This is a genomic window from Cohnella ginsengisoli (assembly GCF_029525555.1).
In the GTDB taxonomy this organism is placed as follows: Bacteria; Bacillota; Bacilli; order Paenibacillales; family Paenibacillaceae; genus Cohnella; species Cohnella ginsengisoli.
The window spans coordinates 742066-795584 of sequence record NZ_JAPDHZ010000006.1 but is presented as its reverse complement, the minus strand read 5'-3'; the positions used below and the strand labels follow the sequence as shown (position 1 = coordinate 795584).

The following is a 53519-nucleotide window of genomic DNA, read 5'->3' as shown; positions in this document are numbered from 1 at the left end:
GCTACCCAGCGATGCTCCTGGCGGAACAACTGGTACACCAGCGGTGCGTCCATCCCGGTCCTCTCGTACGAAAGGAGACAGCACCTCTCGAATTTCCTGACGCCCGAATACAGAGGGGGCCCGAACTGTCTCACGACGTTCTGAACCCAGCTCGCGTACCGCTTTAATGGGCGAACAGCCCAACCCTTGGGACCTACTTCAGCCCCAGGATGCGATGAGCCGACATCGAGGTGCCAAACCTCCCCGTCGATGTGGACTCTTGGGGGAGATAAGCCTGTTATCCCCAGGGTAGCTTTTATCCGTTGAGCGATGGCCCTTCCATTCGGTACCACCGGATCACTAAGCCCGACTTTTGTCCCTGCTCGACTTGTAGGTCTCGCAGTCAAGCTCCCTTATGCCTTTGCACTCTTCGAATGATTTCCAACCATTCTGAGGGAACCTTGGGGCGCCTCCGTTACGCTTTAGGAGGCGACCGCCCCAGTCAAACTGTCCGCCTGACACGGTCCCTTCACCGGATTCACGGTGACAGGTTAGAACCTAGATACGATCAGGGTGGTATCCCAACGGCGCCTCCATTGAAGCTTGCGCTCAGGCTTCTTAGGCTCCCACCTATCCTGTACAGACCGTACCCAAGTTCAATATCAAGCTACAGTAAAGCTCCATGGGGTCTTTCCGTCACGTCGCGGGTAACCTGCATCTTCACAGGTACTAAAATTTCACCGGATCTCTCGTTGAGACAGCGCCCAAGTCGTTACGCCATTCGTGCGGGTCAGAATTTACCTGACAAGGAATTTCGCTACCTTAGGACCGTTATAGTTACGGCCGCCGTTTACTGGGGCTTCGGTTCACAGCTTCGGGTTGCCCCTAACCGCTCCCCCTTAACCTTCCAGCACCGGGCAGGCGTCAGCCCGTATACTTCGCCTTACGGCTTCGCACAGACCTGTGTTTTTGCTAAACAGTCGCTTGGGCCTATTCACTGCGGCCCCCTCGGGCTATTCACCCTACCGAGGCACCCCTTCTCCCGAAGTTACGGGGTCATTTTGCCGAGTTCCTTAACGAGAGTTCTTCCGCGCGCCTTAGAATTCTCTTCTCGCCTACCTGTGTCGGTTTGCGGTACGGGCACCTTCTCCTGGCTAGAGGCTTTTCTCGGCAGCGTGAGCACGGAACCTTCGGTACTGTAATTTTCCCTCCCCATCACAGCTCAAGGTATCAGTGTGCGGATTTGCCTACACACACCCCTCACTGCTTGGACGAGCTATTCCATCAGCTCGCGTTCTTGCCCTCCTGCGTCCCCCCATCGCTCGTAACGGATTACGGTGGTACAGGAATTTCAACCTGTTGTCCTTCGACTACGCCTTTCGGCCTCGCCTTAGGTCCCGACTTACCCTGAGCGGACGAACCTTCCTCAGGAACCCTTAGGCTTTCGGCGGACAGGATTCTCACCTGTCTTTTCGTTACTCATACCGGCATTCTCACTTGAATGCAGTCCACCGATCCTCTCGGTCCGACTTCAACCCGCATTCAACGCTCCCCTACCCAAGTACCTAAAAGGTACATGCCATAGCTTCGGTGGTGTGTTTAGCCCCGTTACATTTTCGGCGCAGAGTCACTCGACCAGTGAGCTATTACGCACTCTTTAAATGGTGGCTGCTTCTAAGCCAACATCCTGGTTGTCTTCGCAACTCCACATCCTTTCCCACTTAACACACACTTGGGGACCTTAGCTGATGATCTGGGCTCTTTCCCTCTTGACGACGGATCTTAGCACTCGCCGTCTGACTCCCGAGCATACATCCATGGCATTCGGAGTTTGACTGGACTTGGTAACCCTTGGCGGGCCCCGCACCCAATCAGTGCTCTACCTCCATGATGCTAAATCTCGAGGCTAGCCCTAAAGCTATTTCGGGGAGAACCAGCTATCTCCGAGTTCGATTGGAATTTCTCCCCTACCCCCACGTCATCCCAGAGCTTTTCAACGCTCACGAGTTCGGGCCTCCAGTAAGTGTTACCTCACCTTCACCCTGCACAGGGGTAGATCACCCGGTTTCGGGTCTACGACTACGTACTAAAGCGCCCTATTCAGACTCGCTTTCGCTGCGGCTCCGTCTCTCCGACTTAACCTCGCACGTAAACGTAACTCGCCGGTTCATTCTACAAAAGGCACGCCATCACCCCTAGATCGGGCTCTGACTTCTTGTAAGCGCACGGTTTCAGGTTCTTTTTTCACTCCGCTCCCGCGGTGCTTTTCACCTTTCCCTCACGGTACTGCTTCACTATCGGTCGCCAGGGAGTATTTAGCCTTGGCAGATGGTCCTGCCGGATTCCCACGGGGTTTCTCGTGTCCCGCGGTACTCGGGATCCGTCTCGGAGGGGATAGACTTTCGGCTACAGGGCTTTTACCTTCTATGCCGGACCTTTCCAGATCTCTTCGCCTAACCTATCCCTTTGTAACTCCATGTGAGACGTCCCACAACCCCTGAGAGCAAGCTCTCAGGTTTGGGCTAATCCGCTTTCGCTCGCCGCTACTGACGGAATCACTCTTGTTTTCTTCTCCTCCAGGTACTTAGATGTTTCAGTTCCCTGGGTGTGCCTCCTTATGAGCTATGGATTCACTCATAGGTGACTGGGCATGACCCCAGCCGGGTTTCCCCATTCGGACATCCCCGGATCAAAGCCTGCTTACGGCTCCCCGAGGCAATTTCGCTGTTCGCCGCGTCCTTCTTAGGCTCCTGGCGCCTAGGCATCCTCCGTGCGCCCTTAATAGCTTAACCTGTCGGCTAAACCACACAAGGCAATGCATGAGAATTTCTAATTTGCGCATTTTCGTTTCGCTATCCGGTTTTCAAGGTGCAAACGAGCGATCGAAGATCGTCTCGTCCGTGCCGCAAGAGGCAGCGTTTCGCTAGAAACGCGTTCGTGCGGTACGCACTGAAGGATTTCTCCTTCAAAACTGAACTCGAGCGTTAAAACCACGGACTTCGTATTGCCCCGAAGGGCTCCTTAGAAAGGAGGTGATCCAGCCGCACCTTCCGATACGGCTACCTTGTTACGACTTCACCCCAATCATCTACCCCACCTTCGACGGCTGGCTCCCTTGCGGGTTACCCCACCGGCTTCGGGTGTTGTAAACTCTCGTGGTGTGACGGGCGGTGTGTACAAGACCCGGGAACGTATTCACCGCGGCATGCTGATCCGCGATTACTAGCAATTCCGACTTCATGCAGGCGAGTTGCAGCCTGCAATCCGAACTGAGACCGGCTTTGGTAGGATTGGCTCCGTCTCGCGACTTCGCAGCCCGTTGTACCGGCCATTGTAGTACGTGTGTAGCCCAGGTCATAAGGGGCATGATGATTTGACGTCATCCCCGCCTTCCTCCGGTTTGTCACCGGCAGTCGATCTAGAGTGCCCACCCAAAGTGCTGGCAACTAAATCCAAGGGTTGCGCTCGTTGCGGGACTTAACCCAACATCTCACGACACGAGCTGACGACAACCATGCACCACCTGTCTCCTCTGTCCCGAAGGAAAGGTCTATCTCTAGACCGGTCAGAGGGATGTCAAGACCTGGTAAGGTTCTTCGCGTTGCTTCGAATTAAACCACATACTCCACTGCTTGTGCGGGTCCCCGTCAATTCCTTTGAGTTTCAGTCTTGCGACCGTACTCCCCAGGCGGAGTGCTTAATGTGTTAACTTCGGCACCGAGGGGTGGACCCCCCCCAACACCTAGCACTCATCGTTTACGGCGTGGACTACCAGGGTATCTAATCCTGTTTGCTCCCCACGCTTTCGCGCCTCAGCGTCAGTTACAGTCCAGAGAGCCGCCTTCGCCACTGGTGTTCCTCCACATCTCTACGCATTTCACCGCTACACGTGGAATTCCGCTCTCCTCTTCTGCACTCAAGTCTCCCAGTTTCCAGTGCATCACGGGGTTGAGCCCCGCACTTAGACACCAGACTTAAAAGACCGCCTGCGCGCGCTTTACGCCCAATAATTCCGGACAACGCTTGCCCCCTACGTATTACCGCGGCTGCTGGCACGTAGTTAGCCGGGGCTTTCTTCTCAGGTACCGTCATCGAATGAGTAGTTACCTCATCCTTATTCTTCCCTGGCAACAGAGCTTTACGACCCGAAAGCCTTCCTCACTCACGCGGCGTTGCTCCATCAGGCTTGCGCCCATTGTGGAAGATTCCCTACTGCTGCCTCCCGTAGGAGTCTGGGCCGTGTCTCAGTCCCAGTGTGGCCGTTCACCCTCTCAGGTCGGCTACGCATCGTCGCCTTGGTGAGCCGTTACCCCACCAACTAGCTAATGCGCCGCAGGCCCATCCCAAAGCCACAGCTTGCACCGTGTTTCTCAACCCAGTCATGCGACCAAGTTGCCTATCCGGTCTTAGCATTCGTTTCCGAATGTTATCCCGGTCTTTGGGGCAGGTTGCCTACGTGTTACTCACCCGTCCGCCGCTAACTCAGTTTGTAGCAAGCTACAAACTGAATCCGCTCGACTTGCATGTATTAGGCACGCCGCCAGCGTTCGTCCTGAGCCAGGATCAAACTCTCCATAAAGGTAAGCTTGACTTGCTCATTTCATTGCTGGTATAACTTTTGCCTCAGCCCCGAAAGGCTTCAGCGTCCGTTTGTTTTAACGCTCGATGTTCAGTTTTCAAGGAGCAATCTCGTTACTGTTCGCCGGCCTTCGCACTCGCAAGTTCTCCGAGCCGACAGCAGTTAACTTTATCAGGTTCGTTCGGGCATGTCAACTTCTTTTTTTCGAAGCTGTTTTTCTCAAGCTCGCTTCGGCCTGTCCCCTCGAAGGGGCGAGTACTAATATACCAAGCCAAGAGAAGAAAAGCAACTGTAAATACTTGTATCTTGATTTGTGCATTGACTTCTAAATGCCGACGGGTTAACTTGGAATTGAAGTAGAATTGAAGGAGGCTCTCTCATGAAGGAAGTCCCCATGCCCTATATTAAGTCCAACCAGACCGGCATCGTCTTGTTTGTCGTCCTCTCCTTCCTCTTCGCTCCCTTGTGGCTGCTGGCCATACTGTGGCTGATCGAAGTCGCCGGTCTCGCGACTGGTGGCAGATACAACCTCTTTATAAGAGTCGCGAAGCCTTGGCTGAAAACGGCAGGCAAAGAAACGCAAGCAAGAGAGCTAGCCCGGTTCAACAATACGCTTGCAGTTCTCTTCCTGAGCTTGGCCGTCCTCAGCTTCTCGCTGGGCTGGACCATCGCCGGGTATGCATTCGCCGTCATGCTGCTGGCCGCCGCGGGCGCCGCCCTGCTCGGCTATTGCGTCGGCTGCACGATTTACTTTCAGTACAAGCAATTTCTCGCAAGACGACGTATCCGGCATTCCTAAAACGCAAAGGCCGACGCCCTTCCGAAGCATTCGGAAGGGCGTCGGCCTTTTATTTGTGCAAAGCGGTGATGAACGCGTTCAGGCAATCAGTCACTCGCCCGGCGCCTCCATGCCCAGCAGCGCGAGCAGCTCCCGTTCGTCTTCCAATACGGGCACGCCGAGATCCCGCGCTTTGGCCAGCTTGCTGCCGGCGCTCTCGCCTGCGATGACCAGGTCGGTCTTCTTGGAGACGCTGCCGGACACCTTGGCGCCGAGCGCCTCCAGAAGCCTTGAAGCGTCGTCGCGCGTGAGCAGGCTGAGCGTACCGGTGAGGACGACCGTCTTGCCGAACAGCGGATGGCTCGCATCCGCCGCCTGCGCCGCCGGGCGGTCAGCCTCGGCCTTCACGCCCGCGGCGCGCATGCGGGCGATGCTCTGTTGCATGAGCGGGTCGCGGAAGAAGCCCGCGATGCTCTCGGCCACGATGCCGCCGATATCGGGCAGCGTGACGAGTTCTTCGGCCTCCGCTGCCATCAGCCGGTCGAGGTCGCCGTAATGGTCTGCGAGCGTGCGCGCGGTCGCCTTGCCCGTGTTCGGGATGCCGAGCGCGTTCAAGAAGGCGGCCAGCTCGCGGGATTTGGACTTTTCGACGGAGGCCAGCAGGTTGTTCGCTTTCTTTTCCCCGAAGCGCTCCAGCTTGACCAGATCGTCGAACTGCAGCTCGTACAGATCCGCGGGGTCGCGAACGTCGAGCGCCTCGAGGAGCTGCCCGGCGGTCTTGCCACTGAAGGTCTCGATGTCCATGCAGTCGCGGGAAGCGAAATGCGTAATGCGACCCACGATCTGCGGCCGGCAGCCGAGCCGATTCGGGCAGAATAAATGTGCGCCCCGAAGCTCCAACGGCGTGCCGCATGCAGGACATACCTCCGGTACGGCGATCTCGAGTCCCGGCTCCTCGTCCGCCTTGCCGAGAATCTCGGGGATGACATCGTTGGAACGCCGGATAAACACGCGCGTCCCGAGCGCATGCGTCAGGTTCTTCCGCGCGATGTCGCCGATATTGTTCAGCGTGCAGTTCTGTACCGTCACGCCTGCGAGCTCGACGGCTTCGACGCGCGCGAGCGGCGTTACCTTGCCCGTGCGGCCGACTTCCCAGGAGACGGACTCCAGCACGGTCGTCGTCTCCTCCGCCTCGAACTTGAAGGCCACCGCCCAACGCGGAAACTTGTCCGTATAGCCGAGCGCTTCGCGCGTGCGCAGGTCCGTCACCTTCACGACGGCCCCGTCGATCAGATAGTCGAGCTCGTGCCGGAACACGACGATCGCGTTCAGCTCCTCGGCGACCTCTTCAATATTGTCGTAGTAGCGCTCGAAGTTATTGACCGGCAAGCCGTTGTCGCGGAGGAAGGCCAATATCTCGCGATGGTTCGCGAACGAGACGCCGGCGGCGTCCGAGAAGCCGACATTATAGAAGAAGGCATCCAGCTTGCGCGAGGCGGTGACGGCCGGATTCAGGTTGCGGAGCGCGCCGGCGGCGCCGTTGCGGGCATTCTTAAGCGGCTCCGCCGCGGTACGGTTGTAGGCTTCGAGCACGGATAGACGCATGATGCCTTCGCCCTGGATCTCGATGGGGCCGCCTTTATAAGGAATCGACAGCGGGATCGAGCGAATCGTTTTCACCTGCGCCAGAATGCCCTCGCCGACGGCGCCGTTGCCGCGGGTGGCCGCTTGAACGAGCTCGCCGTTCGCATAGGTCAAGTTGAGCGTCAGGCCGTCGAACTTCTGCTCGATGACGTATTCGGGCGGCGGCAAAGGCGCGTCCGGATGACGCGCGTTGTAATCCGACACCAGCTTGTTTACGCGCTGCGCCCACGTCTTGAGATCGTCGACGTTCTGCGCCTTGTCCAAGCTCCACAGCCGCGCCATGTGGCGATGGGGCTCGAAGCCCTTCAAGATCTCCCCGCCCACGCGGTGGGTCGGCGAATCGGGGAGCGCGGTCCCGGTCTCTTTTTCCAAGGCAACCAGTTCGTCATACAGCAGGTCGTACTCCCGATCGCTGATGGAAGGATTGTCTTCGGTATAGTAACGCCGGACGTGGACATTCAGTTCGTCAACCAGCTGTCTCATCCGCTGCAGTGGCTCCGTCATGGCTATTCGGCCTCTTTCGCGACCCCGGCTCGCCGGGTTGATGGTGGTGCGGATTTGATTCAAGCCCCCCGAATATCGTGTAAAAAGGTACAACCGAGGCAAAACGGGAGGGTTAAAACATGGATAATCAAACGGATAAATATTACGATAGCCAAGAGAGGCATTCGTCTGTTCGGGAGACGTATTACGTCTCGGTATCGGCCGGTACGATAACGAAAGAAGAAAACCATACGACCGATCAACTCAGCTTGTTTGCGACGGACAGGGAGATCGACCAACTGATGGCCCTGCTCGCCAAGCGGTCGCAGACGGACGATCTGACATCCTTGCGCGGCATCATTCCCTACAAGTCCGCGGATCATGATCCGGCCACGGACAAGTACAACGAGCAGATGCTGGACATCTACCGCACGATCTTCAGGATCGGCACGGAGGAGACGCGGAGACATCTGATTCATATGGACATTCTCAACGTCCTGAAGGATCCCGATACCCATCTGCCTGGCTATCACTGAGTTTTATGTACGGGAAAGCCGCTGCGCCCATAAGGCGCGGCGGCTTTTTTGCCGCTCGCGGCCAAAATCAGATCTTGGTGACGGGCGCGAAGGCCGCGAGCAGGCGCTTGAGCCCTACCGGCGCGGGGAAAGCGATATTAAGCTCCGTATCGCTCCCGCTCCCCCTTTACCGCGACGACCGTGCCCACGCCCCACTTGGCATGCTGCACCTTGTCGCCCGCCGCGACGGAAAGGCCTTGGCCGCCGCCCGCCGCCGGCTGCGGAGCCGCAGCCGGACGGGCGCCTACGCCGTAGCTCGCCGGCGGCTGCCCAATCGGCCTCGCCGCCCCGGGAGCGCCCCCCGCCTGCGGACGGCTTCCGAAACCGCCGCCCGCGGCTCCGCCGAATCCGCCAGCCTGCGGCCGCGCGCCAAAGCCCGGCTGCGTCCCACCGCCGCCGAAGCCACCGCCCGGACCGCGCCCTCCGCCGATGCGCGAGCCGAATCCGCCGAACGAGCCGCCGATGCGCCCGCCCCTCATTTCCACCGATTCCTTCAGATTGTCGGGAATCTCCTCCAGGAAACGCGACGGCGCATTGGCCGCCGTCCGCCCATACAGCAAACGACTCTGCGCGCAGGTGAGGTACAGCTTCTTCTCCGCCCGCGTGATGCCGACGTAAGCGAGCCGCCGCTCCTCCTCCATCTCGTCGTTGTCCATGAAAGCCCGGCTGCCGGGGAAAATCCCCTCTTCCATGCCGACGATGAACACGACCGGGAACTCCAGCCCTTTGGCGCTATGCATCGTCATGAGCACGACCGCGTCGCCCTTTTCCTTGTCGTCCTCGTCGTCTCCCATCGAATCGATGTCCGCGATCAGCGCGAGATCCGTCAGGAACGCGACTAGCGACTTGTCCTCGTTGCGGTTCTCGAACTCCTGGGTGACGGACAGGAACTCCTCGATGTTCTCCAGGCGCGCCTGCGACTCGATCGTATTCTCCCGCTGCAGCTCCATGCGATAGCCGGACAGCTCCAGCATTTTCTCCGTCAATTCGGTCACGGACAGGTATTCGACCATGGCGGTCAGGTTCGCGATCAGGGCGCTGAACTCGGAGAGTGCCGCCTTGGCGCGCGCCTGAATGTCCAAATGGTAAAGGCCGTCGCCAAGCAAGCCTTCGCCCTGGCTGATCAGTTTGTAGATCGAGATGCCCTGGCGCTGCGCCTCCTCCTGCACCTTCCCCATCGTCGTATCGCCAAGCGCGCGCTTGGGAACGTTGATGATGCGGTTCAAGCTGATATCGTCGTCCGGGTTGGAGATGAGCCGCAGATACGCCAGAATGTCCTTGATTTCCTTGCGGTCGTAGAACTTGGTGCCGCCCACGATCTGATACGGAATCTCGGATTTGATCAGAATTTCTTCCATCACCCGGGACATGGCGTTCGTGCGGTAAAGAATGGCGTGATGGTCGTAACGACGGCCGTTCTGCCTGTTTTTGCGGATCTCGCCCGCAACGAAGTATCCTTCTCCGTGCTCCGAATCGCCTTGGTAGACCGTGATCTTGTCCCCGCCGGCGCTGTCGGTCCACAGATTTTTGGGCTTGCGTCCCATGTTGTTCTTGATGACTTGGTTGGCAGCTTCCAAAATGTTGGAGGTCGAGCGGTAATTCTGCTCCAGCAGAATCGTACGCGCTTCGGGATAGTCGGCCTCGAAGTTGAGAATGTTCGTAATGTCCGCGCCCCGCCAACGATAAATCGACTGGTCGCTGTCGCCCACGACGCAGATGTTGTGGTGCTTGGCGGCGAGCATTTTACAGATCATGTACTGTGCCTTATTCGTATCCTGATACTCGTCTACGTGGATATACCGGAACTTGTTCTGGTAAAACTCGAGCACTTCGGGCACTTCGCGGAACAACTGGATCGTGAGCAAAATGAGGTCGTCGAAGTCGAGCGAGTTGTTCGCCTTCAGACGGCGCTGATACTGCGTGTACACCTTGGCCGCGATCGTTTGGAAATAATCGCCTGCGCGCGCTTCGTATTGTTCCGGCGACAGCAGCTCGTTTTTGGCGCCGCTGATCATCGCCTGCACCGCTTTGGGCTCGAACTTCTTGGTGTCGACGTTCTGCTCCTTCATGACGCCTCGGATCACGGACAATTGGTCCGCCGAATCCAGGATGCTGAAGTTGGAGCCGAAACCGATCCGCTCGATGTCCCGCCGCAAAATGCGCACGCTCATCGAGTGGAACGTGCTCACCCATACGTCTCGACCGCTTGCGCCGATGAGCTTGGAAACGCGGTCCTGCATCTCGCGCGCCGCCTTATTGGTAAAAGTGATCGCGAGAATGCTCCAGGGCGCCGCGATGCGCTTGGCAATCAGGTAAGCGATGCGGTGCGTGAGCACGCGCGTCTTGCCGCTGCCCGCGCCGGCCATGATGAGCAGCGGTCCGTCGGTGGCGACGGCAGCTTCTCGTTGCTTGGGATTCAGCCGGTTCACGGCTTCGTCGATATTGAACGTCGTCCCCGACGACGGTTGTGCCGGTTCAAAAAACATAATGATAACGCTCCTTTGCTTGTAGCTTATAGAAGGCGTCTATCCGCCGCGCGGGACGTCTCAGGCAGGGCCTCCCGCGACGATCTCGCGCTTCGCGGCGTCGACCGTCGCAAGCGCCGCGTTCAGATCGCTGTAGATGACATTGCCCACGACGACCGTATGCGCCGACGCCGCGGCAACCCTCGCCTGCTCGGGGGTGGCGATGCCTCCGCCGTAGAACAGCCGCGCCTGCGTGAGTTGGTCTCGAACTTTGCGGACCAGCTCCATATCCCCAAACGCGCCGCTGTATTCCAGGTATAGCACGGGAACGCGCCAGAGCCGGTCGGCCAACTGACCGTAGGCCAGCACTTCGTCCGCGGTGAGCGCCGTCCGCGCTTCGGTCACTTGGGCGGCGGTGCACTCGCCGTTCAGGATCAAGTAAGCCTGAGCTGCCGTGAGTTCCCAAGGCATGAACGCGCCGTACTCGGCCAGCGCCTCGACCTGCCTGCCGACCAACCATTCCATGCGCTTCGCGTTGAGCACCATCGGCACGAAGTAGCCGTCGAAGCCCGGCACGGCGCTGTCGGCGCCGGTCAGCTCCAGGGCGCAAGGCACTTCGAAGCGGCGGATCCGGGCCATGAGCTCCACCGTGTTGTCGTAAGTAATGCCGCTCGAACCGCCCACCAGGATGCCGTCCGTGCCGGACAAGCAGACCCGCTCCAGCGCCTCGTCGGAAATCGCGCGGTCCGGGTCCAGCTTGAATACGTGCCGCCACGCGGCATACCTATCCGAAAATGCGATCATGCGTTCCTCCACGGCGTTTACCCCTAGTCTACAGGAAATCGGGGCAAGGGGGGAAGGCGAACGGCGGGGATTTCAGTACGCAAAATACTGGAGTAGGGGGGGGAGTGCGACATTCCTGGGGTATCCAGGCTCGAAGCTGCCGAGTTATGCGATACCGCCGTACAACTCGCGACTTCAAACGCTCCAAGCTGCCGAGTTATGCGATACCGCTGCACAACTCGCTATTTCAACGCTCCAAGCTTCCGAGTTATGCGACGCCGCCGTGCAACTCGCATCTTCGGCACTCCACGCCCCCAAGTTAAGCGATACTACCGCACAACATCCCTTTTCAGTCACTAATCAACCTGTACCCTCTCCTGCCCTAGGAGCAACTACCTTCTCAGCAGCGTCCAACCCTTGTCTGTCAATTTGTACTGGTGGTTCCGCCGTTCGCTTCCGCCGGCCAAATCGACCCAGCTTTCCGCCAGCATCGCCCGAAGCACCTTTCGAGTCTTGTCGCGCTTGAGTTGCAGCCAAGATTGGGCATCCTGCGGTTTGAACGCCTTGCCGTTGGATGCATTCTTCACGATCTCCCGCGCATAAATCGATGCTTGCATCATCATATCTCCGGCACCGCCGTACTTCCCCAACAATTCATACAGCATCCGGCGGCACATTTCCGGCTTCTTGTCCATTTCGTCCCGGCTGAACGGGATGTGCTTGTATCCCATCATCACGAACGATCGCATCCTTAAGCGCCCGAAAGAGAAACGGTCGCGCGTCATCAGCTCGACATGAGCGACAAAACCGTCGCATTCGAACACGATGCCGAGTGGCTCGTAGTAAATGTCCGCGTAGAGCTTGACTCCTTCGCGCCAACGATCTCGTATTCCAAATGAAAGCCTTCTAGCGAGCCGAATACGGGCAGCAAAATATCGGTCAACAGCTTGATCGTGCCGCTCAGGTCGCGGTTCAGCATCGCAAGCCGCTGCCCGGCAGCGGACTTTCTTTGCTTTTCGATAAAAGCTTGGACGATCTCCGCAGCGGTGCCATTCTTATCATTTGTCATGAAAATTCTCCCTCCTAAGGGTCGATTGACAACAAAAAAAGCCGCCATTCCCGGAGGAATAGCGGCGTGTGCTTCACGCAGTTTTAACTAAGCTTGCTCTCCAGATAAGCCTTGAACGCAGCGCCAAGATCCGGACGCTGAAGCGCGAAGTCGACGATCGTCTTCAAGTACCCCAGCTTCTCGCCAGTGTCATAGCGATCGCCTTCGAAGGCATAGGCGTACACCGATTCTTGCTGCAGCAGGCGGAAGATGGCGTCCGTCAGCTGGATCTCGCCGCCCGCGCCGGTGTCCTGCGTCTCGAGCAGGCCGAAAATGGCTGGCGTCAATATGTACCGTCCCATGATGGCAATATTAGAAGGGGCGCGATCCGTCGCAGGCTTTTCCACGACGCCCCGGACCTGAACGATATCTTGGGTCAGGTCGGCCCCCTCGGTCGGATCGACGATGCCGTAGCGGGAGATCTCATCGTCAGGTACGCGCTTGACGGCCAGCACGCTGCTCTGGACCTTGTCGTAGACGTCCATCATCTGCTTCAAGCACGGCGTCTCGGAACGGACGATATCGTCTCCGAGCAGGACGGCGAACGGCTCGTCGCCGATGAAGTTGCGCGCGCACCAGATCGCATGGCCGAGCCCCTTCGCTTCTTTTTGCCGAATGTAGTGAATATCGATGAGTTCCGAAGCATGCTGCACCTCGGAGAGCAGGTCGAGCTTGCCCTTCTGGCGCAGATTTTCTTCAAGCTCGTAATAGCTGTCAAAATGGTCCTCGATGGCCCGCTTGCCCTTGCCGGTCACGATGATAATATCCTCGATGCCGGAAGCGACCGCTTCTTCGACGATATATTGAATGCCGGGCTTGTCGATAATCGGCAGCATCTCTTTGGGCATCGCCTTCGTCGCGGGGAGAAAGCGAGTGCCGAGTCCCGCTGCGGGGATAATAGCCTTGCGGACCTTCATGAGACAGGCATCCTCTCTATTTATGCGTGCCGTCCTTGATACGCCGGAATTGCTGGCGGCGCGGCCGGCAGACGCCCGACTCCGATGCATACGACGCCTTGCGCGTTAAGCGCGTGCGCATCCAGGCAGTTGCGTCCATCTAATATTATAGGCCTGCTCATCCAGCTTTTGTAGTCTTCTGGCGATATTTTGCGAATCTCGGGCCATTCTGTCACGACGATCGCGGCGTCCGCGCCCCGCAGCGCCTCTTCGGCGGAGCCGTACAGCCCGACGCCGGCGGGAAGCTGCCGCTTCATCGCGACGTCGACGGCAGGATCATAAGCGGCCAGCCCGATACCCGGGTATCGCTTCTTCAGCTCGGCGATCAGGCGCAGCGATGGCGCTTCCCGCAAATCGGCGGTGCCGGGCTTGAAGGCCAGCCCGAGCAGCGTTACGCGCCGACGCGACAAACCGCTGAGCGCCGCTTCAAGCTTGCGCGCCATGCGCTGCGGCAGAACGGCGTTGGCGCGGATGGCGGCGGAAGCGACCGTCTGCGGCGCGCCTGCCTCGCTCGCGAGCCGGACGAGCGCGCGCGCGTCCTTCGGGAGGCAGGAGCCTCCGAAGCCAAGGCCAGCGCCCAAAAAGTGCGGCCCGATGCGCGGATCCAGCCCAAGGATATGGGCGATGTCCGGGTAGTCGGCGCCGGTCTGCTCCGAAAGCGCGGCCATCTCGTTGGCGTAGGAGATCTTGATCGCCAGCGCCGCATTGGACGCGAGCTTCGCGAGCTCCGCGCTTCGCCGATCCGTGTGCACGACGGTCGTGGATAATCTCCTGTACAGTCGATCCATGATTTCGGCCGCCTCGTGCGTCGCCGAACCGATGACAACGCGCGACGGTTCGAAGAAATCCCGTACCGCGAAGCCCTCACGCAAAAACTCGGGCACGGACACGACGTCAACGCCGTACTCGGCCGGGAGCCTCGCCCGAATGCGCGCTTCCAGCCGCTCGGCCGTACCGACGGGCACCGTGCTCTTCACGGCGATCAGCCTGCGCGCGCCGTCCGTCCGGGGCCCGAGCAAGTCCGCAGCTTCCCAAAGCTGGGCCAGCAGGATCTCCCCGTCGTCCGTCGCGGGCGTTCCGACCGCGAGGAATACGACCTCGGCCTCGCCGATCGCGGGTGAGGCGCCGACGCCGAAAGCGAGCCGTCCCGCGTCTTGTCCCCGCTTTGCCAGTTCGGCAAGACCAGGCTCCCAGCAAGGCAGCCTGCCGCTCGAGATTCGTTCTATTTTATCGCCGTCCGAATCGCTGCAGTATACCTGGTGTCCCAAATCCGCGAATCCGGCCGCCGTCGTCAATCCGACGATGCCCGCTCCCACAACCGCGATTTTCATAAAGGTCCCTCCTTGGATTCCGTTGCCGTCCGTTTATTGTAGCAACGGGACCGCAAGCCTGAATGCGCTTCAGGTTAACGGAATGTAAAATCCATCCTGCGCTAACAGTTCCGGCGTCAAAAACCGACATGCACTTGATCTTACGTTCGGCTGCGTTTATGCCACAAAAAAAAGCCGCTCCATCCCGAAGGATGAAGCAGCTTGTGCTGCTGGATTTCTTCTGCTTCGTTTGCCCCGCGCGCCTGCTTACTTAACCAACTGCCCGCGCGTCACGCCGAGCTGGTTGATCGCCTTCAGCTTTTTCCACACCTCGGTGCCGCCGATACGGCCCTGCATGGCGGCACGGTACAGCGACAGCACTTCGCGCACCTTGGCCGCGTCCTCTTCGAGGAATTCGACCCGGTCAGGACGGCACGCCAAGCTCCTGGAACGTCGTCAGATACTCCGCGCCTGATTGCTCGATGGCATTGTACACCGTGTTGCGGCAGCCCTCGTCGACGCGAACGGGGTGAGAGAATCCGATCCGGTCGCGCAGCGAAGCGCGGGACTCCTCGCAGGGACGTCCGCAGTTCGTGAAGTTCGTCCCTTCGCTCATGAACGTGCAGTAAACGCAATGCTCCGTGTGGAACATCGGCAAATGCTGGTGGATAACGAGCTCAAGCCGCGACGTATCCGACAGGCGCAGCATGTCCACCATCTGCTGGACGTTCAGGTCGTAAGAAGGCGTCACCCAATCGAGACCGGCCTCGCGGAACAGCTCGACCGTCTTGTGGTTCGCCACGTTCAGCGAGAAGTCCCCGATGAGCGTCGGGTGCTTGGCGCCCGGATTTTCCATGCGTTCCTTCAGGTAAAAATAGAGCGCTCCCGTGTTCCGTACGAGCACCGCGTCCGGCGCGAGCTTCAGGATGTTGCGGTGGTAGCCGTTTTCGCCGGGCATATGGATGCGCGGCGTCGCCAGCGCGATCGGCTTGCCCGCCGCGCGGCAGACCGCGATCGCGTCGGGAAATTGCTTGATGAACTCGAAATCCGCGTAAATCATCGCGGCGTCCGTCTCCACAGCGGCCTGCACCTGTTCGAGCGTCCGGCACAGGACGGTCAATCGTCCGCCGCCTGTCTCGAGCACGGACGGCGCCGGGTGAGGCGCGTCGCCGTAGGCGTCGACGGCGCGCTTGACATAAACCGGCGGGCGGTCGCGCAGCGGCTCGAGCTGCAGCACCGCTTCGCGGCGGATGCGGTTCAGCTCGCTTTTGGGCACGATGACGTCGCCTTCGAGCGCCACGGTCAGCTCGCCGAGATGATAGAGCGAGCCGCCGAGGCGGCCGAGCTGCTCCTCGAGTACTTCCCGGCCGAGCGGCCGGTTCATCGCGCGCTCGAGCGGCATGTCGGACTGGACGACGACGGTCGTATTTTTCTGCGCGTCGGTCCAGATCGTGCGCAGCGGCTCGCCCTCGCGCCCGGATACGGTCACGGATACCGGGAACGTGCGATACGGCTTGTCCGTCTCGAACGTCGTCCGCAGGCGGCGGTCGAGCGCCGGGTCGCTGGTCTTCCAGATCCGGTCGCCGACGTGGAGCTTGGTCAGGTCGACGTCGTTCCTGCCCATGACGATCTCGATCTCGCCGCCCTGCGCGACCTCGCCCTCGATCTTGGCCTTGCCCCGGCGCAGATCGTAGACGCGGCCGCCCTCTTCCTTCTTGGTCGGATCGCCGGCATCGAAGACCAGACCGTCGCCGCGCTTGAGCGGCGCTTCGAGCAGACAGACCACGCTGTCGCGGGTCAGCCGCTCCACGCGTCCAAGATACACGCCCCGGCTTTTCGGGAAGGTGCCTTCGACGAGCTGCTTGTTGTTCGTACCGTCGAGGAAGCCGTGCGTAAAGCCGCGCGAGAAGCTCTGCTGCAGCTCGCGGACCTCCTCTGCCGACGGTCTCGCGTCCTGGCCGGCGAAGTATTTGTCGATGGCGCTGCGATACTTGCTCACGACATTGGCCACGTACTCGGGGCTCTTGAGCCGGCCCTCGATCTTGAACGACGTGACGCCAGCCTCGATCAGCTCCGGCATGATGTCGATCGCGGCCAGGTCCTTGGGCGACAGCAAATAGGCGATGTTGCCCATCGGCTTGTGCTCGCCGTCGACCATCAGGTCGTACGGCAGGCGGCAGGCCTGCGCGCATTCGCCGCGGTTCGCGGAGCGGCCGCCCCACATCTCGCTCGTCAGGCATTGTCCCGAGTAGGACACGCACAACGCGCCGTGCACGAACACTTCCATCGGCAGCTTCGCCTGCTCGCCGATCTTGGCGATCTGCTTGAGGTTGTTCTCGCGCCCGAGCACGACCCGCTCCATGCCGAACGGCTTGGTGAACTCGACAGCCTCCGGCGAAGTGATCGTCATCTGCGTCGAACCGTGAATCGGAAAGTCCGGCGAGATCTCGCGGATCAGCTTGACGAGGCCGAGATCCTGCACGATCACCGCGTCCACGCCGGCGTCGATGCACGCTTCGACGAGCTCCTGCGCGTTGCGAAGCTCATCCTCGAATACAAGGATGTTGAACGTCAGGAAGCCTTTGACGCCATACCTGTGAAGGAAAGCCATGATTTCCGGCAGCTCGTCCATCTTGAAGTTGTTCGCGCGCGCCCGCGCATTGAATTTTTCCACGCCGAAAAAGACCGCGTCCGCCCCGTTCGCGACGGCAGCCCGCATGCATTCCCAGTCTCCGGCGGGAGCCAACAGCTCTATATCTTCACGCCGCACCGCGGCTTGATCGCTCATGTATGCCTAACCTCCATGCCGTCTCGAGACGGCGTTCTCTCTATCAGTATAGCAAAGCAAGCCGCGGGGACCAAAGGAAAATGGCGGCTGTGACGCAAAAAAAGCGGCCGGCTCCGCTTTAAACGGAGTCGGCCGCCTTTTTTCGGCGTCGTTTAGAATCAGTTGTTAAACTTGAACGACTTTAACGCCTCTTCAATGCGTTTCAGGTTAAAATCGGTCGCATTCGCATCGCTCACCACGGCTTGAATCAGATAGATGCCGCCGTTTTTCTCCAGCAGATACGATGTAACCTTGCCGCCTGCGGTAGAGACGACGTTCGGTACCAGCGTAAACTTGACTGCAGATTCGCCGGCGAACTTTTCGTCCGTACGGCTGTCAACCTTCCAAATGCCGGTAGAGGTATATGTCTTCTCCAACATCTCAGGGTACCCTTGCATAGTAGAACCTTTTTCCATAGCAATCGCCAACTGTATGCCTGCAGTACTGAACGTGACTGCGTCCCGCTCCATGTCCATGCCCGATTGGGTCCATTCTTCCGGAACGGTCACGCTGTAGCCGTACTTTTTGCTGGTTTTCGTTACGGTTTTGTTTTGATCGATATCATCTTCGGAGTCCGGTACTTGACCGAAGGTCTTCTCGACTTTGGCGAAATCTACCTTCATGCTCTTTTGCAATATGCCGAGAATGTCGCCTCGATTCGATTCGCCATCTCTATCGTAGGTGTACCCCGTATCGTACTTGTAAGCGCCCTTGACCGCGAAAATCTCGTAGTAGTCCGCCCATGTCGTGCCGTCCTGCGTGAAGGAGAACTTCACGAGCTTCGCGGGAATGCCGTTCCATACGATGTCCGAGACGACGGTCGGTTCCTTATACTTGTCGGCCACGCGATTGTTGAACGTTTCGGTCTGACGCTTCACCCACGCATCCAACGTATCTCCGGCTTTAAGCGACGTAATCTCAAAGGTAATCGAAGCGTCGCCATTATAGTAGCTGACCCCGTCCTCGTACCCTTCCTCCCACTCTGGGGGGAAGCTGGATCGTAAGGCCATAGTCCGCGTCCTCGTAAGTGACCACTCCGTCTTTGACCTTGCTCAGATCCTTCAGCGCCGCGTTCTTGACATCGTACTGAGGCGCGAAGCTATCGAGAAGCGGCTTGTTGGCCGCCAGCTCGGACGCAGCCTTGGCCGACTTGCCGAACATGAGGATATAGAAACGGTCGTTCGCTTGAATGCCTCTGTATTCGTAGTAAAAGCCATCTGAACTTTTGGTCACCATGCTCTGGAAGGTGCCCGACGGCAGCGTAATTTCCTTGACGTTCAGCACCGTCTCGTCGTCAACGTAACCCTCTAGATAGTCTCGTTGGTCCTTCGCGCTGAGCGGCTCCTTCGCTTCTTCGACGGAGATGGACAAATAGTAGTTTTTCTTCACGTCCTGGAAGGAAATGAAATCGCCGGTGCCCGACTGATAGCTCTGCGCCAGCCCCGTCGGATAGTTCATCGACCACTTGAAGTAGCTGTCGCCGATCTTGGACTTACCGGCATCGGTATCGATGCCGACTTGGCCGCCCGCCGCCGCCGCGCGCGGACCTTTAATGACGATCTCCTTGGTCGACGCCGTAAACGCGATCTTGGCGCCGAGCAGCTCGGCTGCGCGCAGCGGCACCATCATGACGCCCTTGACGGCGACCGGCGCCGCAGGCAGCGTCTTTTGCACGCCGTTGACGTAGGCGGTCTTGCTGCCCGCCGCGATGACGACTTTCAGGCTGGCGCTATGCGTCAACGTCATTTTTTTTGTTGTCGGTCAGTTGCAGCTGCGCGCCGATGCCTTTGGTCAGTACGCTCAGTGGGATAAAGGTGACGCCGTTCTTCTGGAAAGGCGGCTGTACGGTAGAGGCGACGCCGTCTACCGTCATCTGTCCGCTGCCCAGCTTGAGCTTGATGACGACCTCGGTCGTCGCGGCGGCCGAGCTTGAAGCGGCGAAGGCCGCCGTTCCGGAGGAGATGGCGAGCGCCAGGACGAGCAGGAAGGACAAGAACATTTTAGGATGGAAGATGACTCTCGAATTAGACATTAGTTAATCTAGGCTCCTTTTTTATTGAGACAAGCTCTTGGCTAAAACGACTTGGCGGGACACGAGGTCTCCGTCCGCCAGCACCGTGACGGCGATCTTGCCGCCCGGCAAATACGACTTCAGCAGCTCGCTCAGCTCCACGAGCGTAGCGATCTGCTTGCCCCCGACCGCGTAGATCTGGTCGCCTACCTTAAATCCTGCAGCCTGCGCTTCCGCGGAGACGACCGCAGTGACGGTCATCGGCTCCTCGGTCGGCAGGCCGACGACGGCGGACCAGCTTTCCTCAAGCTCCAAACCCAAGGAAGGACGCATGACTTTGCCGTATTTGGCGAACTGGTTCAGCACGTACTGCACCGTATCCGCCGGAATGGCGAAGCCCATGCTGTCGATATCGACGTCGACGAACTTCATGGAGTTGATGCCGACGACCTCGCCCTTCATGTTCACGAGCGGACCGCCGCTGTTGCCCGGATTGATGGCCGCGTCCGTCTGCAGGAGGTTGTAGTCGTCGGATATGGAGCGGTTCAGCCCGCTGATGACGCCTACCGTGGCCGTATTGCGCAGCGAGAACGAGACCGGGGTGCCGATCGCGATCGCAGGCTCGCCGACCGTAACCTTAAGCGGAGACGCGGCGAACTTCGCAGGCTTAAGACCGCTGGCCTTGATCTGAACGAGCGCCAAATCGCTGGTTACGTCTATCTGCTTGCGCGTGCCTTCATACTCCTTGCCGTCCGCGGTAACGACGACGATCCGCGTCATGTCCTGCACGACGTGAGCGTTGGTCACGATCAACCCGTCCGCTTTGATGATGACGCCCGTCCCGTGCGCCAACGCGAAGCGGCCGCCGTTCGCATCCGGCTTGCCGATGATGGCGACGACGCTCGGCGCCACTTGCTTGATGACCGACGGCACGTCCGCTGGCGTGTACTTGTACGTCTGGCTCGCCTTGTCGTACGTCCCGGTGCCGCCTAACGCGGCGGTCAGGGACGTTGCTTTGACATAGGCCTCGCCGTTGATGACCTTGACCGGCAGGCTGACCGCGCCCGACGTTGGCGCTGCAGCCGTCGCCGAACCGGCCATCAGCAGCCCGAACGAAAAAAAACGCGGCACCGATCGCCGCTTTACCGTTTAACTTTTTAAACAACCCGCTCCCCAACTGCCTCTCGTTAGTAAATAATGACCTTTTTACCATATCAGAATCCAGTCCAAGGCGATATCGGAGATTATGTCGATTCATGTCGAAAATATAAAAAAAGAGAACCGGGCTCGCACGCCGGCTCTCTTGTCTTAGTTATAAGGTTGATTCGCAGCCGAACGTTACCAGCCGCTGACCATCTTCACGTCCGCGATCAGGAAAACGATCAAGGAAACAGCCGCGAATCCGATGGCAAAAATGTTCTTGTTCGGGCGCTGTCTCACCAGGCGAACGAGCCCTGCTACGATCAGAACCGTGATGATAACCATGAAAATGTCGAATACCGCGAACGTACTTGCGGATTCAGCCGCATTTTCCGCGAGAAACATGGGTTGTCCTCCCTTATCTCATAACTTTCCCAGTATCCTCTATGTTAGCCATAAGGCACCCTTGTTGCAAGTCTGAATTTGCCGCCGTAACAACTTTGTCACAAAAGGCGCGAAAGCGCTAACGTTCAAGCTGCGCTTCATGCATGCGGCGGGCTCCAACCTGAACATCATTTATCGTCCTGGGCTATGGCAAGCGCTGCAAACCGTCTTGGAACTATAAAATGTCCAGCTACGCCAACATTTATAACCGGCGCCCTAAATTCGACTCGCGGTGTACCGGGTTGACACGCTCGCCTGCCGGTACTACGCTCAAATCAACCCTAAATCGAGGAGGCCATGCGTCCATGCGCGAACGTCCGAATTCAAACGAATACACGCCCTATCAAGGCCAGTACGTCTCGCTTGTCCCCGAAGGCGATCTGATCGAGATCCTCGAGTCGCAAAAGACGCGCACGCTCGGACTTCTATCCGGACTTACGGAGGAAGAGGCGAACAGCCGGTATAAGCCCGGCAAGTGGTCGCTCAAGCAGGTCTTCGGCCATATCAGCGACAACGAGCGCATTCAGAGCTACCGGCTGCTCCGCATCGCCCGCGGCGACCGGACGAACCTCCCCGGCTACGAGCAGGACGAGCTCGTGCCGAACGGGCCGTTCGAGGACTGGAGCCTGTCGCAGCTCGCCGAGGATTACCGGACGGTCCGGGAGGCGACGCTGACGCTGCTGCGCGGGCTCAGAGCCTCGGATTGGACGCGGATCGGCAACGCGAACGGCCATCCCGTCAGCGTGCGGGCGCTAGCCTGCATCAACGGCGGCCATGAGCTTCATCACCTGCGGATCGTCGAGGAAAAGTACCTCAAAGCGAAGTAATCCGCTCGTCAGTCCCACGCGAAAAGCGGGCGCCTCTCCGCCGGGAGGACGCCCGCTTTTTATCATTCGGCAGCCAGAGCTAGACATGACGGTCGACTTGATGCCCGATCGCCTCGCTGCTCCGTTGGACGGCATCCCGCACGCGAAGCTCCCGGCGGAGCATGCGGATCTCTTCCGTCAGCCGCTCGAGCTTGCGCGAAGTCCCGGAGGAATCGACCGCGCGGCGAACGGCCAGCACGAGGACAAGCCAGCCTGCCGCTCCGGCGAGCATGGCGACGACAATGACGAGCAGTGCGCTGATTTCGATGGCGAGGTCCCCCTTCGACGGATTGGTACTCCCGACATTATAGAGCGAACCGCCTCGATTATCTACCATTTGCAGCCTTTTCTGCTTGCGGCGCCCATTTGCCGTTTACCCAAGTGATAAGGAACGAGATGCCGCCCAGGCCGAGCAGAACGAGCGCCTTGAGCAAGGTCTCCTCCCCTTGCAGATCGACGATCATCGCTTTGAGCGCCACGACGACGAGGACCGCGGAGCCGAACCAGCGGAATAACGGCTCGCGACGGTACGCGCCCCAAAAGAACAGCAGCAAGGCGTACGCGCCCCAAGCAAGCGACAAGGCCAGCCGAAGCAGCGTCGTCTCTCCGGTTCCCCAGTCGTAGGCTTCGAACAGCCCCGTGATCTGTACGGTCAGCAAGCCGCCGATGACGAGATGAGCGCCGACGGCAAGCGCATTCGACACAAGCGCGCGGTCCGAGCCGTCCATGCCGACGGCCTGCCGCTTCGTCGCGTAGTAGAAGCCCATCGCGGCCAGCAGCATCCAGGACAGAGCGCCCCAGTTCAGAAAGGGAACGTAGACGCCGAACCAGTCGCCGCGAGGCGTATCCCAGGTCGTCGAAAACCAATAGACGCCGACGATGAACCAGATCGACATGGAGAGCGTCTCCGGCAGCCAATGCTTGCGCTTCTGCATGCGACCCGCCGCCGCGAGGACGATCGCGACGCCCGCCCAGAGATAGACGTTCAGCATCGGCTTTACGGCGAGCCCGCTCCCGAGCTGATGAAGCGCGACCAGCCCCAAGAGCGCTCCGGCCAGGCCGTGGGTCGTGCGTGCGGCCCGATTGCCTCGACACGAAGGCGGCGGCCGCGATGAACAGCAGGCCGATGAAGGCCAGCGTATAGCCGTCGTCCAACTCTCCTTGCAGGATGATCAGCGCCCATACGCCGAACAAGATGCCGTTCGCTAGACTCAGGTACATATTTAACCCGTCGAAGCAGCGGCCCAGACGCATGCTGGCGATCAAGCATCCGAGATGGTAGAACAGGAAGGCGGCCAGCGCGTATCGGATCGGCATATTCTTCCAGCCATCCAGCGACGGGTCAAACCAGAAGAAGTAGATCGCGTAAAGCGCCCAGGTGCCGGCAAAAGCGACGGGCCGCAGTTCGCTCCAGCCTTTCGCGATGCTCATCGCGAAAAAGGCTGCGTTCAACACGAGCAAGTAAAGGAACAGCGCGAAGACTTGGTCGGTCTCGGGGAGCATCAGCATCGGCGACAGCAGGCCGCCGGCCAGCGCGATATGCATGAGCAGGCGGGAGCCGAACCGCCAGGCGTAAGCCACGGCCAATGCGGTGACGGCGATCATGCCGAGCAGCACGGTCATGGGCGCCCACAGCGCGTAGGCGATGCCGGCGAAGGCAACGGTGGCGTAAAGGACGCAGGCGCCGAGACCGATCCCGATTTCGCCTGCCACAGCCCCTCTCGGCTTGGTCGCGATACGCGCGCCCGCCAAGGCAAAGCCGATGCCGGCCAGCAGCCCGACGCCGATCTTCATCGGATCGGTGATCCATCCGCGGTCGACCGTATAGCGGAAAAGCGTGATAAAAGCGGTCAATACGAGCGCAACGCCTAGCAGAGATGTCCAATGCTTGCGCAAATGGTCGGTCATGACGGCGAATCCTCCTTGGGTGATCGAATGGGACTTGAAAAGAAGCGATCGGCCAGTTTGACGAGACCGAGCAGGAGCAGGCAGAGCGCAAGGGCGACGGCCTCGAGCTCCAGCAGGTACCAGGGCCACGGACCGAGCAGATCGAGCAGCGACGCCGAAGGCGGCTTTCGGGCGAGGAACATGAAGTTGGTTCCGGCCAGCATGTCTGCGATCGCGGCGGGCACCGCAAGCGCCTGGAGCCAGCCGAAGGCGCGCAGAGCGGATCGCAGCGTCGGGCGATAACCTTCTACAATCGTCATGTACAGATTGGAAACGACGATGAGGATATGCCCAAGGAAGAAGTGCGCGAAGCCGAACGTCGGAAACGGAGCCGTCAGGTCGGGCGTCGCCAGCGCTTGGGCCGCGCCTAGGATGCCGAGGAAAAACGTTGCCTCGTACAGCCGCCGGCTGCCGGTCAGCATCATAATCGCGGTCAGCCAGATCATGAGGCTGCACAGCTCGAACGGCAGCGCATAGATGTCCCAATTCCTCGTAACCGCGCGATCGGCCAGCATCGCCAGCTCGACGGCGGCAGACGCCGCAGCCAGGGCGATACGGGCTCGCTTCGAGCCCCGCAGCCTTCGCCGCTGGGCGCACATAGCCGCGACGATCAGCGCCAGCAGTCCGAGCGCCGCCCAATGCGGCGCTCCGTACGGTTCGAACGTCATACGCGCTCCCCCCTCTCTCACCCTCATTTTAGAAAATCAGGGCAAAAAAAAATAGTACCAACTTTACGTGGTACCATCTTGTCGCTTCCGCGAACCGTTTATTCCCGGGAGTCCGGGGGGCGCCCCGATTCTTCCTTCGGCTTGAACAACCCCATGTCCCTAGCCTGCCTGGCCGCCTCTTTGGAGCCGGGGACGCCGAGCTTGCGGAGGATGTGATTGATATGGTTTTTGACCGTGCGGATCGAGATGAACTGCCTGTCCGCGATCTGCGACTGCGAATAGCCGCGGTCGACCATCTCGAGCAGCTGAAGCTCCGCGGGGGTGATCAAGTCCTGCATCTTCTTGACCTCGAACTCCCGCTCCAACGCCTTGAGGCGCTTGAACTCCTCCCGCATTCGCGACGCGGCCGCCGGACTGATCGGCGCCTCGCGCCGGGCGGCGCCCCGGATCGCCTCGGGCAGGCCCTCGAAGTCCGTCTTCAGCTGATAGTCGATGGCGCCCGCCTGGAAAGAGCGCAGGATAAGGTCTTTCTCCTCCATCGACGTCAGCATGATGACGCGCGCGCCGGCGGCGACGGCGACCTCCTCCGCCAGCGCGATGCCCTCGGGCAAGCCGTGCAGCATGATATCCATGAGTACGACATCAGGCGCCAGTGAATCCTCCGCCCCTTCCGTCCGCGCTAACGCGCCGCGAACCTGGTCGGGGTCGCCGCTCGCCAGCTTCACCTGTAGATCCGGCTCCTCGTTCAGGTAGGAGACGAGTCCCCTGCGCCAATCCTCGTCGTCTTCCACGATCCATATCTTAATGGCTTGCATCCAGCCCCGCCTCCTTTGGGTTCGGCGCCGGGGACGGCGTCGAATGATCCAGGCGCGCCCGCACGCTCCGAATCGGCAATGTCAAATAGACGCTCGTACCTTGACCGCTCTTGCTCCGGATCGCGAGCGACCCCCCCCGTGCTTGCGCATGACCTGGTAGGCGTATGGCAAACCCAAACCGAAGTTCGTCCCGCCGCCCTTTGTCGTATAGAAGGGCTCCAGCGCATGGGCGCGTTGGCTCCGCGTCATGCCGGGACCGGTGTCCGCGACCTCCACCACGAGCTCGCGCCTTCCTTCGGACAGCTTCACCGTCAGCGCCCCGCCGCGTCCCTTGATCGCCTCGGCGGCATTGGCGACGATGTTGTTCAGCGCCTCGCCCAGCTGCGCCGCATCCACCTCCGCCCGCCACTCTCGCGCCGGCAGCAGGAGCTGCGTCCGGATCCCGTCGAGCTGCGGCTCCAGCGCGGCGAGCGTATCGCGAAGCAGCTCGCCCAGGCGGACGCTCGTCCGCCGCAGCTCCAGATCGCCGGTGCGCCGGTGGACGCGGGCGATCATCTCCTGCATGTGCAGCGAGGCGGACAGCATCGTCTCGATATCGCGCAGCAGCTCGGGCTGGTTGGTCTTTTCCGCATATCGCTTCGTCTTCTCTCCGAACAAACGCAGCTTGCCCGCGTCGTTTTTCATGGCGTGGTTCAGGATGGCCGTGCCGGCGTTGACGGCTCTCCACGTCGTGTCCAACCTGCGGCGGTCGACCAACAGCCGGATGCCCATAAATCCGTAGCTGAACAGTCCGATCAGAAATACGGCGACCGCCAGCGACGCCACCCATGCGTTGTATACCCACATGCGCAGCATGCCGAGGCTGGGCAGCACGTAGCTCATGACCATGAGAAACAAGACAGGAGGAACGACGGCGAGGCAGACGATCCAGTAGGTCGGGGAGAGCGGTGAGCGCCGGGGCCTCAGCAGCAAAATATGCGCCGCGCCATAAAGGATGTACGGCGCAGCCCACCATACGACGACCTCGAAGGAGATCGGATAGCGCTCGGTATACCCCGGCGTCAGCAGCAGGCAGAGCGCGATCGGCGCCAGGAGCGCGATGGGCAGCGCGCGCCGAAGCGCGGGATGCATCCGCACGGGACGGAACGCCAGCGCGAACAACAAAAAGGCATAGGGGACGCCGTAGTAGGAGGTGACGGAGGCTGCGGCTTGCAGACGATAGAGCGGCTGCTCCCAACGGTCGCGAACCGCGCCGTCCGCCAGCGCCGGTATGATATTCAAGTCGAGGACGGCGGCAAGCGCGCCCGTCCCGGCGAAGAACGACACCGCGGCGAGCCGCCGGGATGCGGAAGAGCCCGAGCCCGCGGCCAGGAGAAACAGCGCCACCGCCCATAAAACCGGCCATACGAACAACATCCTTGCGTCCTCCTTCTCCTTAATGGCCGAGCCGTTCGGCGCCTTTCTCGAGCAGCCTTGCGGCCAGCTGCGTCCGGTTGCGCAGCCCGTACTTGGACAGCATGGCGTTCACATGCTTCTTGACGGCGGCTTCGCTCATGTAAAGGGAGGCGCCGATCTGCGCGTTCGTCTCGCCCATGACGAGGCGCCGGGCGACTTCGCGCTCGCGCGGCGTGAGCGGTTCGGACGGCATGAGCCGTTCAACTGTCGCAAGCCGCTTGAGCGGCGCGAGCGGTTCGGACGGCGAATCCGCGGCCGATCTGGCGGGCGGCGCCTCGTCGGCCGGCGATTCGCCCACGGCTTCGTCATCCCAGGCGCCCGTGCGGCGCAGGAACGCCCGCATGCCGTCGCCGCGCGTATCGAGCTCGTAGGTCGCAGCCATCTCGCCAAGCTCATAGTCCGCATGCGCGGCTTCCGGCACCTCGATAAAACCCAGGCTGCGCTTGCTCAGCCGATAATACGGATGCGGGGGCGGAGACTCGACCAGCAGCGCTCCTGCCGCGGCCAGCTCGAGCAGCGGCTGCAGCATGGCGCTCCTCAGATCTTCGCGCTCCCGGTTTTCGGCGTCCATCGCATAGACGTACCACCTCGCCTGATGCGTTCCCTGAACGCTTACGTTACCGTCTTCGCGGCCGATGACGATGCGCTCCGCCATGCCGACGAACAGGCCGTTCTCCACGACTCCCGGAATGAGGTTCAGCGTCTTTTCGAGCGCCTCTGCGTCCTCGATGACACCGAAGCTGCAGTCGGCGATGTAGTTGCCGTTGTCAGTCACGAACGGCTCGTCCCCTTCAGTCAGGCGAAGCACGGGATGACCGCCTAACGCCTCGAGGCGTCCCATCGTCAGCTTGAAGCCGAACTGCACGATCTCCACCGGCAGCGGAAACTGGCCAATTGTCTTCACTTCCTTAGAAGCGTCGGCGACAATGACGAGACGCTTGCTATGCGACGCGATGATCTTCTCTCGCAGAAGCGCCCCGCCACCGCCTTTTATCAGGTTAAGGTCGTCATCCGCTTCGTCCGCCCCGTCGATCGTCAAATCGATCCCGCCCGGCGGGATGCCTTCCAATGGAACCAACGGTATCCCCAGCGAGAGCGCCAGCTCTTCGGATCGAATCGACGTCGGCACCGCCGTAATCTTCAGACCTTCCTTAACGCGCCTTCCGATATCCATAATCGCCCAATACGCGGTGGATCCTGTTCCCAATCCCACCAGCATTCCGTTCTCGACCAGCTTGACTGCCTCTTCGCCCGCCTGGCGTTTTGGATCGATTGCCATATGTCTCACCTTTCCCGCTCTCCTGACTTTTACAATCGGATATACGCATTATAGCAATTAACCTTACCCTTTTCCCATGCTACGAATATGTAAAAAAGAGCAGCGGAGCGCCGGCAGCTTCGTAAGCTCCCTTGCTCCGCTGCTCTTCGGCAACGCGAGTCATTGTCCTTGATCGTAAAGGTCGCGTCGATCTAATCTTAAACCTCGACCGTGGCCAACGCAGCTTGGGTGCGTGCCCGATCCCGTTCCAGCACGGGACCAAGATACTTGCCCGTGTAGGACTTCGCATTGTTCGATAGCTGCTCCGGCGTGCCGACGCCGACGATCGTGCCGCCGCCGCTGCCGCCTTCCGGCCCGAGGTCGACCAGATAGTCCGCCGTCTTAATGACGTCCAAGTTGTGCTCGATGACTAGCACGCTTTCACCCGAATCGACCAGGCGCTGCAGCACCTGGAGCAGTCGGTCGATATCGTGGGCGTGAAGACCTGTCGTCGGCTCGTCGAGAATGTACAGCGTCTTGCCCGTGCTCCGGCGGTGAAGCTCGGCCGCGAGCTTGACGCGCTGCGCCTCGCCCCCGGACATCGTCGTCGACGGCTGACCGATCGTCATGTACCCGAGTCCGACGTCGAGCAGCGTCTGGAGCTTGCGATGAATGCGCGGGATGTTTTGGAAGAACTCCGTCGCATGCTCGATCGTCATCTCCAACACTTCCGCAATGTTCTTGCCCTTGTACTTGACCTCTAGCGTCTCGCGGTTATAGCGCTTGCCCTTGCATATTTCGCAGGGTACGTAAACGTCCGGCAGGAAGTGCATCTCGATCTTGATGATGCCGTCGCCTTTGCACGCCTCGCAGCGGCCGCCCTTGACGTTAAAGCTGAAGCGTCCCTTCTTGTAGCCCCGCACCTTGGCTTCGTTCGTGATCGCAAATACGTCGCGAATGTCGTCGAACACCCCGGTATACGTCGCCGGGTTGGAGCGCGGCGTGCGTCCGATCGGCGATTGGTCGATGTCGATGACCTTCTCCAGATGCTCCAGTCCGAGGAACTCCTTGTACTGGCCGGGACGCACCTTCGCTTTGTTCAGGTCGCGGGCCAGCGTTTTGTACAGGATCTCGTTGACCAGCGTCGACTTACCTGATCCCGATACGCCCGTCACGGCCGTAAACACGCCGAGGGGGGAACTTCGCGCTCAGGTTTTTAAGATTGTTCTCCGTCGCGCCCTTCACTTCGATCCAGCGGCCGTCGGGCTTGCGCCTTGCGAATGGCACAGGGATGAACTGGCGACCGCTTAGATAAGCGCCCGTTAGCGACTTGTCGTCGCGCATGACCTCTTCAGGCGTGCCTTGCGCGACGACCGTGCCGCCGTGAATGCCAGCGCCCGGCCCGATATCGATCAGGTAATCGGCCGCCATCATCGTGTCCTCGTCGTGCTCGACGACGATGAGCGTATTGCCAAGATCGCGCATGTGCTCCAGCGTCTTGATCAGCCGGTCGTTGTCCCGCTGGTGCAGGCCGATGCTCGGCTCGTCCAAGATGTACAGGACGCCCATCAAGCTCGAACCGATCTGCGTAGCCAACCGGATGCGCTGGGCCTCCCCGCCCGACAGCGTGCCCGCCGCGCGGGAGAGCGTCAGGTAATCCAGACCGACATTGACCAAGAACCCCAGACGGCTGCTAATCTCCTTCAAAATCAGGTTGGAGATTTGCGTGTCCTTGGCATTCAGCTCAAGCGCCTCGAAAAAGTTCATTGCGTCGCCGATCGACAGCGCCGTGACGTATGCCACGTTCTGGCTGCCGACCGTGACAGCCAGCGCTTCCTTTTTCAGACGCTTCCCTTTACAGCCCTCGCAGGGCTTGGCACCCATATACTCCTCGATAAACTCGCGGATGCCGTCCGATGCCGTCTCCCGATAGCGGCGCTCCAGGTTAGGCACGACGCCTTCGAACTGGACCATCGCATCCCGCGTATAGCCGAACTCGTTTTGATATTTGAACCGGATCTTCTCCGGACCCGTACCGTACAAGAGCAATTTCATCTGCTTGTCCGTGAGTTCGGATACCGGCACCTTCGTCGGGATCTTGTAATGACTGCACACCGCAGCGAGGAACTGCGGATAATAGGTCGACGTGCTCCCCGCCCAAGCGGAAAAAGCTCCCTGCTCGATGCTCTTGCTCTTGTCGTGGAGCAGCAGGTCGGGATCGACGACCATCTTCACGCCGAGCCCGTCGCAATCCGGACAAGCGCCGAAAGGCGAGTTAAAGGAGAAAAGCCGCGGCTCCAGCTCGCCCATCGAAAACCCGCACACGGGGCAAGCCAGATGAGAATTGAACATCAGCTCTTCCTTGTCGATGATGTCCACGATGATCTGTCCGCCTGACAGCTTAAGCCCTGTCTCGAGCGAGTCCGCCAGACGCGTCGCGACGTCTTCCTTCACGACGATCCGGTCGATGACGACCTCGATCGAGTGTTTCTTGTTCTTCTCCAGCTCGATCGGTTCGGACAGATCCATGATCTCGCCATTCACGCGTACGCGAACAAAGCCTTGCTTCTGAATATCGGCCAATAGCTTCGTATGTTCGCCCTTGCGGCCCGACACGATCGGTGCCAGAATCTGCAAGCGCGTACGCTCTGGGTACTCCATGATCCGGTCGACCATCTGCTCGACCGTCTGCGACGTAATCTCGATGCCGTGCTCCGGGCAATGCGGCTTCCCGATGCGCGCATACAGAAGACGCAGATAATCGTAAATCTCGGTCACGGTGCCGACGGTCGACCGCGGATTGCGGCTGGTCGTCTTCTGGTCGATCGAGATGGCCGGCGAGAGCCCTTCGATCGAGTCGACGTCCGGCTTGTCCATTTGCCCCAGGAACTGGCGCGCATACGCGGAAAGCGACTCCACGTACCGACGCTGCCCCTCGGCATATATCGTATCGAACGCGAGCGAGGACTTGCCCGAACCGCTAAGACCGGTCAGCACGACGAACTTGTCGCGCGGAATGGTCACATCGATATTTTTCAGATTGTGGGCGCGGGCGCCCTTAATGACGATCTGATCGCTTCCCAAAACGTACAGCCTCCTGTCGTTAACGGCCTGGGCTCGCTCTCCGCGCCGCCTCCGTTCACGTTCCATCACATAAGAATATGTGTTCTCATCTCATTATACTTGCCGATGAACTGGTTCGCAAATGGAAATCCCACCAAGGCACGGCGTTCTTGGAGAGCGCTGCTCATTTGGTCCTTACACCGATTCGGCCGCCCCCCGACCCAAACAGCTCTCTTTTCGGACCATTTCAACGTTATCCCCTTCGATCAGGCAATCGTTGTTCTAACTAAACAGCAACAGCTCATACGCTTCCCCAGGAGTCCACCCAGCACAGCAAACTAATCCATCGTTCCTCCCTCCCTTTTATAACGCTATCCCTCTCGATCAGGTCGCCGACAACACTTACCACTCTCAGATTCACAAATTAGCAATCCAAGAATCCAGGTCAGCGCTTAAAGAAGATACAACAAGGGCAATCTTTCAACTTGAACCGTTGTTAAGAAACCTGGAATCCGCTCATTTGCTGCTTAAAGTTAGCTAATTTCGTCCATCTAACAGATCGAACAGTTCTCCTTTTGTTTACTAGTCCGCGAAGCGTCACGGTCCGAGTCATGCCGCATAAAGATAAAAGCGTGCCGAAGCCATCCGAACGTGCGTTGATACGAAAACAATATTCATCAAGATAAGCCTGCAGATGCTTGGGGCCGATTCCGCCGAACGTTCTGGCCAGCCAACCGATAACCCCGCGCCAAATCAAACCGAGCTCCGTTACTCCCTCGCGATCGCTTTGTCTAACGATTTCGATGTTTTGGACTTCGGATTTTACATCCGTCACATGGCGCCACAGGAAAGTGCCATAGGACTCCACACCATATAAACGCCGTCTAAATTCAGCATGCGGCACTCGTTTAATCTTAACTTCTGCAACCTCGCCGGATTCCGGATCGATTGAAGCACCTACGATTGCCGGTTGATCTCGTTGATCGGGCGGATCAAAAACCCCGCTCATGACCGGACGCGCATAAAAATCGCCGTATAATCGCAGTTCTCCTCTTAATGGCCTCGATTCGTCCCACAATTGAATGGCATGCCTAAGCTTATGGTTGATAAGCCAAGCCGTCTTGTAGGTCACTTGAATAACCTCTGCCAACAGCGTAGCGGAGATCCCCTTTTGCATCAAATATAAAGCGCTGAACCACTTTACGAGCGGCGTGCGCGTCCCCTCCATGATCGTCCCTGCAGTCAGCGAGGTTTGATGGTGGCAGGCGCGGCACTCGTAGAGCCTCTTGCTTCGGGAAGCGATGCGGTAACATGCGGATTCGTCGCAACGGGGACAGCGAAAGCCGCTGGGCCACTTGGCCTGGAACAAAGCCAGTTCACAGGCTTCCTCCTGAAAGGTCGGCATCTGCTCGTAAGTTGAACGCAAAAAAGGTCATCCTCCAATTCACCAAAAGGGAACATTTGTTCTTATTTTATCATATGGATCCATTTGTTTAAAGCGTCATTTTGTAACCTGATCTTTGGGATATCTGATCTTTGGGATATATGTATTACAACTGCATCTCCAGCGCCATTCCTGAGTGAAGGGGATATCGTTGAAACGTATTCAAGTCATCACGCTCCCTGTCCGAAAGGGATATCGTTGAAACGCGAAAAGTCATTATAACGCCTCGTAGCTGCCTAGTTCAGCCTAGTGCCTACAAATCAAAAAATCCTTGCCAGGATTAGAGATCCCGGCAAGGATTGCGCAGCTAGCTTTATAGACTTGCCTTGAGTTCCATCAGCGCGTCGCGAAGCTCAGCAGCGCGTTCGAATTGGAGGTTCTTGGCGGCGTCCTTCATCTCGGCCTCCAGGCGGTTGATGACGGACTGACGGTCCTTCTTGGACAGTTTGTCGACGTCCTCGAGACCGGTCAGATAAGCGCTCTTCTGTTCGGCGACCTTCGTCGCCTCGATGACGTCGCGCACTTTTTTTGCGGATGGTCTGCGGGGTGATGCCATGCTTCTCGTTGTACGCCGTTTGGATCGCGCGGCGGCGTTCGGTCTCTCCGATCGCCTTGGCCATCGAATCCGTGATTTTGTCCCCGTACATGATGACCCTGCCTTCGCTATTGCGCGCGGCCCGGCCGATCGTCTGGATCAGCGAACGTTCGGCGCGCAGAAAGCCTTCTTTATCGGCGTCGAGGATGGCGACCAACGTGACTTCGGGCAAATCCAGCCCCTCCCGCAGGAGGTTGATGCCGACCAGCACGTCGAACGTGCCGATCCGCAGGTCGCGCAGAATCGACATCCGCTCCAGCGTCTTGATGTCGGAGTGCAAATAGCGAACCTTGATGCCGACTTCCTTCATGTAGTCGGTTAGATCCTCCGACATCTTCTTGGTGAGCGTCGTCACGAGCACGCGCTCGTCGCGTTCGATGCGAGTTCGAATCTCCCCCTAGCAGATCGTCGATCTGTCCCTTGGTCGGACGCACCTCGATGATCGGATCGACGAGCCCAGTCGGACGGATGATCTGCTGCACCATGGTCGGGCAGTTCTCGAGCTCGTAAGGGCCGGGCGTCGCCGATACGTAGACGAGCTGCTTGGCTTTGCCCTCAAACTCTTCGAAGCGCAGCGGACGGTTGTCTTTCGCCGAAGGGAGCCGGAAGCCGTGGTCGACGAGCACCGTCTTGCGTGCCTGGTCGCCGTTGTACATGGCCCGTACCTGCGGAAGCGTGACGTGGGACTCGTCAATGACGATAAGGTAGTCGTCCGGGAAGAAGTCCATCAACGTATACGGCGTGGCTCCTCGCTCGCGGAACGTGAGCGGGCCCGAGTAGTTCTCGATGCCGGAGCAGAACCCCATCTCCGCCATCATCTCGAGGTCGTAACGCGTGCGCTGCTCCAGACGCTGCGCTTCAAGCAGCTTGCCTTGCTCGCGCAGTTCGGCGAGGCGCTCTTCGAGTTCGCGCTCGATGTTGACCAGCGCGACCTTCATCTTCTCTTCTGCGGTCACGAAGTGAGACGCCGGGAAGATCGAGACATGCTCGCGCGAGCCGATGATCTCGCCCGTGAGGACGTCGATCTCGGTGATCCGCTCGATCTCGTCGCCGAACATCTCCACCCGGATGGCGCGGTCGCCGACCGATACCGGGAAGATCTCGACGACGTCGCCGCGTACGCGAAACGTCCCGCGCGTGAAGTTCATATCGTTGCGCTGATATTGGATGTCGACCAGCTTGTGCAGGATCGCGTTGCGCGATTTCTCCATCCCCACGCGCAAGCTCAGACGAAGGTCCCGGTACTCCTCCGGAGAACCGAGACCGTAAATGCACGATACGCTCGCGACGATAATGACGTCGCGACGCTCGAAGAGCGCCGAGGTCGCGGAGTGGCGGAGCTTGTCGATCTCGTCGTTGATGCTGGAGTCCTTCTCAATATAAGTGTCCGAGGACGGGATATACGCCTCCGGTTGATAGTAATCGTAATAGCTGACGAAGTACTCGACGGCATTTTCCGGAAAAAACTCCTTGAATTCGCTGCACAGCTGCGCCGCCAGCGTCTTATTGTGCGCGATGACCAGCGTGGGCTTGTTCACCTTGGCGATCGTCTGCGCGACCGTGAACGTCTTGCCCGTCCCCGTCGCGCCGAGCAGCGTCTGATGCCGCTTTCCCTCATTAATGCCGGCGACCAGCTGACGGATCGCTTCCGGCTGGTCTCCTTGCGGTTCGTATTCCGATTGCAGCTTGAATCCGGACGGTACTGCCATGTCTAAGCCCACCTCCGCGTCTTGTAGACCAAAGTCCTATATCGTACCCTGCTTCATCCGACCGATAAACAGGATATCCCTTCCAGCGAGTCCGAATATGTGTTCTCATTCATTATATCGGGTTCCCGGAAACCAGTCAAAGGAGTGAAGCTGCATGAAGCAGCGCATGGATCAGACGACGTCATGGGGCATATTGGCGGCCCTTGCCGCGTTGATAGGCGGATTTTTATGGGAAGGCGGGCATTGGGAGGGGCTCGTGGAGAAAACGGCGCTGCTGATCGTATTCGGAGGCACGTTCGCAGCCGTCGCCATCAGCTTTCCGGCATCCCGGCTCCGCCAGATTCCAGAATCGTTGAAGACGGCCTTCAGGCCAGGCGCACTGGAGACGGCTTCCCGCATCGACGAGCTCGTCGAACTGGCCACGATCGCTCGCCGCGAAGGCGTGCTATCCCTCGAAAACAAACTCGTGGAGCACCCTGACCCTTTTATCCAAAGCGGTCTGCAAATTGTCGTCGACGGCACCGATCCCGAGCTCAGCAGGCAAATCCTCGAGTTCGAGATCGATGCCATCGAGCAGCGGATGGAAAATCAGGCGAAAATATTCGAATCTGCCGGCGGGTATGCGCCGACGATGGGCATCATCGGCACCGTTATGGGCTTGATCCACGTGCTAAGCAATCTTGCGGATCCCGGCTCGCTCGGGCCTGCGATTGCGGTCGCGTTTACCGCCACGCTTTACGGGGTTGCCTCCGCGAACATTCTCTACCTGCCCATCGCGTCCAAGATACGCATCCGCGCGACGGAGACGGTGCAGTTCACGGAAATGATGCTGGAAGGCATCCTCGCGATTCAAGCCGGCGAGAATCCGGCGCTCATCCGCAAGAAGCTGACTGCCTTCATGCATACGGAGTCGCTGTCGTTCGACCGGAAAAAGGAGGAGAGCGAAGATGGCGCGCAAACGGAGCAGACGCAGCCGAAGCGCGCATGAGAACCATGACCGCTGGCTGATCACATATGCGGACCTGATTACTTTGCTGCTGATCTTTTTTTATCATTATGTACGCGATGAGCCAGATCGATATCAAGAAATACGATACGCTGGCGAAGTCGCTCCAGCTGGAGTTCAACCGGGCGGACAGCATCATCGAGATGGGCACCGGCATTCAAGGCAGCGACGACGTGTCCAAGCACCCGGATCCCGCGCCATCCGCATCAGCGTCCCCTAGTCCTTCCGCGGACGCGAACGCCTCGCTTGACGCGGAGATTGCCAGAAGACGGGAACAGGCGTTGCAGGACTTGCTAAAGGTCATCGAGACATACGTAAAGGAAAATAAGCTGCAGCAGGAAGTCTTTGTCGGAGACACGCCGCAGGGCATCTCGATTCGCCTTTCCGACAAATTCCTGTTCGATCTCGGCAAGGCCGATCTTAAACCGGATGCAAGGCCCGCCTTGGACAAGCTGTCGAGTTTATTTACGAAGTTGGACACGACGATCTCCATCCAGGGCCATACGGATAATCTTCCGATTCAGCCGGGATCTGCGTTTCAGGACAACTGGGGCTTGTCGTCGGGCCGCGCGCTGTCCGTCCTCCGGTACTTCGTCGATACGCGCAAGCTGCCGGAAAAAATATTTGAAATCGCCGGCTACGCGGATACGCGTCCCGTCGCCGCGAACGATACCGAGGCTAACCGTCAAAAAAACCGGCGCGTAGAGATTCTCGTGGTGCGGCAGCCGGAAGGATCCGTCCAGTTAGCGGCCAAACATTAAAAACGCGAAAGCCTCCTTCAGCGAATGCTGCGGAGGCTTCTGTTTTTTCGAAGCTATCGTTCGAATCCCATCTAGGCAAACGCTAGCGCGACTGCGACGATAATGGCGGCCGCGATGCCCACGTATAGCAGCATGCGGTTTCTTGCAGCGCGGCGCACGATTGGCGGGCTCACCTGTTGCAGGATCCAGCTTTTCACTTGCGCCAAGTCCTCTTTGCTGGATAGACTTCGTGCGGGAATGAGGCTCACGCCCTTCTGGCCCACGTACAGGACGATCATACGGCGACCGATCGTAAACCGCCGAACGTCCTTCCAGGCGACCTGCCCTTGCGCGGACGGCGTGCGATAACGGAAGCCGGACTCGTCAAACTCGTACTGCCGTTGCTCTGTCACAAAACGCCTTTTTTATCGCTTGCACCGCTCTAAGATAAGAGGACGCCGGGATGAACAGCCCGAAGGCCAGCAGCAGCCATTGGAGGAAATGAAAATGATCCGCCGCCCCCCATCCTTCCTTCATAACCGCGAGCGCCATGTAAATGAAATTCGCCCCGCATACGAGCATAAAGAAAACAAAGCCGGGACTGCTGTAAAAATGCCGCGTATTCAACGCGACGAGGTCTCTCTCCGTCGTATCGAATTGCGCCTGAACGATTTTAGACATAACTTCCTCCCGCATCAACCTGCTGCGCTTGCGCGCTTGTTGGTTTCATTATAACAACATTTTATCGAACGAACTGAAAATAAAGCTTATAATGAAAGCAAACGACATCGAACGGAGGCTGAATATGGGATTGTTCGACTTCATCAAGGGCCAGTTCATCGAGGTCATCGAATGGCTGGACGATACCAGTTCGATGGTATACCGCTTTCCCGTCTACGACAACGCCATTAAGATGGGCGCGAAGCTCGTCGTGCGCGAATCGCAAGCTGCCGTCTTCGTCAACGAAGGCCAGATCGCCGACGTTTTCGGTCCGGGCACTTACACGCTGAGCACGCAGAACATGCCGGTGCTTACAGCGCTGAAGTCTTGGAAATACGGCTTCAACTCGCCCTTCAAAGCCGATGTGTTCTTCGTGAGTACGCGCAATTTCACGCAGCTGAAGTGGGGCACGACAAATCCAGTCATCATGCGCGACGCGGAGTTCGGAATGGTACGCTTACGGGGTTTCGGAAACTACGCACTCAAGGTGAACGACCCCGCGCTGTTCTTGAAGGAGATCTTCGGGACGCAGCAGGACTTTTCGGCGGAAAACGTGGCAGGCTACCTCAAGTCTGTCATCGTCTCCGGCGTGAGCGATTTGCTGGGCGAGTCGAAGATTCCGGTCATCGACCTGGCCGCTTCGTACGACGAGCTGAGCCGTGCCGCAGCAGACAAGCTCCAATCGCACTTCATGGCGATGGGCCTCTGGCTGACCGCCCTCACGATCGAGAACATCTCGCTGCCCGAGGAGGTCGAGAAGACGATCGACCGCAGGTCGTCGATGAATATCGCGGGTAACCTCGATCAGTACATGAAGTATCAGACGGCCGAAGCGCTACGCGAGGCGGCGAACAACCCGGCCGACGGTTCGGCGGGCACGGGTATCGGCTTGGGTGCAGGTATGGCCATGGGCCAGGCGATGAGCCAAATGATGCGGCAAAACGAGCAGCAGAACGCGGCGAATGCCGGCGGAGGCTCAGGCGCAGGTGCAGGTCCAGGTCCAGGTTCAGGTGCAGGAACTACCGCTCCTGGCAGCGGGGCCGCCGCAAGCGAACGTGCCGCGCAAGTCGGCGGCGTCGCCTCGGACGGCGGCGGCACGGCGCCGGCGAAAAGTTCTGTTCGGAGTGCGGGCAACCGCTCGCGCCTAACGCGAAGTTTTGCTCCAACTGCGGAACGAAGGTGTAGAACGGAATGGCGAAAGACGCGAACGAAGCGATGGAAGCCATACAGTTTCCCTGCGCGAGCTGCGGCGGAGCGATGCTGTTCGACGCGGACAGCCAGCAGCTGAAGTGCCAATATTGCGGCAGGTTGCAAGCGATCGACTCGGACACCGCGCTTCCGCAGGAGCATGCGCTTGACGACGGCATGCAACAAGAAGCGGATACGGACTGGGGCTTAGCGCAGCAGACGATCAAATGCGAGACCTGCGGCGGGGAAAGTCTGATACCTGCCTTGCAGACGGCCACCTTGTGCCCGTTTTGCGGCTCGCCGAAGGTGCTGCCTCAGCCCGCTGCAGCGAATATAAGGCCCGAATCGCTCATCCCGTTTCAAGTCGACAAAGACGACGCGACGGCCGCCTTCCGGGCATGGAAAAAGAAACGCTGGTTTCTTCCCGGCGCCTTCAAACGGGAAAATACGAGCGCTCGCTTGTCCGGTATCTATATTCCGTATTGGACGTACGATGCGGACACCTCTTCCGCGTACACCGCCGAACGCGGCGATCATCACTATCGGACCGTGACCAGGACGCGCGTCGTGAACGGGAAAACGGAGACCTATACCGAGCAGGAGCGCTACACGGTCTGGCATCGGGTGAGCGGAGATTACGACCGATTCTTCAACGATGTGTTGGTCCCAGCCTCCGGCCAATACGACGCCAAGCTGCTGGAGCGCCTGGGCAACTTCGAGCTTGGCGGACTGCTCGGCTATAAGCCCGATTATTTGAGCGGCTACATCGCCGAGCGCTATTCCGTCAACCGTTCGCAGGGTTGGGAGGAAGCGCGGGAGCGAATCGACGACGCGCTGCGCGGCGATATTCGCGCCGAGATCGGCGGAGACGAGGTGCGCTCGTTGAACGTCGATACCGACTACTTCAACCGCACGTTCAAGCATCTCTTGCTGCCGGTCTGGAACGCCAGCTACAACTACAAATCCAAGCCCTACCGATTCATGGTCAACGGCCAGACCGGCCTCGTCTCCGGCACCGCGCCGCGCAGCGCTTGGAAAATTACGTTTTTCGCGCTGGCGTGCCTGGCAGTCGTCGGGGCGATCGTGCTGTGGTATGCAAGTACCCAGCAAACACCCCAATAAATAAATACCGCCCTGCCTGGGAGCAGGGCGGTATTTATTCTCCGATTAACTTCAAGCCCACCGCGGCTGCAATAACAAGCGCAAGGAAAAACAGCCTAGAAGCCTGTCGAGATTCGCCGTAAAAAATCATACCGAGCACGGTCGCGCCAACCGATCCGATGCCCGTCCACACCGCGTAAGCCGTACCCATCGAGATATCCTGCATCGCGGCCGTCAGCAGGCTGAAGCTGAACAAGAAGCTCACGCAGATGATAATAAGTCCCCATGCGTCCCTGCGGCTGCTCCAGCGATTTAAACCGACCGCCCCCGCTACTTCGAACAGGCCCGCGCAAACTAAATATATCCAAGCCATTAGTTCGTCCCCCCTGCCTCAACATCCGATTTTGACTTAGGACCGGAGGTCGCTTTTAAGCCGACGATGCCGACGATCATGAGCGCGACAAGCGCTAGCTTAGCCGCATTGAGTGCGCCTTCGAAAAAGACGGCTTCCCCGATCACCGTCCCTGCGGCGCCGATCCCCGTGAATGCAGCGTAGGCCGTACCGATCGGCAGTACGCGCGTCACTTCCATTAGGCTCCAAAATGAAAAAGCTAATGCGACTGCCGTAAGCAGCCATTCCCACCAATTCGAAGCGTGCTTCAAGCCCGACACCCAGCCCACTTCCGTCACGCCGGCTGCGATCAGCAACGTCCAGTATTTTGTCATCGTCGATCCCCTCTCCTTGTGCCAAGATGCAAAAAAAGCCCGAAAGCATCGGCATGCACGGTGCACGGCGCGAATGTCGCGCCTGACCTTGCATTCTGATACTCCCGGGCTTTTGTCCCTCCGTGACGCCTGCCGCATTCGGCAGCGCGCGCCCTCCCTTGGACCAGACAGCCGGCCGAAGCCGTCCCGGAACCCTAGAGGACGAATCCCATCCATATTAACGAACAACAGATGGACTGTCAAATTTGATTTTCAAAAAAATGCTGAACGTATGCTGGGCCAGCTCTTTACTTGCGCCGCCCGCTGCGCGGAGGCAGGCCTTCAGGCACGGTCTTTGGAGCCACGGTCTTTGGAGCCACGGTCAGATTAGCTTCGTAGGCCTTCTCTGCTGCCTCATCACGTTCACCTGTCGTCTCCGTAACCGGCGCACCGGCTGTCAAAGCAAGCACGCCCTTCCCCGATCCCCCCGGTTTTCTCGGGCTGCGGTCCGCTCTCCAATGCTGCGGCCTCTTCAGAACCGCCGAAATTTCTGCGAGCGCCCTCTCCGCGCAGTCTCGCGCCGGCTAACCGCAATCCTTGTCTCAACGAGGACGATCGCGGTGCCGCGACATATTCAGCATCCTCATCCGGCGCAAGAATCAGCCCAAGCTGATGGTGCTCTCCGGCGTACCTTGCCCGCTGAGCAAACTTCACGTTTCCGTCGCGATTGAGCACCTCTAGCTTCGTAAACGCCGGCTGAAGCTGCAACGCCGCGTGAAGCTCTTCCTTGCTTCGTACCCGAACGCCGTTGGCCTTGCTTACCGTTTCGCCCGCGATTAAGCCCATCTCGAACGCCGGCGTGCCGGGAAGGACGGCGAGGATGACGACGCCTCTGCCGTCTTGCACGTAGACGGGGTGATGCCCCCCGCTCGCGCAATCTTCCCCAAAAAAAGCAGACCTTCGTGCAAAATGAAAGCCGCCAATCCGGCCACGATCGTAAGCGGTCCCCAAAACGCTGCGCCGGCTGCAAGCGCCGCAATCGCCAGCCCGTAAACCAAGAGGCCGCCAGCCATTTCCTTCGCCTTGGTTTCGGGCCAACGCGTCGCCGTCCGGTCCGTAAATCCGATCAGCACCGGGAAAGCCGCTAACGTCCAACCGGCTACGGTCATCGCAGGACCGCCGTCCATGCCGAACAACGGCGTCCACGTCAGCGCCAGCCCATTGTTACTAGTCGCTGGCACAAGCCATAGAAGCGGCACGGGCCAGAGACCGGACAGCGAATAGGCGCCGATCGGTTTGCCGCGTTTGCCTTCGAGGAACAACGGGGTAGCATAACGCGAGCCCTGCAGCCGCACGAGAAGCGCTTCCGCAATATGCAGCAAGCCGGCCAAGAACAGCAGTGACGGACCATCTATATCGTTCACCGCTTGCCAGACCCGGTTAATCGCAGCGTCTCCATCGGGTATGCCCGTCCATGACAGGACTGTCTGAACAACGGTAAGCGCGCCGGCCGCGTAAGCGAGACAAACGTATCGCAGCTTGAATAAGGCGAGCACGAACGTCGCAGCCCAGACGCACACGAGCGTAGAGGCCGTCAACTGTGCGCCAGCGGCAAACCCGAGCGCGGACAATGCAAAGCCCGCGACGAAACCCGCGACGATACGAGCCGCTGTCATCGGCAGCGTTCCTCGCAGCCTGACATGGAACAATCTGCGTTGCAGTACGTTGCTCTGGCGCGAATGCCACCAGACCATCGCGAGCGCTATATAAAGAAAAGGCGATAGGAACAGGACGCCGATACTCTCGCCCGCCAACCGCAACCAATCGATCGTCAGATCCAAGACGAATCCCGCCTTTCGTTTTCGTAATCCGGTATGTATGCCGACCATACGTATTCGACAGACGGAAGTTTAAATCCTGCCGGTCTTCCTTTTCGAGATTTACAAATAATGGAACAACCTTGTCATCATGCGCTGTTTTTTCCGTTTTAACGATATCCCCTTCGCGCAGGTAAAGCGTTGACCGGAGGCGCCAATGCGCGTCTACTGCCTCTTTATATGATCGCTTAAGCATCCTGGACGAAGGGGATAGAACGTGGAGGTCACCGGTACCGCATGATAAACTTTTAATCTGACTGAAGGGGATACCGTTTAAAGACTGAACTTCGGTTCGTTGCGGGAATCCAAGCCTCCTGTTCGAAGGGGATACCGTTCAAATGTCTTGATCAACACACTTTTACGTATCCCATCATTCCTGATGAAGAGGGATGCCGTTCTAACATCACGCCCCCCTTGTCTCTTGCTAATCATCCCCCCGCCTGTTCGAAAGGGATACCGTACAAACGCCCGAAAATGCAACAGCCGCCCCGGGCTGCCCACTGGAAGGGTAGGCGGCACCTTGAGACGGCTGAGCCGAGGCTGTTATTTATTTGAGATACGGCGCGGGATTGACCGGCGTGCCGTCTTTGCGAACCTCGAAGTGCAGATGGTAGCCGGTAGCGGTACCGGTCATGCCGACGAGACCGATCTTTTCGCCGCGCTTGACGGTCTCGCCCTTTTCCACGAGGATCCCGCCCGGCTTCAAGTGGCCGTATAGCGTCCAGAGGCCGCCGCCATGGTTGATGATGATACAGTTGCCGTAGCCGCTCCACGACTGGGCGACGATGACGGTGCCCGATTCCGCCGCGTAGACCGCCGTTCCTTCCGGTACGGCCATGTCCATGCCCGTGTGAAGCTTGTTTCTCTGTCCGGTCACGGGATGCGTCCGGTAGCCGAACGGCGAGGACAGACGGTATTCCCGCTTCAGCGGAAGTCCCAACTTACCGCCGGTATAGTAAGTTTTCAGCTGCTTTTTCTGCTCCAACAGCTTCGAGTACTTTTTGCCGAACTCCATCAACGCGGCTTCGGCTTCTTCGCTGATGTCCTCGGTTTCTTCGATCTTTTGATTGATGCTCGCTACGAGCACTTCTTTTTCTTTTTCCTGGTCCTGAAGCTCGGCCTTTTTGTCGGCCATGTCGCTGTACAGCTTTTTGACCGAAGTCAGGTCTAATTCGACCTGCGCCTTCTTGTCGGCGACAAGCGCTTTGTAGCTCTCGGTCTGCGACAGCACTTCTTTATCCTGCTCCATGATGGATTGCAGCGACTGAAACCGGCCGACGAAGTCAGAGAAGCTCTTGGAGCTCAGCAGCACGTCGAGATAAGAGACGGAGCCGTTCATGTATATAAGCCGGATGCGGTCCCTAAGCTGCTCGTCCCGGCTCTGCCTGGAGGCTTCGGCGGACTCGAGCTCGGACGTCGTCTTGAGCAGCTTGGCTTCAGCGGCGTCGATCTTGGCCTGCGTCGCGTCGAGCTGATCCGACGTCTGCTGAATCTGCTTGAGCAGCGTAAACATGTCCGTCTTGACAAGCGCCTTTTTTATTCGTCAGGTCCTCGCTCCGACGCTCGGCTTCCTTTTTATTTTCTGCGGCGGCGTTCATTTGGGCTTGGATCTCCTTGAGCTGCCGCTCGATCTTCTGCATCTGCGTCTCGGCGTGGCTCTCGTACGGCCGAACGAGGAATACGACGCCCAGCAGCATGACCAATACCGCGATCAATCTTCTATTCACCCATGTTCTCCTCCATCATCTGAGCATGAACGGCAAGAGCTACACCTTCAAATGCTTGCGAACGGAAACGACGCTGCCCCAGACGCCGATCAACGTGCCGAGCGCGACGAGCGTGCCGCCGACGAGCCAGCCGACTTTGTTCATGTCGACGACCTCGATCATCATGAGGCCCATGTTGTAATGCGTCGACGCGATCAATTGGGAATACCCGTATAGCAGCAGCGCCGTCGTAATGCCGGAGCCCGCAAGTCCGATGACGATTCCTTCGATAAAAAACGGCCAGCGGATAAAATTATTCGTGGCGCCGACAAGCTTCATGATGCCGATCTCTCTGCGGCGCGCCAGAATCGTCATCTTGATCGTCGTGGAGATGAGGAACATCGCCATGACCGCAAGTCCGGCGACGACGACGAGACCGACGTTGCGCACGGCGTTCGTGATGCGGAACAGCTTTTCGACGTAGCCTTGTCCGTACTTGACGCTAATGATCGGCTTGTCCGCGTCCGTCTCATTAAACGCCAGAATCTGCTTGGCGACGTAAGACACCTGCTGGGCGTCGAACAGTTCGACCTCGAACGAATCCGGGAGCGGATTCGAGTCCTTATAGCCGTCGAGCGCGCCCTTTACGTCCTCGTCCAGGTCCTCGCGGAGCTTCTCGAGCCCCTCTTCCTTGGAGACGAAAGTCACTTGTTTGACCTCCGCGATGTTGCCGATACGCGTCTTCAGCTCGTCGATCTTGGATTGTCCGATCTCCGACTCGAGGTAAACGTTGACTTGAACCTGGCTGTCGAATTGGTCGGCCCACTGGTTCACGTTGAGCGCGAGGAGCATGAACACGCCCAGCACGAACAGCGACACGACGATCGATCCGATCGAAGCGAACGACATCCAGCCGTTGCGGAAGACGTTCTTGACACCTTCGCGGATGTGGCGCACGAGGGTGCTAAACTTCATAGCCGTAATCCCCTCTCTGCTGGTCCCGCACGATGGTGCCCCGTTCGATCGCGATGACCCGCTTGCGGAGGGTGTTGACGATTTCTTTGTTGTGGGTAGCCATGACGATGGTGGTGCCGCGGAAATTGATCTCTTCGAGCAGCTTCATGATCCCCCACGAGGTCTCGGGATCGAGGTTGCCGGTAGGTTCGTCCGCCACGATGACTGAGGGACTGTTGACGATGGCTCTGGCGATCGCGACGCGTTGCTGCTCGCCGCCGGACAGCTGGGCGGGCAGGCTGCTCGCTTTGTGCTTAAGCCCCACGAGCTCCAGCACTTCCATCGTGCGGCGGCGAATCTGCCGCTTCGGCGATTCGACGACCTCCATCGCGAAGGCGACGTTTTCGTAAACGGATAGTTTGGGGAGCAGGCGGAAATCTTGGAATACGACGCCGATATTGCGGCGAACGTAAGGAATCTTGCGTTGCTTCAGCTTGCCTATATTGAATCCGTTGACGGACAGCTGGCCCTTGGTCGGCACTTCCTCGCGATAGATCAGCTTCATGAACGTCGACTTGCCGGCGCCCGACGGGCCGACGACGTAGACGAACTCGTTGCGGTCGATCACGATGTTTATGCCTTGCAGGGCGGGCGTGCCGTCCGGATAGGTCTTCCATATGTCGTGCATTTCGATCACGCGATCACATCCTGTTTCTTTGTTGAACAGCCGGTGCATATATACGTTCCGGGAGACGCTTCCCGTGAAAAGGCTAAAGTTCCGCAGACTAATGGTACTTCGACATCTTGCCGGCAAATCCTTTATTTGTCGAGCTTTATCTGGCCGCCAGACGCGTATTCGCGCCTCTTTCGGCATGCGTTTTTGTCGTTTTTCGTTATTTTGAGAAATTTTTAATCTGGAGGGAATCCTAAGCACACGTGCGCTCGACGGAAGGAGGAATGCCGAAAAATGGACAAACGAACCGTTCGGATTGCGGCCGCCGCGCTCGCGCTTGCTGTCGGCATGACCGCCGGGACGACGGCAACCGGGCATGCGGAGGCCGCTGGCTACACGCTGCTGTCAGCCTTTAAAGCCGGCGATGCGCGAATCGCCGCCGTTGAAGCGGCCGTCCTTGGAGCGAATGCCGAGGATACGGCCGTAGAGTTGGCGACAAAGCGCGCCGAAAGGCAGTCCCGCTCGCTGCCCCACGGCGTCGTGATAGGCGGCTTGAATCTTGGCGGCATGCGCGCGAATACCGCGATCGCCACGGTGCGGACGCGGATCGGAGCCGCGTTGGACGGGCGTGTGAGGCTGATTACCGGGCCTGCGGAAGCCTCCCCTGCTCAAAAATCGTCCGAGGCTGCGCCGACTTGGCGCGAGCTTGGACTCCAGCTGAACGCGGAGGAAGCCATACGGGCAATCGCGCGATATCGCGACGCAGGATGGCTGAATCGCCGTGCGGCCGGGCGGGCGATCGCGAAGCGCTTTTCGATCGAAACCGTCTGGGACGAGGAGACGTTCGCGGAAAAAGCGGAAGCGATGTGGGGAGCGCTCGCGGAAAAGCAGCCGATCGACTCGGTTCGTTCGATCGACGCATTCGATCGAGTCGTCTATTCGCCCGAAACGCCCGGCGAGACGCTGGACATCCCTTCGCTGCTGGCTGCTTTTAAAAAGCATGCCCCCCCATGCATTGAGCAAGACGCCGGCTTCCGCCGGCGGGCCGCTGCTGATCGAGTTTCGTCTGCCTGTCGTTCAAGTGAAGCCTGAGATTACGACGGCTTCGCTGCAGGCACAAGGGATCGCGCGCAAGATCGCGGAGTTTTCGACCTCATTCGCGGCGAGCGGCGAAGGCCGCATCCATAACGTCAAGGCTACTGCCGACGCTTTGGACGGCACGATGCTCCTGCCGGGCGAGACGTTCGATTACGGCGCCGTCGTCGCCAAGGCACGGCGGGATTACGGCTACCGGGCGGCTCCTGTCATCCTGAAGGGCAAGCTCGTTCCGGGCATCGGCGGCGGCATCTGCCAGGTGTCCAGCACGCTTTACAATGCGGTTCTTCGCGCCTCGGGTCTCCAGATCGTCGAGCGGCGCAACCACTCGCTCCCCCGTGAATTATTTGCCGCAAGGCATGGACGCGACTTTCGCGGAGGGGGTCGATTAACTTCCGGTTTCGCAACGACACGGGTAAACGGCTGTTAATCAGGGCCTCGGTTCGAGATAAAAGGCTGACGGTCAAGCTGTTCGGCACGATGGCCGACAACGTGAGGTATGAGCTTGAAACGGTGCGCGTAAAGGATCTTCCGCCCCGCACCGTGTACAGACAAGACGCGGGCATCCCGGTCGGCCTGTCGCGTCTGGTGCAGGCAGGCAAATCAGGCGCGGTCGTGGATACGTACCGCTTGAAGTACGTGGAAGGCCGGCTGGCCGCGCGCAGCAAGCTGAACCGCTCGATCTATCGCGCGCAGGACGCGATCTTCGCGGTGAATCCCGCGGACGCGCGCGCGGGGCGCCCGGAGACGCCGCCTTCGCCGCAAGGACGGACGCCGGCAGAGCCGATATGAGGGAATGGCTAAAAGCCGCCGGAACTTCGGCGGCTTGGATATTCGATTTACTTGGTCGCCCAGGAAGACAGGCGACACTCGCTTGGCTGGCGTTCCGGCTCCACGCCGCAGGAATAAGCCAGCCGGTTGGTCAGGTCGACGAGCGTGAGACGGCAGCCATGCTTCGCGCCCGTGTCGATCCCGATGCGGTCGCGGCCCAGCCAGAGCTCGCCTGCCGGCGCGCCGAGCTTGAAGGTCGGCGTATGGCCGAAGACGACCGTATAAGGAAGCGGGCCGCCGTCCGCCCAGAACTCGCCGCGGATCTCGGTCAGATCCGCGGCGCTTTGCTTGTCTGGCGGCAATCCCGGACGGATGCCGGCATGGGCGAACAGGAAGCCCTCCTCCTGCCAATACAGGGGCGTGTCGCTGAGAAACTTCAGCTCCTCCGCATCCGCAGGCAGACCTTCTCCGCGCGTGGAGGCATCAAGCAGCCACCGCTCCATATTGCCGAGCACGGCGCGCGCGCCCTCTCGGACCAGCGCCATCGCTTCCCTGAGCGCGGGCCAGCTCTCCCGCTCCCGGTTGATGAAGTCGCCCAGCAGGTACAGGCGATCCCTGCCCGGCGCGTATTCGGCCATGCGCAACAGGGATCGCATCTCTGTCGCATGGCCGTGTATATCCGAGATGACAAGTATGCGGGTCATGTAAGTCCTTCTACCTTTCGCTGCCGGCAGTCGCCGGGTACAAGTAGGTCTCATCGACGGGAAAACGCAGCCAACCGCGCGTGCCCGCCTTCAGAGGCTCATGATGAAATAAGGAAAGCATGTCGCCGGTCCCTGTCTCCGCCAGCACGCGCCAGCGATTGCCTTCGAAGGCGCTGTGCGCGATGCGGGCGGCCAGCCGGTTAAAGGCCGGCGCCGCGAAGAATCCGGCCTCGCGGGAGTCGGCAATCCCGGCCTCCGCCCCCGCGGCGACCTCCGCGCCCGGGTCGGAAGCCCTGGCGTCCTCGGTCTCCCAGGCGGCCGCATCCGGCCGGAACAGCGCGATGGCCGGTTCCGCGGGACCGCGTGCGCTCCAATCTGACGCCGTCCGGCCGGCGACGAAGGCGCCGTCCAGACGGATGGCAGGCGCCGCCCCGCCTTCGGCGATCGGCCCCGCGAGCCGGTTGCCCGCGCCGAGCAGCGAAGCGACCGACGCCGTCGCGGGCCGGCGATAGCAGGCCTCGGGGCGGTCGATCTGGTCGATGCCGCCGCTGCGCATGATGACGAGCCGGTCCGCCATCGCGAACGCCTCTTCGGGATCGTGCGTCACATGGAACACGGTCGTCCCCAGCTTGCGCAGTAGGTAAGACAGCTCCGTCCGCATCTCGATGCGAAGCCGCATGTCGAGATTGGACATCGGCTCGTCGAGCAGCAGCAGGTCGGGCTGCGTCGCCAAGGCGCGCGCGATCGCCACGCGCTGCTGCTGGCCGCCGGACAGCTGAGCGGGCAGGCGCTCGGCGAACGGCTCCAAATGCAGAAGACGCAGCAGCTCCCCGACCTTGGCTCGAATGTCCGCGGACGACGCTTTCTTTCTTTTTAACCCGTACGAAATATTATCGAGAATGCTCATATGCGGCCACAAGGCATAATCCTGGAACACCATGTTGATGTTCCGCTTCTCGGGAGGCACGAGCTTCGAAGCGGTGGACACGGCTTCGCCGCGCAGCCTCACCTCGCCCCCGTCGGGCTGCTGCAGGCCGGCGATGAGCTGAAGCAGCGTGGACTTGCCGCAGCCGGACGGTCCGAGCACGCTGATGATCTGCCCGCGGGAGACGCTGAAGTCGATGCCCCGAAGCGCAGGCTGGCCCGCGTAAGACTTGTGGAGCTCACGGATCTCTAAGATTGGATTCAATGGCTTGGCCTCCTTGCTTCCTTCGGTTTGAACAATCGCTCCAGGATGAGGATCAGTCCGACGACGGCCGTACCTCCGGTTAAGGTCGCGGCGGCGGCGTAGCCGAAGTTCAGGTCTTCGAACGCTTTGTTAATGACGACGGGCAATGTCATGAAGTTAGGCGGGAACAGAATCGAAGTCATCGCCAGGTCGAAAACGCTCGCCCCGAACGCCGCCAGCGCGGCGGAGAGCAGCGCGCCGCGCAGCAGCGGCAGCAGGATCGTCCGCACTCTGCGCGAAAACGAAGCGCCCTGCATTTGCGCCGCCGACAGCAGTCCCTGCGGCACCTTGGCCATCGCGCCCGTCACGATCCGGGTGATGACGGGAATGGCGCCCGCGACGCCGGCCAACACGAGAATGGCCGGCTTGCCGTAGAGCAGCAGCCCGATGCGCTCGAGCCAGGCCTGGTTCCAGATGAAGATGTAGCCGATGCCGAGCACGACGCCAGGAACCGCCAGCGAGACGAGCGAGATGACGTCGATCGCCCGTTTCAGCTTAAACTTCGAATAGGTCAGCACGTAGGCGACGAGCAGGCCGACGAACAGGCCGACGATGGCGGCGAACGCCGCGATCGAGAGCGAATGAAGCAGCGCGTCCGTCAGTTGCCCGCCGTCCGCGAACAGCTCCCGGTAGTGGTCCAGCGTGAACGCCGAGCCGCCGGATTTGCCCGGACGGGTAATCGACGTCAGCAGATTGGCGCCTAGGGGAATGCCTACCGCGATCGCCAGGAGGATGAGGTTGCCGCCCGCCAGCAGCCAAGCACCCTTATGCGGCCGTTCGGCCTCGGCCCGCGTCGCCCGGCCGCCGAGGAAGTCGAAGCGCGCCCGGCGCAGCGCCCAGAACTGCACGCTCATCGCCAGCGCGATCAGCACCACGAGATAAAAGGACAGCACCCCGGCCATATCGAACCGGATGGGCGAGGTGTAGAGCGCCGAGTAGATCGAATAAGGCAGCGTCGGAAAGCGGAATACGGCCGCGATGGAAGCCGGCAGGCCGAAATCGCCTACGGTGTCCATGAAGACAAGCAGCGCTCCCGAGCAATAGGCGGGCAGCAGCAGCGGCGCCTCGATCGTCCGCCAGACGGTCCAGGCGCTGCCGCCGTTCAAGCGGCCTGCTTCGCCCAGGCGGTCCATCTTCCATTCCAGCGCGGAATAGACGGCCAGATAAGCGAACGGAAACTTGCTTAAAGACATGACCGTAATCAGGCCCGCGGGCGTAAAGACCGCGTCGTGGACCCAATGCCAGCCGAACCAGGACGCGGCGAGTCCGTCCGACGAAGCGAACATGACCCAGCCTTGCGCGAGGATGAAGGACGGCGTCACGATCAGCAGCCATACCGCGCCGTCGAGCAGCCGCGCCCCCGGGAACGACCATCGGGACCGCGCCGTAGCGAGCGCCGCGCCGATCGCCGTGCCGATCGCCGTCGTGCCAAGGCCGAGGACTAGCGTGTTTTTGAGCGACAAATACCACAGCGGACGGCGGAACATCTCGCCTAGCAGAGAGAGGTCGCCGATCTGGCGGCTCCCGAAGAAAAAGCCCGGCAGCAGCACCTGAAGGACGACCGCGGCAAGCGGCAGCATGATCAACAAAACAAGAAGGGCCAGCACCAGCCAGCCCGTCCTGCTTCCGTGAGCGAAAATCGTAAAGCGCATTTTTATTTCACCGAGCGATCGGCGAACCATTGCTTGATTTCGGCTTCATGCTCTGCCGCCCACGCTGCTTCCGCCACGACGAGCTTGGCGTTCGGATTGCGGTCCGCCTTCGCCGTAACGCCCGTCACGCTTGGCTCGAAGTAGCTCTCGTCGCCTTGGTCGATCAGCGCTTGCTGCGTTTTGGGATCGAGCAAGAATTCGACGAACGCCTTCGCCGCGTCTTGATGCTCGCTGTTCTTTTGGATCGCCGCTACGCGTACCGAAGCCGGCGCGCCTTCTTCCGGCCAGACGATCTCGATCGGCTCGCCGTCGTTCTTGAGCGTGTACGCGTTGCTCTCCTGAAGCGCCGCGACCTTGATCTCGCCGCCCGTGAGCGCCTTGGCGACGTTCGGGTTTTTTCGGATACACGTGCGCGCCGTTTTTCAACACGCCGTCAAAGTAGGATTTGCCGCCTTCGATTCCTTTGTCCTGGAAGAACCAAGACACGAACGGGTAAGCGGGAGCGGCTACCGCGGGGTCTGCCATGCCGACGGTGCCTTTGTATTTCGCGTCTGCGAGATCCGCCCAGCTCTTCGGCGCGTCGGCCGCGCTGAACGACTTCGTGTTGTAGACGATGACGCCGGCGGCATGCGCGCCGGTCGGGTAATACGCTTTGTTCGCAGGGACGAACGTCTTGGCAAAGCCCGTCAAGTCCGCTGCGGCGGCCGGTTCCCAGCCTTCCAGCAGTTGCCCCGCTTTACCCAGACCCTCGATCGACGGCATCGCGTCCATCCAGACGACGTCCCAGTGGGGATTGCCCTTCTCGGCTTCAATGCGGGACATGATCTCCGCGCCGTTGCCGCTGACGATGTTGAGCTTGTACCCGGTTTGGGCTTCGAACATCGGCTTGACGATATCGTCGAAGTCGTTGAGGTAAACCGTCAGCGTCTCGCCGTTGCCGGCTGGCGTCGATGCGCTTACGCTTTCGGACGGCGATGCTTCCGCGCTCGCAGATGGAGATGCCGCTGCGGACGACGGCGCGGCAGATTCCGAAGCCGTGGCAGCCGCTGCGCCCGCGTTATTGTTGTTCGCGTTGCCGCATCCGGCTGCGGTCAAAGACAGGCCGATCAGCGCCATTGCTGCGAGCTTGCGGTGCTGCATGAGATTCATTTTTCGATATCCCCCTCGTAATCGTTCGTGATAACTTCACTTTAAGGGGGGTTTGTCAGCATGACGTAAAGCGGATAACAAATCGAAGTTAAATATCGTCTATGTATATTGATAAAATCATAGATAGAATCTATATTTGCAGGAGCAGGCATCCGACGAACAAAGAGGGCGAGCGTTCCGTGAATCCCCAACAGCTTCGAATTTTCATGCAAGCCGCGGACGGCCGCAGCCTCACGGAGGTCGCCTCCGCGCTCGGCTTAAAGCAGCCCACCGTCACCTTTCACATGCAAAAGCTCGAGCAATCTGCCGGCATCTCGTTGTTCCGCAAGCAGGCCGGCCGCGTGCGCCTCACCGATGCGGGCGAAGCGCTGCTCCCTTATGCCGCCAAGATCTCGGCGCTGCTGGACGAAGCCTCGCAGTTGATGACCGACTACCGCGAGCAAGGCCGCGGCAAGTTGAAGATCGGGGCCAGCTATACGCCGGCCACCTACTTCCTGCCCGCTTATCTGGCGGAATTCCAGATGCAGTATCCGCTGGCGCTGCCGACGCTGACCGTCAAGCAGGCCGGAGACGCGCTCGCGCTCCTTGAGAGCTTCGAAGTGGACGTCGCCGTCGTCTCCTTGTCCGAGGAGCCCTACCCCGGGCTCAACGTCATCCCGCTCAGCGAAGACCCGCTGACGCTGGCGTTCGCGCCTTTTCATCCGTTGGCCGCGGGGGGAGATCGGGATCGAGGACCTACAGGGCCAGCCGTTCCTCGTGCACGAAGGCGGCTCGACCTCGCGCAGGCTGTCCGAACGATGGGCGGCGGAGAACGGCTTGAACTGGCAAATCCGCATGGAGCTCGGCGCGATCGAGACGATCAAGGAAGCGGTCAAGCACGGCATGGGGATCGGCATTCTGCCGCGGCGCAGCGCGCGCCGGGAGGAGCTGTCCGGCGAGCTCGTGCTGCGGGAGCTGCCCGGCAAGGTCAGCGTCCGCCGGATCTGTCTTGCCTATCGCGAAGAGGATGAACCGGTCCGCCAGGCGGCGGCTTTTATCGATTTTATGCGGGGGGAAGCTGGGGGTATAGGGAGCTCGCTCCCCGGCGAGACGCCAAAAGCGTCCGAAGGCGACCGGTCAAGCCGGAACGCACCTCGAAGCGGCCGGTGCCTGCAGTAGAAATAAAAAATCGCCCCGCAAGCTCGCTAGAGCTGGCGGAGCGATAAAAGCGTCGCATCAGAAGGCTGCATTCGACAGAAAGCTAGATCAGTCCGGACTGCTTCAGCAATCTTTGAATCATCGTCGCCGCTTCGGCTCTCGTGACCGTCGCTTGGGGCGCCAGCAGCTTATCGCTTCTCCCGCCCACGAG

At 59.7% G+C, this 53519-nt stretch carries 44 protein-coding genes, 2 rRNA genes, 6 pseudogenes and 1 riboswitch (1 of these 53 running past the window's edge); of the genes and pseudogenes, 12 read left to right on the top strand and 40 right to left on the bottom strand.

The features are described 5' to 3' along the window. Together OMP38_RS30285 and OMP38_RS30280 are read right to left on the bottom strand one after the other, a co-directional pair. A 23S ribosomal RNA gene (locus tag OMP38_RS30285) occupies positions 1–2771 on the bottom strand; the annotation flags it as partial. 233 nt (positions 2772–3004) lie between these two features. Then, positions 3005–4558 (bottom strand): 16S ribosomal RNA (locus OMP38_RS30280). 379 nt (positions 4559–4937) lie between these two features. On the opposite strand from OMP38_RS30280, the gene OMP38_RS30275 reads away from it, so the two are divergent. After that, entirely contained in the window at positions 4938–5357 is a 420-nt protein-coding gene (locus tag OMP38_RS30275) for a DUF4395 domain-containing protein (RefSeq protein WP_277568379.1), read from the top strand. A 90-nt stretch (positions 5358–5447) separates the two neighbouring features. Here the strand turns inward: OMP38_RS30275 and ligA are convergent, their stop codons facing one another. After that, the gene (gene ligA / locus OMP38_RS30270; RefSeq protein ID WP_277568378.1) at positions 5448–7484 is read right to left on the bottom strand and encodes an NAD-dependent DNA ligase LigA; all 2037 of its coding nucleotides are present in this window, start codon (positions 7482–7484) and stop codon (positions 5448–5450) included. Positions 7485–7603: 119 nt separating this feature from the next. Between ligA and OMP38_RS30265 the strand changes: the two genes are divergently transcribed. Next, a complete protein-coding gene (locus OMP38_RS30265) occupies positions 7604–7999 on the top strand; it encodes a hypothetical protein (RefSeq protein ID WP_277568377.1) in 396 nt (131 codons plus the stop codon). Between the two features lie 67 nt (positions 8000–8066). On the opposite strand, the gene OMP38_RS36435 is transcribed toward OMP38_RS30265, so the two are convergent. The 13 genes and pseudogenes from OMP38_RS36435 to OMP38_RS30205 form a co-directional block, all read right to left on the bottom strand. Next, positions 8067–8135 carry a hypothetical protein gene (locus tag OMP38_RS36435; protein ID WP_420869781.1) on the bottom strand — a complete coding sequence of 23 codons (69 nt, stop codon included), beginning with the start codon at positions 8133–8135 and terminating at the stop codon, positions 8067–8069. 1 nt (position 8136) lies between these two features. Beyond that, positions 8137–10524: a DNA helicase PcrA gene (gene pcrA, locus OMP38_RS30260; protein WP_420869769.1), complete on the bottom strand. Its 2388-nt coding sequence runs from the start codon at positions 10522–10524 to the stop codon at positions 8137–8139. 60 nt (positions 10525–10584) lie between these two features. Continuing rightward, positions 10585–11307: a heptaprenylglyceryl phosphate synthase gene (pcrB, locus tag OMP38_RS30255; protein WP_277568376.1), complete on the bottom strand. Its 723-nt coding sequence runs from the start codon at positions 11305–11307 to the stop codon at positions 10585–10587. 371 nt (positions 11308–11678) lie between these two features. After that, the gene (locus tag OMP38_RS30250; protein ID WP_277568375.1) at positions 11679–12023 is read right to left on the bottom strand and encodes a hypothetical protein; all 345 of its coding nucleotides are present in this window, start codon (positions 12021–12023) and stop codon (positions 11679–11681) included. A gap of 47 nt (positions 12024–12070) precedes the next feature. Next, positions 12071–12355: a hypothetical protein gene (locus OMP38_RS30245; protein WP_277568374.1), complete on the bottom strand. Its 285-nt coding sequence runs from the start codon at positions 12353–12355 to the stop codon at positions 12071–12073. Between the two features lie 83 nt (positions 12356–12438). Then, a complete protein-coding gene (gene galU / locus OMP38_RS30240) occupies positions 12439–13311 on the bottom strand; it encodes a UTP--glucose-1-phosphate uridylyltransferase GalU (RefSeq protein WP_277568373.1) in 873 nt (290 codons plus the stop codon). Between the two features lie 20 nt (positions 13312–13331). Further along, positions 13332–14681, bottom strand: a complete 1350-nt coding sequence (locus OMP38_RS30235) for a UDP-glucose dehydrogenase family protein (protein ID WP_277568372.1) — start codon at positions 14679–14681, stop codon at positions 13332–13334. A gap of 246 nt (positions 14682–14927) precedes the next feature. Beyond that, positions 14928–17448: pseudogene (locus tag OMP38_RS30230) on the bottom strand (U32 family peptidase). A 158-nt stretch (positions 17449–17606) separates the two neighbouring features. Beyond that, positions 17607–18497, bottom strand: coding sequence for a hypothetical protein (locus tag OMP38_RS30225; protein ID WP_277568371.1), 891 nt, complete (start codon positions 18495–18497; stop codon positions 17607–17609). After that, a complete protein-coding gene (locus tag OMP38_RS30220) occupies positions 18430–19233 on the bottom strand; it encodes a copper amine oxidase N-terminal domain-containing protein (RefSeq protein WP_277568370.1) in 804 nt (267 codons plus the stop codon). The genes OMP38_RS30225 and OMP38_RS30220 overlap by 68 nt, the downstream gene beginning before the upstream one ends. Further along, entirely contained in the window at positions 19217–19519 is a 303-nt protein-coding gene (locus tag OMP38_RS30215) for a stalk domain-containing protein (RefSeq protein ID WP_277568369.1), read from the bottom strand. The genes OMP38_RS30220 and OMP38_RS30215 overlap by 17 nt, the downstream gene beginning before the upstream one ends. A gap of 21 nt (positions 19520–19540) precedes the next feature. Next, the gene (locus tag OMP38_RS30210) at positions 19541–20629 is read right to left on the bottom strand and encodes a S1C family serine protease (protein ID WP_277568368.1); all 1089 of its coding nucleotides are present in this window, start codon (positions 20627–20629) and stop codon (positions 19541–19543) included. A 207-nt stretch (positions 20630–20836) separates the two neighbouring features. Further along, a complete protein-coding gene (locus tag OMP38_RS30205) occupies positions 20837–21043 on the bottom strand; it encodes a DUF2759 family protein (protein WP_277568367.1) in 207 nt (68 codons plus the stop codon). 344 nt (positions 21044–21387) lie between these two features. Between OMP38_RS30205 and OMP38_RS30200 the strand changes: the two genes are divergently transcribed. Next, on the top strand, positions 21388–21909 hold the full coding sequence (locus tag OMP38_RS30200) for a DinB family protein (RefSeq protein ID WP_277568366.1): 522 nt from the start codon (positions 21388–21390) through the stop codon (positions 21907–21909). A gap of 79 nt (positions 21910–21988) precedes the next feature. Here OMP38_RS30200 and OMP38_RS30195 read toward each other — a convergent pair whose 3' ends face one another. The 10 genes and pseudogenes from OMP38_RS30195 to uvrB all read right to left on the bottom strand — a co-directional run bounded on the left by OMP38_RS30195 (position 21989) and on the right by uvrB (position 34902). Then, positions 21989–22285, bottom strand: coding sequence for a hypothetical protein (locus tag OMP38_RS30195; protein ID WP_277568365.1), 297 nt, complete (start codon positions 22283–22285; stop codon positions 21989–21991). Continuing rightward, a complete protein-coding gene (locus OMP38_RS30190) occupies positions 22275–23090 on the bottom strand; it encodes a DUF2339 domain-containing protein (protein ID WP_277568419.1) in 816 nt (271 codons plus the stop codon). Before OMP38_RS30190 ends, OMP38_RS30195 begins: the two co-directional genes overlap by 11 nt. Beyond that, positions 23091–23856 (bottom strand): annotated as a pseudogene (locus tag OMP38_RS36430) (DUF2339 domain-containing protein); the annotation flags it as partial. After that, entirely contained in the window at positions 23853–24563 is a 711-nt protein-coding gene (locus OMP38_RS30180; RefSeq protein ID WP_277568363.1) for a YwaF family protein, read from the bottom strand. The pseudogene OMP38_RS36430 and the gene OMP38_RS30180, both read right to left, overlap by 4 nt. 98 nt (positions 24564–24661) lie before the next feature. Continuing rightward, on the bottom strand, positions 24662–25378 hold the full coding sequence (locus OMP38_RS30175) for a response regulator transcription factor (protein ID WP_277568362.1): 717 nt from the start codon (positions 25376–25378) through the stop codon (positions 24662–24664). Positions 25379–25459: 81 nt separating this feature from the next. Continuing rightward, complete coding sequence (locus OMP38_RS30170; protein ID WP_277568361.1) at positions 25460–26794, bottom strand: sensor histidine kinase; 1335 nt, start codon at positions 26792–26794, stop codon at positions 25460–25462. Positions 26795–26813: 19 nt separating this feature from the next. Beyond that, positions 26814–28112: a ribose-5-phosphate isomerase RpiA gene (gene rpiA, locus OMP38_RS35265; protein WP_338130704.1), complete on the bottom strand. Its 1299-nt coding sequence runs from the start codon at positions 28110–28112 to the stop codon at positions 26814–26816. A gap of 197 nt (positions 28113–28309) precedes the next feature. Further along, a pseudogene (gene uvrA, locus OMP38_RS30155) lies at positions 28310–31175 on the bottom strand (excinuclease ABC subunit UvrA). A gap of 475 nt (positions 31176–31650) precedes the next feature. Then, positions 31651–32580 carry an IS1595 family transposase gene (locus OMP38_RS30150; protein WP_277568360.1) on the bottom strand — a complete coding sequence of 310 codons (930 nt, stop codon included), beginning with the start codon at positions 32578–32580 and terminating at the stop codon, positions 31651–31653. Positions 32581–32911: 331 nt separating this feature from the next. Then, positions 32912–34902 (bottom strand): annotated as a pseudogene (gene uvrB, locus OMP38_RS30145) (excinuclease ABC subunit UvrB). Between the two features lie 166 nt (positions 34903–35068). Here uvrB and OMP38_RS30140 point away from each other — a divergent pair. Then, positions 35069–35890: a flagellar motor protein gene (locus OMP38_RS30140; protein ID WP_277568417.1), complete on the top strand. Its 822-nt coding sequence runs from the start codon at positions 35069–35071 to the stop codon at positions 35888–35890. Positions 35891–35967: 77 nt separating this feature from the next. Then, positions 35968–36669 carry an OmpA/MotB family protein gene (locus tag OMP38_RS30135; RefSeq protein WP_338130696.1) on the top strand — a complete coding sequence of 234 codons (702 nt, stop codon included), beginning with the start codon at positions 35968–35970 and terminating at the stop codon, positions 36667–36669. A gap of 71 nt (positions 36670–36740) precedes the next feature. On the opposite strand, the gene OMP38_RS30130 is transcribed toward OMP38_RS30135, so the two are convergent. After that, positions 36741–37061 (bottom strand): YcxB family protein, encoded by a 321-nt coding sequence (locus OMP38_RS30130; protein WP_277568359.1) that lies wholly within the window; start codon positions 37059–37061, stop codon positions 36741–36743. A gap of 88 nt (positions 37062–37149) precedes the next feature. Between OMP38_RS30130 and OMP38_RS30125 the strand changes: the two genes are divergently transcribed. From OMP38_RS30125 to OMP38_RS30115, 3 genes are all read left to right on the top strand, one after another. Next, positions 37150–37383 (top strand): hypothetical protein, encoded by a 234-nt coding sequence (locus tag OMP38_RS30125; RefSeq protein WP_277568358.1) that lies wholly within the window; start codon positions 37150–37152, stop codon positions 37381–37383. Positions 37384–37453: 70 nt separating this feature from the next. Continuing rightward, on the top strand, positions 37454–38656 hold the full coding sequence (locus tag OMP38_RS36720; RefSeq protein ID WP_277568357.1) for an SPFH domain-containing protein: 1203 nt from the start codon (positions 37454–37456) through the stop codon (positions 38654–38656). Continuing rightward, entirely contained in the window at positions 38560–39678 is a 1119-nt protein-coding gene (locus OMP38_RS30115) for a TFIIB-type zinc ribbon-containing protein (protein ID WP_277568356.1), read from the top strand. The genes OMP38_RS36720 and OMP38_RS30115 overlap by 97 nt, the downstream gene beginning before the upstream one ends. 34 nt (positions 39679–39712) lie before the next feature. Here the strand turns inward: OMP38_RS30115 and OMP38_RS30110 are convergent, their stop codons facing one another. The 8 genes from OMP38_RS30110 to ftsE all read right to left on the bottom strand — a co-directional run bounded on the left by OMP38_RS30110 (position 39713) and on the right by ftsE (position 45596). Further along, positions 39713–40030 (bottom strand): DMT family transporter, encoded by a 318-nt coding sequence (locus OMP38_RS30110; RefSeq protein ID WP_277568355.1) that lies wholly within the window; start codon positions 40028–40030, stop codon positions 39713–39715. Then, entirely contained in the window at positions 40030–40383 is a 354-nt protein-coding gene (locus OMP38_RS30105; protein ID WP_277568354.1) for a DMT family transporter, read from the bottom strand. Before OMP38_RS30105 ends, OMP38_RS30110 begins: the two co-directional genes overlap by 1 nt. A gap of 99 nt (positions 40384–40482) precedes the next feature. Further along, positions 40483–40592: riboswitch (guanidine-I (ykkC/yxkD leader) on the bottom strand. Positions 40593–40785: 193 nt separating this feature from the next. Further along, positions 40786–41268: a PDZ domain-containing protein gene (locus OMP38_RS30100; RefSeq protein WP_277568353.1), complete on the bottom strand. Its 483-nt coding sequence runs from the start codon at positions 41266–41268 to the stop codon at positions 40786–40788. Further along, entirely contained in the window at positions 41199–42203 is a 1005-nt protein-coding gene (locus OMP38_RS30095; protein WP_277568352.1) for a hypothetical protein, read from the bottom strand. The genes OMP38_RS30100 and OMP38_RS30095 overlap by 70 nt, the downstream gene beginning before the upstream one ends. 583 nt (positions 42204–42786) lie before the next feature. Further along, the gene (locus tag OMP38_RS30090) at positions 42787–43752 is read right to left on the bottom strand and encodes a murein hydrolase activator EnvC family protein (protein ID WP_277568351.1); all 966 of its coding nucleotides are present in this window, start codon (positions 43750–43752) and stop codon (positions 42787–42789) included. After that, complete coding sequence (locus OMP38_RS30085) at positions 43676–43966, bottom strand: hypothetical protein (RefSeq protein ID WP_277568350.1); 291 nt, start codon at positions 43964–43966, stop codon at positions 43676–43678. Before OMP38_RS30085 ends, OMP38_RS30090 begins: the two co-directional genes overlap by 77 nt. A gap of 39 nt (positions 43967–44005) precedes the next feature. Further along, on the bottom strand, positions 44006–44920 hold the full coding sequence (ftsX, locus tag OMP38_RS30080) for a permease-like cell division protein FtsX (protein ID WP_277568349.1): 915 nt from the start codon (positions 44918–44920) through the stop codon (positions 44006–44008). Next, positions 44910–45596, bottom strand: coding sequence for a cell division ATP-binding protein FtsE (ftsE, locus tag OMP38_RS30075; protein ID WP_277568348.1), 687 nt, complete (start codon positions 45594–45596; stop codon positions 44910–44912). The genes ftsX and ftsE overlap by 11 nt, the downstream gene beginning before the upstream one ends. A gap of 270 nt (positions 45597–45866) precedes the next feature. Here ftsE and OMP38_RS30070 point away from each other — a divergent pair, with 270 nt between their 5' ends. From OMP38_RS30070 to OMP38_RS30060, 3 genes are read left to right on the top strand one after another with little or no spacing between them, the layout of a single operon-like run. Beyond that, the gene (locus tag OMP38_RS30070; RefSeq protein WP_277568347.1) at positions 45867–46664 is read left to right on the top strand and encodes a D-alanyl-D-alanine carboxypeptidase family protein; all 798 of its coding nucleotides are present in this window, start codon (positions 45867–45869) and stop codon (positions 46662–46664) included. Next, complete coding sequence (locus tag OMP38_RS30065) at positions 46588–47097, top strand: VanW family protein (RefSeq protein WP_277568346.1); 510 nt, start codon at positions 46588–46590, stop codon at positions 47095–47097. Before OMP38_RS30070 ends, OMP38_RS30065 begins: the two co-directional genes overlap by 77 nt. Positions 47098–47147: 50 nt before the next feature. Further along, on the top strand, positions 47148–47459 hold the full coding sequence (locus OMP38_RS30060; RefSeq protein ID WP_277568345.1) for a G5 domain-containing protein: 312 nt from the start codon (positions 47148–47150) through the stop codon (positions 47457–47459). A gap of 47 nt (positions 47460–47506) precedes the next feature. Here OMP38_RS30060 and OMP38_RS30055 read toward each other — a convergent pair whose 3' ends face one another. The 4 genes and pseudogenes from OMP38_RS30055 to OMP38_RS36715 all read right to left on the bottom strand — a co-directional run bounded on the left by OMP38_RS30055 (position 47507) and on the right by OMP38_RS36715 (position 51784). Next, positions 47507–48142 carry a metallophosphoesterase gene (locus OMP38_RS30055; RefSeq protein ID WP_277568344.1) on the bottom strand — a complete coding sequence of 212 codons (636 nt, stop codon included), beginning with the start codon at positions 48140–48142 and terminating at the stop codon, positions 47507–47509. A gap of 10 nt (positions 48143–48152) precedes the next feature. Continuing rightward, positions 48153–49331: an ABC transporter ATP-binding protein gene (locus OMP38_RS30050; protein ID WP_277568343.1), complete on the bottom strand. Its 1179-nt coding sequence runs from the start codon at positions 49329–49331 to the stop codon at positions 48153–48155. Further along, positions 49328–51022, bottom strand: a complete 1695-nt coding sequence (locus OMP38_RS30045) for an ABC transporter permease (RefSeq protein WP_277568342.1) — start codon at positions 51020–51022, stop codon at positions 49328–49330. Before OMP38_RS30045 ends, OMP38_RS30050 begins: the two co-directional genes overlap by 4 nt. 2 nt (positions 51023–51024) lie before the next feature. Continuing rightward, positions 51025–51784, bottom strand: a pseudogene (locus OMP38_RS36715) (extracellular solute-binding protein). Positions 51785–52272: 488 nt separating this feature from the next. Between OMP38_RS36715 and OMP38_RS36410 the strand changes: the two are divergent. Beyond that, a pseudogene (locus OMP38_RS36410) lies at positions 52273–53329 on the top strand (LysR substrate-binding domain-containing protein). Positions 53330–53411: 82 nt separating this feature from the next. On the opposite strand, the gene OMP38_RS30025 reads toward OMP38_RS36410, so the two are convergent. Further along, positions 53412–53519 carry the final stretch of an S-layer homology domain-containing protein gene (locus OMP38_RS30025; RefSeq protein ID WP_277568340.1) on the bottom strand. The gene runs 3417 nt beyond the window's last position, so only the last 108 of its 3525 coding nucleotides appear in the window; its start codon lies beyond the right edge, outside the window; the stop codon is at positions 53412–53414.

Excerpts from the sequence above, each read along its gene's own strand:
- OMP38_RS30275 (WP_277568379.1), top strand. The coding sequence starts at position 4,938 with ATGAAGGAAGTCCCCATGCCCTATATTAAGTCCAACCAGACCGGCATC.
- ligA (WP_277568378.1), bottom strand. The coding sequence starts at position 7,484 with ATGACGGAGCCACTGCAGCGGATGAGACAGCTGGTTGACGAACTGAAT.
- OMP38_RS30265 (WP_277568377.1), top strand. The coding sequence starts at position 7,604 with ATGGATAATCAAACGGATAAATATTACGATAGCCAAGAGAGGCATTCG.
- pcrA (WP_420869769.1), bottom strand. The coding sequence starts at position 10,524 with ATGTTTTTTGAACCGGCACAACCGTCGTCGGGGACGACGTTCAATATC.
- pcrB (WP_277568376.1), bottom strand. The coding sequence starts at position 11,307 with ATGATCGCATTTTCGGATAGGTATGCCGCGTGGCGGCACGTATTCAAG.
- OMP38_RS30245 (WP_277568374.1), bottom strand. The coding sequence starts at position 12,355 with ATGACAAATGATAAGAATGGCACCGCTGCGGAGATCGTCCAAGCTTTT.
- galU (WP_277568373.1), bottom strand. The coding sequence starts at position 13,311 with ATGAAGGTCCGCAAGGCTATTATCCCCGCAGCGGGACTCGGCACTCGC.
- OMP38_RS30235 (WP_277568372.1), bottom strand. The coding sequence starts at position 14,681 with ATGAAAATCGCGGTTGTGGGAGCGGGCATCGTCGGATTGACGACGGCG.
- OMP38_RS30225 (WP_277568371.1), bottom strand. The coding sequence starts at position 18,497 with ATGGCCTTACGATCCAGCTTCCCCCCAGAGTGGGAGGAAGGGTACGAG.
- OMP38_RS30220 (WP_277568370.1), bottom strand. The coding sequence starts at position 19,233 with ATGACGTTGACGCATAGCGCCAGCCTGAAAGTCGTCATCGCGGCGGGC.
- OMP38_RS30215 (WP_277568369.1), bottom strand. The coding sequence starts at position 19,519 with ATGTCTAATTCGAGAGTCATCTTCCATCCTAAAATGTTCTTGTCCTTC.
- OMP38_RS30205 (WP_277568367.1), bottom strand. The coding sequence starts at position 21,043 with ATGTTTCTCGCGGAAAATGCGGCTGAATCCGCAAGTACGTTCGCGGTA.
- OMP38_RS30200 (WP_277568366.1), top strand. The coding sequence starts at position 21,388 with ATGCGCGAACGTCCGAATTCAAACGAATACACGCCCTATCAAGGCCAG.
- OMP38_RS30195 (WP_277568365.1), bottom strand. The coding sequence starts at position 22,285 with ATGGTAGATAATCGAGGCGGTTCGCTCTATAATGTCGGGAGTACCAAT.
- OMP38_RS30180 (WP_277568363.1), bottom strand. The coding sequence starts at position 24,563 with ATGACGTTCGAACCGTACGGAGCGCCGCATTGGGCGGCGCTCGGACTG.
- OMP38_RS30175 (WP_277568362.1), bottom strand. The coding sequence starts at position 25,378 with ATGCAAGCCATTAAGATATGGATCGTGGAAGACGACGAGGATTGGCGC.
- OMP38_RS30170 (WP_277568361.1), bottom strand. The coding sequence starts at position 26,794 with ATGTTGTTCGTATGGCCGGTTTTATGGGCGGTGGCGCTGTTTCTCCTG.
- rpiA (WP_338130704.1), bottom strand. The coding sequence starts at position 28,112 with ATGGCAATCGATCCAAAACGCCAGGCGGGCGAAGAGGCAGTCAAGCTG.
- OMP38_RS30140 (WP_277568417.1), top strand. The coding sequence starts at position 35,069 with ATGGATCAGACGACGTCATGGGGCATATTGGCGGCCCTTGCCGCGTTG.
- OMP38_RS30135 (WP_338130696.1), top strand. The coding sequence starts at position 35,968 with ATGAGCCAGATCGATATCAAGAAATACGATACGCTGGCGAAGTCGCTC.
- OMP38_RS30125 (WP_277568358.1), top strand. The coding sequence starts at position 37,150 with ATGAAAATGATCCGCCGCCCCCCATCCTTCCTTCATAACCGCGAGCGC.
- OMP38_RS36720 (WP_277568357.1), top strand. The coding sequence starts at position 37,454 with ATGGGATTGTTCGACTTCATCAAGGGCCAGTTCATCGAGGTCATCGAA.
- OMP38_RS30115 (WP_277568356.1), top strand. The coding sequence starts at position 38,560 with ATGGCGAAAGACGCGAACGAAGCGATGGAAGCCATACAGTTTCCCTGC.
- OMP38_RS30110 (WP_277568355.1), bottom strand. The coding sequence starts at position 40,030 with ATGGCTTGGATATATTTAGTTTGCGCGGGCCTGTTCGAAGTAGCGGGG.
- OMP38_RS30105 (WP_277568354.1), bottom strand. The coding sequence starts at position 40,383 with ATGACAAAATACTGGACGTTGCTGATCGCAGCCGGCGTGACGGAAGTG.
- OMP38_RS30090 (WP_277568351.1), bottom strand. The coding sequence starts at position 43,752 with ATGTTTACGCTGCTCAAGCAGATTCAGCAGACGTCGGATCAGCTCGAC.
- ftsX (WP_277568349.1), bottom strand. The coding sequence starts at position 44,920 with ATGAAGTTTAGCACCCTCGTGCGCCACATCCGCGAAGGTGTCAAGAAC.
- OMP38_RS30070 (WP_277568347.1), top strand. The coding sequence starts at position 45,867 with ATGGACAAACGAACCGTTCGGATTGCGGCCGCCGCGCTCGCGCTTGCT.
- OMP38_RS30060 (WP_277568345.1), top strand. The coding sequence starts at position 47,148 with ATGGCCGACAACGTGAGGTATGAGCTTGAAACGGTGCGCGTAAAGGAT.
- OMP38_RS30055 (WP_277568344.1), bottom strand. The coding sequence starts at position 48,142 with ATGACCCGCATACTTGTCATCTCGGATATACACGGCCATGCGACAGAG.
- OMP38_RS30045 (WP_277568342.1), bottom strand. The coding sequence starts at position 51,022 with ATGCGCTTTACGATTTTCGCTCACGGAAGCAGGACGGGCTGGCTGGTG.